This is a genomic window from Mesorhizobium sp. WSM4823, assembly GCF_055811195.1.
Genome location: NZ_JBVVQL010000021.1, coordinates 1 through 57,671 on the forward strand (window position 1 = coordinate 1; position 57,671 = coordinate 57,671).

Here is a 57,671-nt window from a genome sequence, read left to right on the forward strand (position 1 = left end):
CTCGTAAGGACGACCTTAAGAGCGCAGCCTCGCTACCGTGCCATCCTCCCGCAAGGCGGCCTTCGCCGGAGGCGTACGATGAAGGTGACGCCGCATGTGACGCAGAACACCAGCGGCCGTAGTTCGGCGATCAACGGGCGCACGACGCGGCACAGCGGCTATGCGGTCAGCCAGCACATTAGCAAGCGCATTGAAGAGGGCGTTCGGATGGATCAAGACAGTCGCCGCACAGGCGAAGACGAAGTTGCGTGGCCGCGATCGCGTCGGACGGGCCTTCACTTTCAACGCCGCCGCCTACAATCTCGTGCGGTCGCCGAAGCTGCTGGCGGTGCCGACGTGATCGCGCCTGCCGGCTGTCAACTGATCGGCCGCTGGCGGATCATCGAAGCTGACCTGTGGGATCGCGGCTGTCTCACCTCGGCGAGCCCGCCACGATCACCATTGGGGCCGACAACCGCGGAGAGATCGCCTTTGGCGCCCTGCAAGCCGGCCTCGAACTCGGGTACGGGCCCTCAATGGTCTTCTTCACATGGGCCGGCTTTGATGAGATGGGCGAAGTCACCGGCGACGGCTCCGCAGAATTGCTCGACGACGGCTCCATCGACATCAGCTTCGCCTACCACAACGGTGACGAGGCTATCCTCAAAGCCAAACGTAATCCTTCTTCAACAGCCTGTTAGCGTAATCAGCAATGTGACCTAAAACTGCGGGAAAGCCGGTTATTTCGCAGATTTTCATCGCGAATGGTCAATCCTTGTACCGATTTGGGCACGAGGGTAGGCGTAACATCACCATGAGGTCAACGCGACACGGGTTGACACGTTTGGCAAAATCATCAATCGGAGGTCTCCACAGTGCTAGTCAAGGGTCCCCAAGCTTTTCCGCGATCTGAATTTCTGCGCAGGCTATCCGCTGTAAAACACGAGATGGAAGCGCGGGAACTCGATGCAGTTGTGGTGACTGATCCTGCGCACGTCACCTATCTCACCGGATCCACCGCGCGATCTTATGATTCTAGAGGATTGGTGGTGACGGCGCGCGACGAGCAACCGACATTCATTCTGCGCTGGATGGATACCCCAGCAGCCATGCAGGAAACATTTCTGGATCGCGACAATATCGTCGGCTACCCCGAAGAACTGATGGGCGACTCCAACAAGAATGGCTTTGACGCGGTCATTGATTTCCTTCTCGATGGCGGCTTTGGCGGTCGCGGCATCGGTCTCGAGCTTGGAAGTCTTGCGGCCGAAACGGCCGAGAAATTCAAAACGCGGCTTCCCGAGGCCAAGATTGCCAATGTCGCGGGCATGATCACGCAAATCCGGAGCGTCAAATCGGATCTCGAGATCGAAGTGATGCGAGAGGCGGCCGCCATAGCCGATGCGGGTTTGCTGCGAGCATCGCAAATCATGAAGCCCGGCGTGCGGGAGGCCGATGCAATCGCCGAGATCATCGGCGCGCTAGCGCATGGAGCCAATGGCAAGTCGGGCACATGGGTCACAACACCGTTTCTCTGCGCATCGGCCCGAATCGGCACACCCCATGTGACCTGGAGCGAGGACGTGTTCCAGCAGGGATCGCAGATCAATCTGGAAATTGCAGGGGTGCGGCATGGCTATACCGCGCCGATATGCCGAACCTATTCTCTCGGTAAGCCCTCTGATCGGCTGCTGCGAATCCACGAAGCGCAGATGGCGGGTCTCAGTGCCGGTTTGAGCGCGGTTCGCGCCGGCGCCGTCATCGGCGATGTAGCCCAGGCAATTCATAGTGCCACCGAGAAACACGGCTTTAATAAAAGATCGCGCCCAGGCTACGGAATTGGTATCGACTGGATGGAAACAACATTGAGCCTGCAGCGCGGAAACAAGGCGCTTCTCAAGCCCAACATGACATTCCATATGCATCTCGGATCTTGGGTCGAAGAAGACTTTGGCTATGTTATCAGCGAGAGCATTCGCGTGACGGATACCGGCGTGGAAGTTCTGACCAAAACACCGCGCGAACTTTTCGTGCTGACCTGAGCGGTCAGCCGGCAAAAGGACCGCGCTTGGGATCGCCTGGCGGCCGCGTAATCAGGTGAATGACGCCTCACGCCATGGTTCACCTGACGGCCGCCGGCCTGGCTGGGCACCGTCGCGGCAATGCCGCGCGGATCGGCTAGCCGGCCGCGCTTATCAACAAGCGGACTAAATTGTTTCCGCCATTTGCGTGCCAATCCAGCGAAACCGGGAGACTTGCTCGACATATTGCGGCAGGCGGGAGGCCTGTCGCCTCGCCGGTGCGATGATTGGAACCGCAGTGCATTCGAATAGAAAGGCGGCCAATATCGGGATGCTCGCCAGCAGTTTCTCGAGACAGGCCACGAAATCTGCTTCCACGATCGCATAGTCAAATGCGGCCGGTGGGCGGCTGGGCCTTGGCGTCGTCGCGGAAGGCCAATGAATGTCGCCATCTGGCTACGAGATGAGTGGATATACAAACTGAATTTGACGCGCATTGCCCGGTTGCTGAATGATCCAGTCAAGAGCGCAAGTTAGGTCCAGGCCCAAAATCACAGCCGGAAGGCAAGTTAAATTCGGCTTGTCCTCCTTTTGGGATGGATCCGGCATATGAAGAACTCTTCAAAAACACAATGTGCCGGGTCTGGCTTCACAATGGTGCAATCCGTCAAAAGACGGCAAGAAGGGAACAAGGTAATGACATTTGAGCTCAATCGTAGACGTTTCATGCAGACGGCATCGTCTGTTATTGCAGCAGGTGCCCTGAGCGGGGTCGCCGGCCGGGCTGCGGCAAGTTCGTCAAACGAACTGCGTGTCTCGGTCTATGGTGGCCAGATCGGCGAAGCGCTGATCGAATCCACCCTGAAGCCATTCGAGGCCGAGACCGGGATCAACATGATCCCGGTTACGCAGGACGTCAACTTGGCGTCGCTCGAGCTGATGGTCAAAAGCCAGAACGTCACGGTCGATGTGTCCGGAGCGGAACAGGCCCTGACGCTCACCGCCATTAAAAAAGGCTTGCTGGAGGAGATCGACTACTCGATCTACAAGAAGGAAGAGCTGGACGGATTCCTTGATTTCGCGAAGGACAAATACGGCGCCGGCCAGCTCATCTATTCCTTGAACATGGTCTATAACACCAAAAAGTATCCTAGCGGCGCCCCGCGCCCTGGCAATTGGGCAGAATTCTGGGATGTCAAGAAATTCCCCGGAGTCCGCCATCTTGTCGGCGGCCAGTACGGAACCCAAGGCCCTTGGGAAGAGGCCTTGATGGCGGATGGCGTCGATGCGGACAAGCTGTATCCGATGGATATCGATCGTATCTTTGCCAGCCTCGACAAAATCAAGCCGCATATTCGCAAATGGTGGGATGCGGGTTCCGAGATTCAGCAGCTTTTGCAGAGCCAAAGCGGCGATCTCTTCCATGCATATGATGGCCGGGCGCTGGCCGCCATCGGTGCGGGTGCGCCCGTCGAGATCAACCGCAACCAGGCCAAATTGACCTGGGCGCATTGGGTCATTCCGAAGGGTAGCCCGAACCGCGATAATGCGCAGAAATTCATTGAATACGCGACACGGGCGGAGCGTCAGGCGGCTTTTGTGACACTTTACCCCGAAGGTCCCACCAACAAGAATGCATTCAAGCATATAGCCGAAGAGGTGGCGAAGAAGCTGCCCACCTATCCGGAATATCTCGGTAAGAGCGTGCCCGTCAAAGGCGCCTGGTACGTGGAAATCGGCCCCGATGGTCTGACAAATACTGACCGGCTGATCCAGCGCTGGAACAAGTGGATTCTCGAATAGGTTCTCATATTAATATGGCAGGCAAGCTTGGCTAGTTGCGTAGTCGGGCTTGCCGTTACCTGATATTCTTATGGGGTATCCATGTCGAACATTTTGGGCGTCTATGACCGACTGTTTTCCACCGACAACGTTGGAAACATCCAAACGAATGGCAGCGGTCGCCAACCCATTGCCACGCAGGCGTCGCTTGTAGAGAACTATGCCATGAATCACGAGGCGACCAACGCGCAGATTGAATTCCGTAAGGTTACCAAGCTTTATGGCCAAGTCGCGGCGGTTCGCGAAATGTCTCTGACCGTGGAGAATGGCGAGTTTCTGACCATTCTTGGCCCCAGCGGCTCCGGGAAAACCACGGCGCTCATGCTTCTTGCCGGTTTTGCCGAACCGACCGAGGGCGATATCCTGATCTCCGGCAAATCGGTGGCTTCTGTCCCGTCCTACCGGAGAGACCAGGGGATTGTTTTTCAGAGCTACGCCCTGTTTCCCCACCTGACCGTTCGCCGCAATTTGGAATTTCCGCTTGAGATGCGCGGCATGAAGCAGCTGGAGCGAGCCCAGCTGGTACGCCGCATGCTGGAGCGCGTGCATCTTGCAGACCTCGGCGACAGGTTTCCATCGCAGCTTAGCGGTGGTCAGCAGCAACGTGTCGCGCTGGCGCGAGCGCTCATCGCCGACCCCCCGATCCTCCTCCTGGATGAGCCGCTCGGCGCGCTTGACCGGAATCTACGGGAACAGATGCAGAGCGAGATTAAGAGCCTGCACCGGGAGTTTGGAAAAACCACCGTATGCGTCACGCACGACCAGGAAGAGGCGCTCACACTTTCCGACCGGATAGTCGTGATGCGGGCCGGCCAGATCGAACAGATTGGCACACCCGAAGCCCTTTACGATCAGCCGGTGTCGCGCTTTGTGGCGAATTTCTTGGGAGAAGCCAACATCCTTGAGGATCTGGGTGTCGATATAAATGTGGCATCGAGCGGCCCCATCGGCTCCGTGCCGATGATCCGACCGGAGCGTCTGCGCATAGCCGCAACCACGGCAAAATCTCTCGACATTTCCCTCAAACAGCATGTCACGGGCAAGGTCGAGGAAATGATCTATGCCGGCGCCGTGCGTAAATACAATGTCCGCGTGGGACAGCGCGTTCTGGCCGTGCGGGAACATGTTGCATCGGGCCAGCCCATCTTTGCCCCGAGAGACGATGTTCGCCTTGAGTGGTTGCGGTCCGATATCCGGTTGGTGACATCGTAAATCCTGAAAGGGGCACCCCCTTGCAAACGCTTGACAAACAAAGCCGGACCTTGGCCCTCGTCATCCCGGCATTCATTATACTCTTTGTCGCTTTCGGCTTACCGATCGTTAGACTGTTCCTCATCAGCCTAGACGCCCCGTCATTTTCGCTTGTCAACTACTGGAATTTTCTCGGTCAGACATCGAATATACGCGTGCTTCTCCAGACGATGCAGATCAGCGTGGTTGCCACGGTCATCTGCCTACTGATCGGTTATCCCACGGCCTATCTGATCGTCTCCGCGCCTAAGCATCTACGGATCGTGCTGATCATACTGATCGTGATCCCCTATCTGACCAGCGGGCTGGCCAGAACCTATGCCTGGATCATGATCCTTGGCGATGGCGGTTTGATCAATAATGTGCTCTTGCAACTGGGAATTATTTCGAGCCCGCTGCAACTCATCTATAACCGGATGGCAATCTACGTCGGCATGGTCCACATCATGCTGCCTATGATGATCCTCCCGCTGATCAGCGTGATGATCGGCATTGACAAGTCCTTGATGTCGGCTGCCCGGAGCATGGGCGCGCGACCCTTGACCGCCTTCTGCCGCATCTTCCTCCCCCTGAGCATTTCGGGCGTTCGCAGCGCCACAGTCCTGGTTTTTGTGATTTGCCTCGGCTTTTACATCACGCCAGCCGCTCTTGGCGGTCTCAGAGATGCGATGCTTTCGAACTTTATTGCCGCCCAGGTGACGAGCTCATTCGATGTCAAGGCGATTGCGACCAGTTCCTTCGTCCTGCTGGCCATCGCTATGGCGGTTCTCTTGATCGTTGGAGTCGATCTGTCCGGCGCGCAGGGTTTGCCGGGTCAGCACGCACGCAAGGGACGCCTGTCCAAAATCACGCCGCTTGCGGCGCTGTTGCGGTTTGTCTCGGAGCGCACGGCCGGCTTGCGAGCGACCCGCTGGGTGCAGCAACGCTACCGGTCGGAAGGTGAAAGTCGACTGCCCAAGATAGCAGGCAGGGTCTTCATCGGACTGGTGCTGGCTTATCTTCTTGCGCCTGAACTGGTCGTCATCATCATGTCCTTCAGTTCCGCGTCCGTCCTGGAGTTTCCGCCTTCAGGCCTGTCACTCCGTTGGTATAATTCCTTCTTTGGGGATGCTGCCTGGTACGGGGCCGCTTTGACGAGTTTCGAAATCGGTCTCACCGTCACAGCCATCTCCACCGTCGTGGGCACGCTTGCCGCCTATGGGCTGACGCGGACCTCCCCGCGCCTGCGTGTCTCCCTGACGATGGCGCTATTAACGCCTCTCACGATCCCTCTGATTGTTGTCGGTGTCGCCAGCTATTTCGGCCTGGCCAGCCTCGGCTTGATCGGAACAAAGACCGGCGTGATCCTGGCTCAAAGCATCGGCGGGGTCAGCTATGTGGTTGTGATCGTTTCCGCCACGCTTGCCAATTTTGATCGCAGGCTGGAGCAGGCGGCCCAGAGCATGCGGGCGGGTCCACTCCAGACCTTCATTCGCGTGACGCTGCCCTTGATCCGGCCCGGCATCATTGGTGGTGCGTTCCTAGCCTTCATTCACTCCTTTGACGAGGTCGTCGTCACCTCGCTCGTCAGCGGCTTCTCGGTCTCCACGCTGCCGCTGAAAATGTGGGAGAATATCAAAAACGCCATCGATCCGACCTTGGCTGCCGTCGCCTCGTTGCTTACCATCCTGCCGCTGCTGTGGCTAGTCGGTGTCTATATCGCCTGGCGGCGGTCGAAGTCGAAAGCACAGTTTGTCATGCTTGGTGCGCCGGCCTAGCCGGCGCACACCGGGCCCTGACGCGTCTCTTTTTCCATCACCACATCCCATGCCTGCGGGCGCCGTCCTGCAGCCCGTCTTTGATGCCCTCTCCAACAACGATTTAAAACGGACCAAAAGGCACGCCTCTCCCGGCCGTCCAAGTTGAGAAGTCGCATCGTCTGCTCATTACAATATGAATTAAGCCTTGAAGGTTTTTCGATGTGCTTCGATACCGCAAAGTCGCACGTGCCAAAGCTGTTCTCCGCTGATTATCAGGAAGCGCGCGCTAAATTCCTACAATCCGCACCAGGTGCCACGGCCTACAAATATACCGCGCTTGGCCCCGTCAGGCAGGAGCTGTTCACTGACGTCGCTTATTTTGGTCCGGTTAATGCCAAACGCCTGATGATCCTGATTTCCGCGACGCATGGGGTTGAAGGCTACTGGCTCAGCGGCGCAATTGCTGTTTATGGGACAGGGGTTTCACGGTGAGCGCTGTCCCGGCGCCACCTTTCGCGCGTGGTCGTGAGCCACGATGCTCGGAGCCTTTGAGGGCTTCGACACATGACGATTTCAGAGCTTACGCTTAAGTCCAGGGACGAGGAGCCGGTTCGACGGCTTGAGATATTCACGGGTTCTGGACGGCGGCGCGAATGGTTGCCGGAGGAGAAGGCGCGGATCGTGGCGGAAAGCTATGATGCCGGCGAGCGCGTGAGCGCGGTGGCTCGGCGACATGCATTGTCCCCGCAGCAGCGGTTCGCCTGGCGTCGGTCCGCGCGAGTGCCGTTGGCGAATGCGCCGGCACCGGAGCCGTTGTTTGTTCCAGCGGTGGTTGCGGCACAGGAGCCCGAACCGGCGGTGAAGCGCGCGAGATCGACCCGGAAGCGGAAGGCCGCGCGCGAAACCGGCGTGATCGAGCTGGAGATTGACGGCGTCGCCATGCGGGTCGGTCGTGGCGCCGACGCCAGGACGGTGGCGGCGGTAATCCGTGCGCTGAAGGCGCCGTCGTGATCGGGCCGACGGGTGTGATCAAGGTGATGGTCGCGACGAAGCCGGTGGACTTCCGCAAGGGGGCGGAGGGCCTGGCGGCGCTGGTGTACGAGACGATGGGCGCCGATCCGTTCTCTGGCGCGGTCTACGTCTTCAGGGCCAAGCGCGCCGACCGGGTCAAGCTGGTGTACTTCGACGGCACCGGCGTGTGCCTGCTGGCGAAGCGTCTGGAGGACGGGAAGTTCTGCTGGCCTGCCATCACCGATGGCGTGGTGAGGTTGTCGGCGGCGCAATTGCAGGCGCTCCTGGAAGGGTTGGATTGGCGGCGCGTGCATGACGCCCGCGAGACGCGCGCGCCGGTCGCGGCAAGTTGATTCCATGGGCGGCCAGAGGCGCTGTCAAAGCATTGGAATGCATGATTGAATCGGCTTGGTGAGCAACCCGGCCGAGCCTCAGACCAACGATCCGATCGCGCTTCAGGCGATGCTCGCGGCGGAGCGCGCCGAGAACGAGCGGCTGCGCCAGATCATCAAGGAACTGCAGCGCCACCGCTTCGGCCGCAGGGCAGAGACCCTGCCGGTCGACCAGCTGCTGCTGGCCCTGGAAGAGGCCGAGCAGATCGAGGCTGAAGGCTTCGCCGCGGAGGACACCGCCGATACTGCCAAGCGCGAGGCTCGCGCCAGCAAGCGCCGCGCCAACCGTGGATCACTGCCCGCGCATCTGCCGCGTATCGAGCAGGTCATCGACATCCCCGACAAGATCTGCCCGTGCTGTAAGGGAGTGCTGCACGTCATGGGCGAGGATCGCTCCGAGCGCCTCGACATCATACCGGCGCAGTTCCGCGTCATCGTCACGCGCCGGCCGAAGTATGCCTGTCGGAGCTGCGAGGAGGTCGTGGTGCAGGCGCCCGCAGCGGAGCGCCTCGTCGAAGGGGGCATCCCGACCGAAGCGACCGTCGCGAGGAGGAGTTAATCCTCGATTACAACACGGGGCTTGGACCCTATGGATATGGTGAATTGTCCTCGGGCGAGGGAGGCTATCAGCGTGCCTTGGCGATCTTTGGACCTTCGGTAACTTCCCGCGTCCGCGGGGATTCTTCGCCGGTCCCCATTTCCGGCACTCAGGACGCAATTTGGCAGGGGCTACTTGGCGACCGGCACACCTATGTCGGCCCCGAATTCGGGACGTTTCCCGCGCCACGCGGCCGCTCTGCCATCGGCAAAGGACCTCTGGCACTTCAAGCATCAACCGGAGGCCGCGACCTCAGAATTGGGCCGTCAGATCAGGAGCGAAGTGAAGTCGTTTTTCCACCCTGAAGGCACCGACTGGACAGAAATGATCCTGTGGCGATGCCATCAGGTCCACTCCCAGGCAATTGAATTCTACAAGACGACGGATCGCCTCTAGCCATACCGGGAGCAGGACCTCTCGAATGGGGTGGAGTCGACGTGGCAGGGCTGTTTGGCTCGATGGAGCGGGCAATTGGTGGGTGGTTCATCTCAAAGTCAGATAACGACAATCTAAACACTGCATTTGACTGGAGCATTGTCGGAACGGATTGTCGGCTCGTGACCCGATAATTGTTGAATGCAGTCAGGGTCTCAAGGAGCCGATATGCATCGCAAGGTAGAGTTCCAAGAGCTGAAGGCGGAGGCCACCGTGTGGCGCCGATTTTTGCACCAGATCCCGGAACTTGATTATCGGGTGCATGAGGCGGCAAAGTTCGTCGCGGAAAAGCTAGCATCCTTCGGAGTCGATCACATCGCGCAAGGCATCGCCGAGACGGGCGTTGTAGCCTTGATCAAAGGGCGGCTGGGCGACGGTCCTTCGATCGGCTTGAGAGCGGACATGGACGCCCTGCCGATTGCTGAAACATCGGGTAAGGCCTGGGCATCTCGGGTCCCGGGCAAAATGCATGCCTGCGGGCATGATGGCCATACCTCGATGCTTCTCGGTGCAGCGAAATATTTGGCCAGCACCCGCAATTTCAAGGGTACCGCCGTTCTCATCTTCCAGCCGGCTGAGGAAGACGGCCAAGGCGCGCAAAAGATGGTGCAGGAAGGCATTATGGACAAATTCGGGGTCGGCCACGTCTTTGGTATGCACAATATGCCAGGCCTGGATGTCGGCCGGTTCGGAATTTGCGATGGCGCCATCATGGCCGCCCTCGATGAGTTCGATATAGTCGTCCATGGCAAGGGCGGTCATGCGGCGGCTCCGCATCAATGCATAGACCCGCTGGTGGTGGGCACGCAGATTGTCTCAGCCTTGCAGACTTTAGTATCGCGCAACATGGATCCGGCTGGCGCCCTGGTGGTCTCGCTTACCAAATTCACCGGCAGCAGCGCCTACAACATTATCCCTGACAAAGTATCGCTGGGTGGCACGGTCAGGACGCTTTCATCTGGGGTGCGTGACTTCGCCCAGCGCGGAATAGAACTTTGCGCAGATGGCGTGGCCCGGGGAATGGGCGCGAGCATCGAATATGCTTACCGGCGGCTCGAGCCGATGACCTTTAATCATACCAGCGGCACAAACCAGGCCGTGGAGGCGGCTGTCGATCTCGTCGGAAGTGACTGCGTGAACGACAAGATTAAGCCTCTGATGGGATCGGAAGATTTCGCCTACATGCTGCAGGCCCGTCCGGGAGCGTTCATCTTCCTAGGCAATGGTGCGACGGCGGGTCTGCACAACCCCGCTTACGATTTCGATGACGAGGCCATTCCCTATGGCATCGGCTATTGGGTCAATTTGGTCGAGAGAAACACTTTCAAGGCAGCCTGAGCTGCGCGGAGCTAGAGGCTACGAGCGAGCGCCCGCAAGTCAACGCGGTCCCCCTACAGCCGACCAATTGACCTGACGCGGCTTTGATTGCTCCCTCGGCCGCAATAAAGCGTTCGGCGGGTCCTCCTACTATACGCCGTGACCCAATAAGAATGGAGCAAAGATCGTGTATATCAGCAGAGGTCCTCAAGCATTCCCGAAAAGCGAATATCTGCGTCGGCTTTCGCTGGTGAAATCAGAGATGTAAACGCGAGGTATTGGGGCGCTCGTCGTCTCTGACCAGCACAACATTACATATCTCACTGGCTATACGGCGCTGTCGGGCTATGTTCCGCAGGGGTTGATCATCACCATAGGCGCCGAGGAGCCGACATTCATTCTCCGCCAGTGCGATGCACCTGCGGCGCTGTATGAGTGTTTCATGGAACGCCACAAGATCATTGCCTATGCAGAAGCGCTGATCGGAAATTCTGTGCGGGACGGGTATGACGTCGTTATCGAACATCTGGAAGAGCTTGGCGTTACCAAACGCGGCATCGGTATCGAACTCTATGCCCTGCCGGCGGTATCTGCCGACAAGTTCAAGTCACGCCTTGCATCCGCCAGGATTGTGGATTGCACGAAGATGGTCACATGGCTGCGGCTGGTGAAGTCCGACCTCGAAATTGCGGTGATGCGGCAAGCAGCGGCAATTGCGGATGCTGCGATTTTGCGGGCCGCCGAAGTCATTCGACCCGGCGTCCATGAAGCCGATGCTGTGGCGGAAATTGCGGCAACCCTTATCCGCGGTGTCAATGGAATACGTGGCACTCGGATCGAGCAGATTGGCCTGTGCTCCTCGCCCCGGACGGGCACCTGCCACATTCCCTGGAGCGACGACGTGTTTCGCAAGGGATCACAGGTCAATCTGGAAGTAGGCGGCTCGCGTCATGGCTACTGCGCAGGATTGATGCGGACTTATTCGCTCGGCGCGCCATCAGACCGGCTGAAGCGCACTCACGAAATTCAACTGGCTGGCCTTGAGGCCGCGATTGCGGCCATTGCTCCCGGCCGGACCTGCAGCGACGTGGCAAATGCGTTCTACAAGACCATCGAAAAGCAGGGGCTCAAGAAGGAAACCCGCTGCGGCTATGCGCATGGCATCGGCTGGATCGAACCAACCGCCAGCCTCAAGGATGGCGACATGACAATATTTCAGCCGAACATGACGTTCCATTTGATGCTCGGTAACTGGGTCGATGAGAAATTTGGCTATGTGATCAGCGAAACTTTTCGTGTCTCCGAACACGGAGTGGAAATTCTGACTTCGGCACCCCGCAAGATTTTTGAAATCTGAATAGGACTCAATAGGTAGCCCTCCGCTCTCGAACGCGACGGGCGCCTTGTTTCCATGGACAGCGGTGCGGCTGCCGGCGCCCGCTGTGTGCCAAAGCGCCCTGAGAGATCGGAGAAAGGCCGTGTCAAGCAACTCTCGCGGGCCGGGTGTCCAACTGCCGCAGCCTTCTGAGCTAACCCGTCTGGATGTTGAGTCGCTTTCGGCTGGCTTCGGAAGCGGCCAGATTTCGCCGCTCGAAGTGACCCGCGCGGTCATCGATCACGCAGAAAACACGCAAGCGGCGCTCAATGCCTTCAGCTTGATCGATCGGGAATCAGCGTTGCAAGCGGCTCGTGCTTCAGAACAGCGCTGGAAATCCGGAGAGCGGAGATGTGCTGTCCGCCGGCTGGCCTGCGAAGCCATGTATCCGCAACGCTTTCTGCGGCCGCAAAGTCAATGGCCGCCGGGGTATTGAACCAGGGGCTACTTGGGAATACCGGCATCCCGGACGCAGGTTTGAACCTGAGGTCGGCACCACCGCTGACCGAACAGGGCATTCAGGGCATGACATCCCTTTGCTAGACACAATGCCGCTTTGAGGCCTGTTCGGAGACTGCGCCAGGTCCTTGTCATCTCGGTTACGCGCTTCACCGGCAGCGATACCTATCGTGTCGTTGCCATAGGTGCCGCGGTGCGCAGTGTTTCGCAGAGATTTCGCTGAGAAGAACATCAAGCTCTGCGAGGAAAACGTCGCCACGGGCCGACATATGACTTCGACGACAATGCAAGTCCTTACGGTGTTGGGTATTGGTTGAAGCTGGTCGAGACCGTCCCGGCGCCGGCCAAAGCTTCGGTTGCGCGTCTCGGATAGCCGACAGCGCCTTAAGCGAGGTGCAGGGTATGCGTACGCTGAAGGCCGCGGAATGAAGCGTACGTTCAATCATCTCAGTATCACCAAATGACTGCGCTCGGTTCGCTGATTGCCGATCTTGGCTGGTCAAAAGGTGTCATCGCATTGAGAAAGACAACTACTATTTCACTCACGCGGCATTTGGGGCGCTGTCCTCGGTGCTTCCAAATGCGCCGTTCAAGGATACCACCCCGTCTCGTGAAGTGGCAGAGGATCGTCAAGTCGCCTCGCAAGATCGAGCACATGCGCGCGGCGAGCAAATCGCAACAGCTATAATCAGCGGGTAGTCGAAGTGCTTCGGCCCGGCATCAAGCAATCGGACGTAGTTGCTGAGATCTATCATACCGCCATTCATGGCGTTGACGGCATTTGGGTGATTACCCCGCGGCAGTTCCCATGGTCGGTGCCGGGGTCGATGCCTCCGCGCCCCACTCAACGTGGTCTGATCGTGAGATTCGTTCAGGGAAAGCATCTTCTTCGAACTCGCGGGCGTCCATCAGCGGTACCATTGCCCACTCTCGAGAACCTTTTACCTCGGTAGGCCTGACCAGAAGTCATTGACGCGGAAACGGCCGTGCTTGAGGGTAAGGCGGCTGGACTCGAGAAGGCTGTACCGGGCAATGTCTGCGAAGCGCGGTGGGCATGCATGAATCCGGAAATACCACACGCGAGATTTTCGGTCCTAGCAGGTCCGGTAACGAAGTCTTCAATAAATTTCAGGTCGTCTTCATGGGTAAGGATCCGGAACGGCGCCTGCAGCAGGTCGAGGAACAGATACTCAGCCTGATCCCGGAGTGGGAACCAGCGCGGTCGTTAAGATGCCGACGAGTGGCAGAAGAAGCCAGCCAAGCTGCGCCAGAAGGCCCGGGACGCACGCTGGACCGTGAAGGTCTCGAAGGCCAAGGCCGATGAGGGGGGAAAGAGAAAGCAGCGCGATATCGGCCAAAACCCTTCACCACTTCGTCGGCACCCAGCAGCACGTCGTACTTCTTCGGCACGGCCTGGATTATTCCCAGTAGCCGGCCGGCGGTGGCACTATGCGGTCGGTGGTCGGCTCGCCGATGAAGGCGGCGACCGTGTCCGGCCTTCGGCCAAGATCATCTCCCGGACGGCGCAGTATTGCGACACTGCTGTTCACTCAACTAGCGGTCAGCGCGGCGGAAACAGTAGGGCGCCTCGGTGTGCGGGACCGGCGCACGCGGCAGGTCGAAGGCGTTGTAGGTCGAGGCCGGTCAGCGATTCGATCATAATGCCGGAGCCGTGATAGCCGCGCCAGCGCGAGATGATCTTCCTCTTATTCGGCCGCCCCAGCTCGTTGTGGCAGTCGACGCCGCCGCCAATTGCCAGCAGGCGACGATCTCAGGGAAGTCGCGGATGACGCGTTTGAAGTGGTCGAAATCGGCCTGGCGGTGGCGGGCCAGCGTCACCTCCATTAGCACAGTGGCGATCGGCGCTATCGTTCGTATGGCGATCGAGGCATGATAGCCGGACACGATGCCGCCCTTTTGCGCAGTCGCATCCAGCACTGTGTCGGCGACAGTCCGGCCTTGTAGGCCAGCGCCGACTTGGTGATGCGGCCGTCGCGCTGGATGGCGTCGAGGTGTTTTAAGATCGGTCGGATCGAGTCTGAGCAACGCCATGCTAAGTATCGATTTGACGCACTTATATCGGTCCAATTTGTAGCATGCTTCCGAGTCAGCGCCGATCCCAACTACAATCCATTGTTAATCCCCGTCGCGGCAACCGACGCCTACTGTCGTGTTTGTCGGATCCGCGACCCATTGTCTTTTTTGGCCTGACAGCCCGCTGCACACCGGGTCAAGTCATTGAACACACCCCAGAAAAAGATATCTAAGGCTCCCTCGGCGCAAATTGGCGTGACTTTTGAGAAGTCCTCTTCGTGAAACGCGACGCGAGGCGTCTGCCGGGAGGTTTCGAATGGTCAGAAATAGGTCGGAGCTTCTCGTTACCACGCAACTTCCAGTTGCCGCGAGTGACGTTCCGAAAAAAACCGACCGAGATTCATGCCGCCGTGTATTGCAAGGCATCACGAAGTGCCCGCCAGTGGACCGCAACTCGCTCTACTGCGAGCTCTTGCTCTGCACTGGTTTCGCCGACACCTGCGTGCTCGTTGAGTGTTCCGGGCGGTTGTTGGGCGGCTCATCGGCGGCCGAGCGAGCCCTCGACGCCCTTCATTGCCATGCATCCTGAGATACGCAACACACGGGGTGGGCAAGGGGCTGATCATGTCAGCCCTGAACAGGCCATCTTGCGAGAGCGTGACGCACATCAAAGCTGCGTTGACACTCAGCAACCGGGCGTCCAATTTGCTCTTCGCAGGTGTGGCTCGGAAGCTGCGCGCCAATCAGGCAGGCTCTGTGCTTCGACCAAGACATCGATTTTAAAGGACAGCATGAGAGCGAGCACCCGACAAGCGATCGGCCGCATTGTACGCTCCATCAGCCCTGCAGGCATGCGCGCCTGCCCAGCAATACCTAAATAACGAGGCGGCGATGACTGACCGAAGCGCTCCAGACGGCGGGGACGAATTTGCGATCGTCAGCCACCTTGAGTCTGAAGTTCGCCGCTACGCTCGTAGCTTTCCCGTCGTTTTCGCGAAGGGGCACCGGGCGCTCAGCTGTTTGCGCGAGATGGACGGCTTATCTCGACTTTCTCATGGGCTGCTCAAGTCTAAATATGGGCACAACCCACCTGAACTGAAGGCCGCGCTTGCAGACTACATTGCGGGTGACGGTATCACCCATGGCCTCGATCTATATGGGAGGCTCGACTTAGCCCAGGTCTCGACATCTTCGAGGACGCCCCTCCCATCGTTCTTGAGAAGCAACCGCACGCCTTCCCCGCTGGACGTTTCGACACGTCGGACTGTATCAGTTTCATGAGATCCCTGACGATCATCATCAGGTCTCAAGATGCCGTGTTCACTCCGCTGCCGATCACGGTATCGATAGCATTGCGATAGGAGAAGCTCGCGACAATTGGCCTCCTGATTTGTAGTGCTTTTCAATCTAACGGTAGAAGGACCCTGCAATGCGCGACGAGGCGACCACCCTTGAGGTATCGATATATATCTCCTCGCTTGACCGGAAGGCCCGCAAAGCGGGCCTGCAATTCAGGATGGGAGAAGATTTTGAGGAGTACCTTTCAATTACCAGTAAGATTGCCGGGAAATATCCTACCTTTCCGAACTTTCGCCCGGATAGTTCACAGCTTAAGCCTGGCCAGGCGTTTTGGGTCGTTGGAGAAGACCAATTCGGAAAAGTAGCGCATGTCCAGGCGCTTCGTGTGGATGATCTGGCGCCCACCAGCTTGGCCGACCATCTGGAGTCATTGAAAGCCTGCTATGTGGATCCTTCAAGGCATGCCGGCGCGGGTTCGTCGTGTGTTTGTGTCGCGCCGACTGCTCGGATCATAAGCGGGATCGTAGCGTATCACGGCGACTTATGGCTCCGAAGTGACCTTAGAGGACGGGGCTTAGCACCCACGCTTGCAGGTGTCGCTTTTGGGCTGGCATGGGCGAAATGGTCCCCCGATTTCATCTATGCTCTTGTGCCTACTTGGCTTATCCAAAAGGGAGTCGCCGATCAATACGGTTATCTTCACAAAGAAGCACATGGATGCGTCCTGAGTTTACCTGATCGAGACGTCGAAGATGATGACTGGCTCATTTGGCTCACTCAACGCGAGTTATCCCAGCTAATCAAATGCTCGGCGACTGAAACGAGCGGCTTTCTTGAGCGCTATTGACTGTCAGATTTATCATTCTGACCCACGCAGACGTGACTATAGGAAACTGTAGCGCGGCGATATGGAGACCGTGGCGGCGATTACGATGGCCGGTGGAAGGCGGCGTTTGGGCATCATCCATGATGAGACTGCGGACCTCATGTCGCCCCAGGAAGCTCAATTCACGGTACGCATCCGGTGAAGACCGCAGACGTAAGCACCGGAGTGCTGGGGTCAAGCTTTCGATGGGGAGACGCGATGATATTCTTCGAGGAGGAGTGTGAGCTCCTCGATGCCTTCATCGGTGAAGGCCAAGACCCCGTCGTCATCGTTGGTGCCGTACACCCAGATGACGCCGTCCTTGGGTTCGAGACCGAGGGTCAGGTCCTGGATGAGCGCTTCGCTGACGCCGAGTTCGCTGGCGACGCGTTCGACGGTGTAGACGTGATGCACCTTATTGCGCTGCATGATCAGGCCGCAGCTGGTTGGGTCCGCAGTTTTGCGGACCTCCAATTCCACGGCAGCAGATCATGATTTGATGGGCCGGATAGGCGGCCATTCGGGCGAGGACGTCGGAGAGCCAAGCCTGCGGGTCGATATCGTTCATCTTGGCGCTGACGATCATGCTGTAGAGAACGGCAGCGCGCTGTCCCCCCCGCCATCGGAACCGCAGAACAGCCAGGACTTTCTGCCGAGAGCGATACCGCGCAGGGCTCGCTCGGCTGCATTGTTCGATAGGCAGATCGGTCATCCTTCGGCTGAACGAGGAGCACCTTTACGTCTCCGAGCCTTCTGGTCCAGCGTGCTCTACAGTCTGCGAATGGCCGCAAGCATCGAGGACGTTCAGGCCGCACCGGCTTCGTCCAGGACCCTATGGTGTTCGCGCTCTGCGAGCCGACGGTCGATTACGAGCGCGGCCAGAGCGAGATGACGTCAAAGTACGTCTCAGGGGCGGCGATATTCATTTTCCTTTGGCTTGCCTACGAGCTCGTGGGCAATACGGTGCCCGACGAGCTCAGGCGCTTGGGCAAAGAAGGTGTCGACAACTCGTTCCAAGGGTAGCGTTTGTGGGGCGACGAACGGAGGATTACTCATGAAGTGGCGCTACTTCGCGCGCGGAAGCGATTTTTTTCGGCGTGTGGTTGTGAAGGGCATGGCTGTCTTGGGTATGGCGGCGCTGTCGAGCGTCTCGTTCGCCGGTTTAGCGTCGACGGCGTCGCTGCTCGACAAGATCAAGAACGGCGAGACCGTCCGCATCGGCTATTCTAGCGACGCCCCATGGGCCTATTCTGAGGAGAACAACGAACCGATCGGCATCAGCAATACAATTTTACTGGCTGTTTTAAAGAAGATGGGCGCGCCCAAGATTGAACCACTGGTGACCGAATGGGGCTCACTCATTCCGGGCCTGCAGGCCGGTCGCTTCGACATTATTAGCGACGCCATGTTCGTGCTGCCTGAGGGTTGCCTTAATGTGCTGTTCACCGATCCGATCGCCACCGTCAGAGATGCGCTGGTCGTGCCGAAGGGGCAACCCAAAAGGATTGCACTCCTACGACGACATCCGTGACAAGGGCCTGACCATTGTGACAGGCGCTGGCTTCGAGCAGGTCAAGAGCGCGCATAAGATCGGCATCACCGACGACAAGCTCATGCAGGTCCCCGGCTATTCGGAAATTGTCCAGGCAGTTAAGGCCGGTCGCGCCGATGCCGGGGCTGGCGAATACTTGGGAATGAAAAAGGCTATTGGGAGCGATGGCGGTCTTGAGGTGGCCGAGCCGTACACCCCGCCCAGCAAGCCCGGTTATCCAGCCCCGCCTTTCCACTCACTGAGAAAGCCGCAGTCGAGGCCTTCAACACTGCAATGAAAGGTTATATCGGTTCCGATGAGATGCTGGCAGCGGTTAGCAAGTACGGACACGATAAGCTCATGTTGCCAGCCAGCGGCAAAACGGCTCATCTCTGCAAGGGAAACAAGTCCGCGAAATGACGCTCTGTGTCTGATCCTGCGAGGACGATCGAACGAGCATCCGGGGGCCGCGGTATCTACGAGCGTTCCGAGCGCTCAGGCGATGGCTGCCCGATCAGCTGCTGCCAAGCAGCTGCATCCGATCGTTCCAATCCCGGGGGATCCAATTTCGGTCCCTGGACATCTAGAGCACGTCCTGTTTAATCCGGTTCATATCCTGCGGCTTTGAAGTAATTGGCACATTCGGCTGGGGTGAAGAGGTCGACGACCGTGCCGACCGCGTCCCACAGAGCCTTGATGGTTCTCTCGGCCTTTGCTCGCAGCAGCCCCTTGAGTTTGGCGAAGGCGTTCTCAATCGGATTGAAGTCGGGACTGTAGGGCGGCAGGTAGAGCAGGCTCGCGCCTGCGGCCTCAATCGCGTCGCGCACGCCGGCGGCCTTGTGGGCGGGCAGGTTGTCCATGACGACTACGTCGCCCTCAACGTCGGGACCAGCACCTGCTGGACATAGGCCAGGAACACGTTGCCGTTCATAGCGCCGTCGTAGACGAAGGGCGCAGTCATGCCCGTCAGCCGCAGCGCTCCGGTGAAGGTCGTGGTCTTCCAGTGGCCATGCGGCACGCCGGCCCGGCAGCGCTCGCCGCGCGGCGCTCTTCCACGCAGGCGGGCCATCTTTGTGGAGAGGCCGGTCTCGTCGATGAACACGAGCTTCGCCGGATCGAGATCGAGCTGGCCGTCGAACCAGTCCCGGCGCCGCTTCAGCACGTCGGGGCGATCCTGCTCCAGTGCGTGCGCGGACCTTTTTTGAATGTCCAGCCGTGGCCGCGAAGCCAGGCGCTCAAGGCGCTGCGGCTGATCCGCACCGACTGCTCGGCGACCAGCCGCTCCACCATCTCGTTCAGCGTGAAGTCCTTGCGTTCCTCGATCAGCCCGACGATGAAGGCTTCATGCGCATCGAGGATGGAGGCGGGGCGGCGGCCCTGCGGGCGTGGTGCTAGTTCGCCGATCTTCGCCCGCGCAATCCAGCGGATCGCGCTGGACACTCCCACGCCGACCCGCGCCGCCGCTTGCCGCGCCGACATCCCCTCGTCCGAAGCCTTCAAAACCCGCGATCGAAGATCCCCGCTCAATGCTCTTCCCATCGTCCACCTCCATCGCGGTGGATGTTGAATCAGCACAAGACGCAGCTGTCACATCACAATCGATTCATCGACCACAGGACGTGCTCTAGCCCGAAAAATTCACGGTGGTTGGCGGATGTGGTGCAAGCCATCGAAATGACCTAGGATTTGTTGCTTAGGCTGATCCGCGCCATTTCTCGGAGACCACACCCGCCATGAATGATCTTACCCTGCCGCTGAGCGGTTTGTCATACAGTCGGCGGCAAGTCCGTCGTCGCCCGGTTTGACGGCGGCATGCTCTCCTCAAACAGCGGTGTTCTGGCTCTGTCCGAGGTGGAAAAGCGGCTGCGTGTGGCCGACCGTCTGGCGCGCTGCATCGACGATTCGCGCTGGCATCCTGGGCCATCTTGAAGACCGGATCGGAGCGCACCCGGTTGGCGTCGTTGCCATTCTCGTACCGGCGGCGATCATCTTCATGCGAAAGCGATCATGTCCGCCAGGCTTGGGACGACCTGGTCCAAGCAGCGCGGATCGTCGATGCCATTGACGACAACTTCGATGCCCGAGCGGGCTGAGATCCGCCCCCACCTGCGCCGCCTCGTGCGGGCGATCCGGAGTAACTGGCCGAATACACGGATCCCGATCCGGACCGACGACATTATTGCAGTCCACCGGTCATTGACTGGTACCGCGCCAACGATGTCGACTTCATTCTCCGCCTGGGCCCACCACGACGCTGCGCAAGCAGTTCGCGGATCTGGAAGCCAGCACGCTGGCACGTTTTGAGGCGGCGGCGAAAACGAACAAAGTCCGCAGGTTCAAGGAGTTCATTGACGGCGCCGCCAGATGGAGCCGCGTCGAGCGCATCATCGCGCGGTTCGAGGTCGGCGCCCACGGTGCCGATACCCGTTACATCGTCACCAACCTTGCCAGCGGGAAGGCCAAGGCGCCCTACGAGGATGTCTACTGCCGGCGCGGCGCGGCCGAGAACCACATCAAGTCCTGGAAGACGCATTTTGCCGCCGACCGCACATCCTGCACAAGAGCGACGGCCAACCAGTTCCGGCTCTTCCTGCATGCCGGCGCCTATTGGCTGATGTGGGCCTGCGCGCTGCGATGCCGAAACGCTCGAGCTTTGCCGTCGCCCAATTCGACACGATGCGATTGCTCAAGATCGCCGCGCGGGTGGTCGAAATGAAAACCCAGATCCGCCTTCACCTGCCGACATCCTGCCCCGGCCAGCGTTTTCTGCGCATAGTCTCAGTCGCGTCCCGCAACTCGCGACATAACGACGGGGGCGTAGACTTCCCGAAACGAACCCGCCGCCTCAACCTGCCAACCCCGCCTTCCATCACGACGGATCACTGGGCCGGTGAGGCGTGTGAAAACGCGCACCAAAGGCAACCAGATCGCCATTTCAGGCCGCCGAAAGCTCATCGCCGTGCATTAAATGGGCTAGCTTATCATCTTGCCGGCATGCGGAGAGCGCTGGATCTCATGATCAACTGGAACATCGGACAACGGAGCCGCAACTCTGGCCGCGAGGTCTGCTCCATTGATGCGGTCAAGTTCGCGACGCGCATCCCGCACTCACGAAGGCAAGTGATTTGGCCGGGATCGTTGACCCGATGGTTGACCCGCGACAAGCTATGCGAGAAGTTTGCCATCTCCTACCGCAAGGTCCTGGCCTTGCCCGCGCCGCCGACGAAGTCCGAGCTCTACTGACGGCCGCCTCCAGGGTCGGCCCAGTGACCACGCTGGCCTATCCGCGCCGAGCACCGCGTCAAGCTTCACTCGATCAACCCGATCGAGCGGCTCAACTCGGCCAGCACACAGTGCCACACCGGCAAGATAGTTAGGTGCGATAGCTGCTCTTGAGCTACGGTTGAGCAGCACCTCTTAGGCGGTAGACGGAGATATGACGTTGGGATCGATCGGTGAACGCACCTCTCGCCCAATCTCCCCATCGCTCCGCTAGCTCTAGCCCCACGCATTCGGCCATGGTATCGAGTTCTTGGGGGTAAACGTAACGAACGCGTTGCGGTAAACGTCTGACCGACGTACCTGAAAACCAAAGGAGGGTTGAAACCAAGTTCTGGTTTATTGAATCGTGGGCAGCCACCCTGAGGATCGTATTCTCTTGATCCACTAGCCGCGCGGTTGCGGTTTGCTGGCCAGTGACGAGAGGACTCAAGCTTGGTACATCCAATTCTATCACCACAACTCCTTTATCATCTAGCGCCTCCGCGGCAGATCGGAGGCAAGCTATTTGCTCTTCGCGGGTGACAAGCAGCGTGAACGTGTAATAAACGCAATATACCATATTGTAACGGTGCTCTGACACGAAATGGGCAATGTCTCCCTGCCTAGCCTTGACGAGATCGGTCCGTTTGGCGAGGAGTTTCAACATGCTCCACGAATTATCGATACCTTCTACGTTGACGCCGCGCTCACTCAACGGCAATGCCACGCGCCCGTCACCTATACCCAGTTCGAGAGCACTGCCCCCGCTGCAATATCGCTCAAGAAACGCGACCGTTTCGTCTACCTCAGCTACTTTACCTTGCAGCGCCGTGTATTCTTCATAGATCGGAGCGTAGATTTCGCCATAAGTTAACTTATCAGACATTTTCGAGTCTCCTGTCACTGTTTTTAGAAGTTTCTGGATTTAGCTTTATATCTTACTAATCGAAAGCTGATTTGCTTTGTTCGTTACCGAGTGCGTCCAGTCGTCAGCCGGCCTGCGAGACCTGTGCTTGTAAGATGTCCATCGCTGCTGACCTGCACCTAAGCCTCACCACGAGAAAAAACGGGTCGCAGCAGAGCTGAGTGCGCATATTTCGTGACCGGGCACTCTGGCTGCTCAAACAGCGCGCCGATATGTCTCCTGCATAGGTCTGTTCCGTCGCGAGCAACTGGTCGAGGATAGCTCTCAAGCGAAGCTGTTGATAACATTCGTGCGGCTCTGTTGCTGGGTGAACGTGCAGTTGGAAATGCAAGAGGTGTGCCAACTCAAAAAAACGTTGTCAGTCAATAGATCGGCTTTTCGCGTCCGTTTCCGCCTGTTTTCTTTGTCACAACTGTGTCGGGCTTCCAACTAGTCTTACTGAGTCAGAAAATCGCGGATGCGGGGGATTCGCGCTGGTCACGGATTTGTAGGGTGCTGCTTGGTGATCAGGGAGCGCCCGCCATGCCCGACTGGACAGCCGAGAGTGAAGCCGCATTCGACGCCTATGTCGATGCTTTGATCGGGGTGATCGGCCATGCCGACCGAGCTGAGCCGCAGAAGGATTATTGCCTCGGATTTCTAATGCCGCTGGAGCGCAAGAGCGTGGAGTCGTTAGCGGCCGTCACGGCGCCGTCGCTGGGTGGCGGCCAGGCATCAGTCTTTGCTGCATTTCGTGGGGCAGGCGCCGTGGTCGGACGCGGCCTTGCTAGCGCGGGTTCGCGACTGGGTTCTTCCATGGATCGAGCAGCGTGGACCGATCCGGGCGTGGATTGTCGACGGCACGGGCTTTCCCAAGAAGGGCAAGCACTCGGTGGGCGTAGCGCGCCAGTATTGCGGCCAGTTGGGCAAGCAGGACAACTGTCGGATTGCGGTCAGCCTGTCGATCGCGAATGACGCAGCCTCGCTTCCGATCGCCTACGGATTGTATCTCCCGCACAGCTGGGCGGCGGATCCGGAACAACGCAAGAAGGCCAAGATTCCCGCAGAGATCAGGTTCCAGACCAAGCCGCAGATCGCGCTCGAGCAGATCAAGACGGCCAAGGCCGAGGGCGTCGCGCCCGGCGTTGTTCTGGCCGACGCTGGATATGACGCCGACGGCAGTTTCCGCACGGGGCCTGTCCGAGTTCGATCTGACCTATGTTGTCAGCGTATCAGCCCACACTCAGCGTCTGGCGTCTAGGCGAGAGTCCTCTGCCCCAAGCCTCGGAGCGGAAGAGGCCGGCCGCCGTCTCGGATCGGCCGAACTGACAATCACAAGCCGATCTCGGCCAAGGCCTTGGCCGAGGAGTTCGACGCCGAGACCTAGATGTTTAGTCGGCATTTGCTGGAGCGGATTAAGCTTGAAGCGTTCGGGCTGAGCGGCCCAAACCTTGCAGATGAACTCATAGGGTGTACGGCCTTTGAGGGTCTTGCGCCTGCGGCCGAAGTTGTAGGCCGAGATGAAGTCGGCAAGGTGCTGGCGGAGTTGGTCGTGGCTCTCGTAATAGAAGCGCCTAACAGTCGCATCCTTGATGGTCCGGTTCATCCTCTCGACCTGGCCGTTAGTCCACGGATGCTTGCCTTGGTCGTTCGGTGCTCGATGTCGTTCGTCGCGCAGGCGTATTCGAAGGCATGGGCCTAGAAGCGTTCGCCGTTTGCGATGGCTTCCTTGATCAATGGCACGACCGAACCGCCGGCGCCGGGCGTCGTGAACTGGATGCCGTTGTCGGTGAGCACGGTACGGATCTTGTAGGGAACGGCCGCGATCAGGCGCAGCAGGAAGTCTCTCGAGACGGCGGTGGTGGCCTTCTCGTGCAGTTCCACAAAGGCGAACTTCGAGGTGCGATCGATGGCGACGAACATGTGCAGCTTGCCCTGTTCGGTGCGCACCTCGGCGACGTCGATGTGGAAGTAGCCGATCGGAACTTCTTCTTCGCCGGCTTGTCGCCTTCCACGTCCGGCAGGCGGCTGATGCCGTGACGCTGCAGGCAGCGGTGCAGTGATGAGCGCGTCAGGTGTGGGATCGGCGGTTGTAAGGCATAGAGGCAGTCATCGAGCGGCAACAGAGTGTAGCGCCGGAAGGCGACAATGACGGCCTCCTCCTCAAAAGAGAGCACCGTCGATCTCGGCTCTCTCGGACCAGTCGGCAGATCGGCCACCGAGGTCCTCTCCCGCCATTTGGCGACGGTCTTCTGGTTAATCCCGTAGCGTTTGGCGAGGCCCCTCAGGCTCTCTTGACTATGATGTATCGCTCGACGGACAGCCTCTATCGTCGTGGCGCTCCCATGAAGAACCTGGCCCATAGCGCATCCCTTGATTCGGAGGACAGGGGATGCCCATCAAAGCCTGGATCAAACATCTAGCGCACGGTCGCCTGGCGTGAAGGAACCACCGCTTCGCCGCCGTGCGCTTGCTGCCGGGCTCCAGGGACTACAATCGGCCGGAGGCTCACGCCCAAGAGTGGCTCCTGATCGAGTGGCCTGAAGGCGAGGTCGAGCCGAGCAAGTATTGGCTCTCCACCTTGCTGGTGGCCGCTACGATCACCCAGCTGGTCGACGCCGCCAGCTGATGGCGGATCGAGCGAGACTATCAGGAGCTCAAGCAGGAGCTGGGACCGGGCCACTACGAAGGCCGAGGGTGGCGGGGCTTCCACCACCACGCCAGCATCTGCATCGCCGCCTAACAGAGTCATTGCCGGTTGAATCGGGACCAGCTTATGTCTTTGGTTTTGAATGCATCTGCTTCCCAGATGGCTGCCATCTGAACTCTATGTTTGCCGCTCTCGCTTTTTCAGTAAACTTTGACGGCCAGACGAGCTGAGGCGGACGCAAGTGCCGAATGGCGTCATAATCGATGAGCCAGCATTGTACTGCTGTGCGTGTAAACTCCAGAATTGACGAAGTCTCAAAATACATGCGCAGGGAGAGGAAAATGGACAACTGGAATTACAGCCGTCGTGCGGCGTTGAAGACATTGCTATTAGGATCGTCAGCATGTCTGGTGCTGCGCTCAGCTGCGTTTGCGGCCTCATGTGACGGCATCGTTCGCTACGGCACGACGATTGCTCCCGACTCCATGAATCCGTTCGCCACCTGGAGTTCGTTCTGGCCGCTGGTCTTTACCTATGACTTCCTGGTCGGTGTGGACGCCCAGCGTCATTCTGACCGGAAGGGGTTTGCCAAGGAGTGGTCGGTTGCCGACGACCAGCTTACGTGGACGTTCAAGATTTGGCCCGGCATGAAGTGGTCGGACGGCCAGCCCGCCACCGCCCGAGACGCGGCGTTTAGTTATAACTATCTGCTAGGTTCCGTGGGCAAGCCAGACGAGCTGAATATCGGTCAAAACAACACCAGCGGCATGGACCAAATTGCATCCATCACGGCCGTCGATGACGAGACGTTGCAGATCGTAACCAAGTCGCCGTCGCGCTGGCCAGCTGACAACACCACGTGGATTGTGCCCGAGCACATCTGGAAGGGCATCAGCTATGCGGATGCGCGCAGCACTTTCCGCAACGACGCCCCGCTGGTGGGAACTGGGCCTATGATTGTTGCTGAGTTTAAACAAGGCCAGTTTGTGCGCCTCACGCCAAATCCGTATTTCCGCACAGGGCAGCCGAAAGCGGCTGGCATGATTATACAGCTCTTCAGCACGCAAGATCCAATTGCCCAAGGTGTGAAGGCTGGTAGTCTCGATCGTGGTGGACTGACACCCGCACAGTGGGCCGATTTCTCGAAGGATCCCGATATAACGGTCTTTGAAACGCGCACCGAGCAGCGAGATTATCTGGCATTCAACACCTCCTCCGGGAAAGGGGCGGGCAGCACAAAGGCGCTGCAGGATCCGGCATTTCGTGACGCAATTGGATATGCAATTGATCAGAAGACGCTCCTCGATCGCGCCTACCGTGGTCACGCCGACCCTGGCATCGGGCTGGTCATGCCAATAGCGGCTGATTACTACTCGGATCTGAAGGACATCAGGCGTCACTTCGATCTCAAGGAGGCGGCTCGTAGGCTCGATGCGGCGGGCTACCGTGATACGAATGGTGACGGCGTCCGGAAGGACAAGGACGGCAAGCCGTTCCAGCTCGAGCTGATCACGGGGTTGTTTTCCGGTAATGGCCAGCCCCCGCTCGCAACCGTGCAGCTTGTCGCGGGCTGGCTGCAACAAATTGGGGTTTCTGTCTCGGTGACCCAGTTGGACTCTGGTGCGCTCGGCGCCCGCGCTGCGGCGCCGACGAAAGGCGGCGGAGGCTGGGATCTGCTCATTGCCAGCAGCTGGCGGTCTACCTCGCCTCACGACCTGCTCGTGCTGGGGAGCAGCAAGGAGATCGGAGTGGGAGCGACAGGAAACCCATCATACTGGTCTAACGAGAAATTCGACAAGTACCTTTCGGATGTTATCAGCACTGTCGATCTCAAGAAGAGTCAAGAATTGGTCGATCAGGCAGTGCGCCTCATTTATACCGAAGCGCCCTACATCATGCTCGCTTATCCCCTTTCGCTCAGTTCCTATCGCAACGATTGCTTCAAAGGGTGGGGGACAGACTTGTCGGATTGGAGCTACTATCCGCTCGATCGCCTGGCGCCGGTCTGACGACTGGCTCTTTGCGCGGATCGAACGGAAAGGAACGGACAGCCAATGGGCCGACGTATCGGACGCATCCTCATCAGGGCGGCGGTGACACTTCTGATGGTGATGTCGCTCAACTTCATCCTGTTCAGAGTGGTCCCGGGCGACCCCGCCCAGCTCTTGCTGGCCGGGGCGCGCGGGAGCGTGACCGAACAGCAGATCGATGCGCTGCGCAAGCAGTGGGGGCTCGATAAGCCGCTTCCGGAGCAGGCGGTTGACTATATGTGGTCAACGCTTCACGGTGGCCTGGGCTACAGCTTCAAGTTCAGGGGTGAGCGCGTTGCAGACCTGCTCCTGCCGCGGCTGCCGGCCACTCTTGCCTTGGTCGGTGTGGCCCAGTTCTTCGCGATCATGTTCGGTGTCACGCTCGGGCTCTATGCCGGCTGGAGACGAGGCGGGACTATCGATAACCTAACCACGGGAACCTCTCTGGCGCTCTATTCCGCGCCGGCGTTCTGGCTCGGCATGTTAATGGTGCTGGTGTTCAGCACGACCCTGGGCTGGTTTCCCGGTTATGGTGCCTATTCACCGACGGGTGTGGCAGGGGGCGCGCTGAATTGGTTCGCCGACCGGCTCCGGCATCTCGTGCTCCCGGCGACTACCTTGGCACTTGGATTGGGCGGGCAATATGTCCTGGTTGCCCGGGCTGCGATGAGCGACGTTGTGACCGAGGACTACATGGTCACCGCCCGGGCCAAGGGGCTGACCGGTCGCCAGATGCTGTTTCATCACGCCTTCCGCAATGCCATGCTGCCGGTCTTGACCCTGATAGCGCTCAACCTCGGCTATGTCGTGGCGGGAGCCATCACGGTCGAAGCAGTATTCAACTGGCCAGGGATTGGTGGGTTGACGGTCGAAGCGCTCAACGCTCGGGACTATCCGGTCCTGCAGGGAATCTTTCTCTTGCTTGGCGCGTCAATCGTGGTCGCTAACATCATGGCTGATCTGACCTACGGCCTTCTTGACCCCCGTGTGAGACAATGAGCGAAGCTGCGACAAACCTCGGTACGCCTGTACGGCTGCGCGCGACCCGAGCCTTTCTCGGTAAGTTCACCAGTTACGTCGGCGCACGGATCGGCCTCTCGATCCTTGGCTTCGTTCTCGTACTGGCCGCGGTGCCACGCCTTCTTGTCGGCCCGCTGCAGACGGCGGCCAATGCAACCGGGGATTTCCTCGCACCGCCGACTGCCCAGAATATCCTTGGAACCGATGAGGTCGGGCGTGATGTGCTCAATCTCGTCGTCCATGGCGCCCGAGTTTCGCTGACAATTGCGCTGGTGGCGACCGTGATCAGCCTCATCCTCGGCACCGCGATCGGAATGATGTCGGGGTACTATCGGGGCAGGGTCGACGTCTGGCTGATGCGCCTGACCGATTTCTTCTTCATCGTTCCCAGCTTCATGCTGGCGCTGGTCATCACGCCGGTCTTTCTCGAAGTTTTCGGGCGCGGGGGAACGATCCTCGGCTTCAGGCCCTCGCTCTTCGTGGTTATCCTGGTCATCGGCCTGACGAGCTGGGGATTTGTCGCGCGGATCGTGCGCAGCCAGACGCTGACGCTGCGGGAACGTCAGTTCGTCGATCGGGCCCGCGTGGTCGGCAGCAGCGACCTCGGCATCATGGTGCGGCATATCCTGCCAAACCTCGTGCCTCAGATCGCTGCCAATGGCGCCCTGGTAGTCGCCGGCGCGATCTATACCGAGACGGCGCTCTCGTTCCTCGGGCTCGGAGATCCCTTGCAGCCGTCCTGGGGCACGATGCTCTATCTGGCGCAGCGCGCCGGAGCTGCAAGCGTGGGCGCATGGTGGTATCTCGGCGCGCCGGGCGTCTGCGTGCTTGCGGTCTCGCTCGCCTTCGTCCTAGTCGGGAATGCGCTCGATGACACCTTCAACCCTCGTCGGCGGGCGATCCCATGACAAGCCACAACACTCAAAAAGATGGCGCGCCGCTTCTGTCGATCGACGGCCTGTCCGTCGATTATCGCCTGAAGGGCGCGTATTTGACCGCAATCAGCGACGTGAGCTTCGAGCTCAAGGCGGGAGAGGCTGTAGCGCTCGTCGGTGAATCGGGCAGTGGCAAGACCACTACGGCCATGGCGATCGCAGGCCTGCTGCCGCCCAATGCATCGGTCTGCGCGGGCGCGGTCCGCTATCGCGGTGAGCGGCTTCCGATCGAAGACGATGCGGCAATGCGGCCGCATCGCTGGAGCGAGACCTCGGTTGTGTTCCAGGGAGCGATGAATGCGCTTAACCCGGTGCACCGAGTCGTCCGGCAGATTGCCGAACCCTGCATGCTGAAGCTCGGCCTGTCGCGTGAGAAGGCAAGAGCGAAGGCAATGGAATTGCTCGAGCTCGTCGGCATCCCGGCGGACCGAGGTGCGGCCTATCCGCACGAGCTCTCGGGCGGTATGCGCCAGAGGGTGATGATCGCCATGGCGCTAGCCTGCAACCCGTCGATCGTCATCGGCGACGAGCCGACCACCGCGCTCGATGTCATCACCCAGGCGCAGATCCTCAAGCTGCTGGGAGAGCTGCGATCGCGGCTCAACCTGGGTTTCATCCTGATCACCCACGATCTTTCGGTGGTGGCCGAGGCCTGCGATCGGGTTATGATCATGTATGCCGGCCGCATCGTCGAGGAGGGTACCGTCGCCGATATCTTCGCCGCACCCCGGCATCCCTATACCCAGTTGCTGATCGCGTCGATCCCGGATCCGGCCAGCGGCAACCGGACGATCCAGTCGATCCCTGGCGATCCCCCCAATCTTCAGACTCGCCCCTCGGGTTGTGCCTTCCACCCCCGGTGTCCCTCTGCCATGGATATCTGCGCGGCTGAAATCCCCGATTTCGAAAGGATCGCGCGGGGATGCGTGGCCTGTCACCTGCACTCTCTTGTGCAGCCTTTAGAAAAGGTCCAAGCCCATGCGCGACGGCACTGAAGTCCTACGTCTCGAGAGCCTGCAGGTCCATTACCCGATACAAGGCGGTGTCTTCGACCGACTGCTGGGGCGGCAGAGCGGCGGGGTGCGCGCCGTCGACGGGATCGACCTCACCGTCGACCGCGGTGAGATCGTCGCGGTCGTCGGCGAATCGGGCTCCGGCAAGACAACGCTCGGCCGTGTCGTCACCAAGCTGGTGCAGCCGACCGGCGGAAGGCTGCTGTTCGAGAGCAGTGACATGACCTCGGCGCAAGGCTTCAAGGCGCTGCGCCCGTATCGGCGTCGGGTGCAGATGATCTTCCAAGACGCCTATCAGGCGCTCAATCCTCGGCACACGGTGTTCGAGGTCGTGGCCGAGCCGCTGCGCTCGCTCAAGCTGGTGGAGAACAGCCACCAGCTCACCGAGCGTGTGAGCGAGGCCCTGGCAGCTGCCGGGCTTAATCCTCCGGCCGAGTTCTTTGCGCGCTTTCCCCACGAGCTCTCGGGCGGACAGCGCCAGAGGGTCGTGATTGCTGGAGCGCTCGCGGTGAAGCCCGAACTCATCGTCGCCGATGAACCGGTGTCGATGCTCGACGTCTCGATCCGTGCGCAGATCCTCCAGGTCCTGATGGAACTCCGCGCGCAGCAGAACTTGGCGCTTCTCTTCATCACCCACGATCTGCCAGTCGCCTGGCTGATCGCCGACCGGATCGCGGTAATGTATCTCGGAAGGTTGGTCGAGATCGGCACGGCCGACGAGATCACGCTGAACCCGCGCCATCCCTATACGATCGCGCTGCGCGACGCCACGCCGAAGGTTCGGCCCGATGCCCACCGCGGTGAGTTGCCCGCCCTTCAGGGCGAGGTCCCCAGTGCTGCCCGCATCCCGAACGGCTGCCGCTTCCATCCCCGTTGCCCGCTCGCCTTCGATCGCTGCCGGCAAGAGGAACCGCCCGCCGTCGAAGTAGGGCCGGTGCATATGGCCGCCTGCTGGCGCGTGGGTGAGGGAATCGGTGAGTTGTGATGGCCGCTTGGGACCAAGGAGGACTGAGGGCGGCGGATCGTGAGCCTCCCTCGCCTGTCGAAAGGTGGGTGAGCGTCCACCTGGCCGCCATGCCCGGCTGTGATTCGCCCTGCGCATAGCAATGCCAGCGCCAAGTGCGATGCGCCATCGGGTGCTACATGACGACGTCACGATAGGCCGGTACCGGTGGCTTCAGGACCGGGACAATCCGGACGTCGGCGCGTACCTTGAAGCCGAGAGCAACTACGCGCAGCAAGCAACAGCTCACCTGATACAATCAAGGCGGAACTTATCGCCGAGATTGAAGCGCGTCAGCCTTGCCAGGGCGTCCCGCCACCGTTCCAAGTGGGACCTTTCGAGTACTTTCAGACGCGCGACCCGGAACTGCCTCATCCGGCGTGGTCGCGCCGGCCGGAGGCAGTGAGGAGCTTGTCGTCGACCCGAACGCGTCCCCGGGGCCGAGGTCTTCTACTCCCTCGGTGTCTTCGGGCCGAGTGATGACGGGCACTACTTAGGCGGCCCTGAATGACGGCTAAGGCGTTGATATGCCGAACCCGTGAAGACGGGTGGAAACATGCGATTTCACCGTTTTCGGCTGGAGTGCTTGCAGGCACCAGGCAAGCCAAAGAGCGAGAACCGTGAGGATCAGGCGCAGATTGTGCCTGCTGCGACGAGCAGCGCATTGATCGCGTCGCCAGCATGGCCGAGGAGGAAGTTGCGGTCCAGTCGGCACTCTTCATGTGACCACTGGTGGCCTCGATGGCCGATCGTCGTTTCAGTTCCCGACGCATAGTGGCCGTCTGGCCACGCTTGCGGCCGGCGATCATCACCGAACCCGAACCGGCACAGTCATGGCCGCGATAGCCCTTGTCGACGTAGATGCGGTCCGGATCGACGCCGCCTATCTCCATCGCCTGATCGACCGTTGCTGCAAGCGTGTGGCCATCATACGGATTGCCCTCGAACGCCGGTTGTCCTCGGTTAGATTGAGGCGACTGATTGGTGTTTTTGAGTTTAGGCTGCCGTGCGGGCGATGCCAATTGTATCGATGCAGCCAGACTGGCAGTTCTTCGGCGCGACGCTGAGATGTTGGATAGGCGATGGCGTATGCCCTCTCCCTGAGCGCGGTCGGATGAAGCGTTCGGCCTTGCCGTTTGCTTGGTCCTCACATGCTTGAGGCCAAGCTCGCGACAGGCTCTGGCGAACGCTTTCGCCCTGTAGCACGAGCCGTTGTCGGTCATGCCGGCGCTATCGTGACGCCGAGGCTGGAGTAGCGACGGCGGCCTTGAGGAAGGCGATGGCGCTTTGCTTGCGCTGGTCGGGCAGTATCCGGGAAAAGGCGATGCGCGACGCGTCATCGATGCGGACATGGACGAACTCCGAGCCGGCGCCGCGCGACTTGCCTTGCTGAGGATCGCCGGTGATGCGGTGGCCGACCTGGCTGAAGCGGCCGAGCTTCTTGATGTCGATATGGATCATCACGCCGGGATGCTCCCGTTCGTAGCGGCGCACCGGTTCAGCCGGCTCGATGTCCTTCAGCCGCGAGCATCCGGCACGCCTGAGCACCCGGCTCACAGTGGCCGGCGAGACGCCCCACATCCGTTACGATATGCTTGCCGGTGAGCCGCCTTCGGCGCAAGGCGACGATGCGTTCGCAAACGCTCTGTTCGGTCAATCCCGGCATCAGCCTGGCCCGAACCGGTTCAGCGTGGGTGGATCGGCCAGCAGTCGATGGCACGGTGTTGCCGCAGGGTGATAGCGCTTGCGCACGCGGGCGCCGTCCCGTTCCTTTCCGGCCAGCTTGAAGGAGGTCTGAAAGAAGTTCACGAACAGCCGCACCGTTGCGTAGAGTTGTGCCAGAGCCGCAGCGGCTTTGAGTCCCTCTAGCCCGCGATAGCCGACGATGCGCCGCACCACGGCGCCGTTCTTCTGTTCGACGAAGGCCTGACCATTTTTGCGGGAAGGACGGCAGCGGGTGAACTCGATGCCGGCCTCCTGACAGTAGTCGCGTATCGTCTCGTTCAGGAACACGCTGTCATTGTCCGTGTCGAATCCGAGAAGCTGAAATGGCAGGAGCCGACGTAATTCCGTCAGCACCTCGCTCAGCAGCTTCTGCTCACGCACCAGCAAGGGCGCGCATTCCGTCCATCCACTCGAGATGTCGGTAAGCTCCCGCCCAAAACTGCGGGGAGCAAATCAGATGAGGCAACGACCTAACATCCGGGAGCAGTTTAGGAGATGCAGTGCGGCTTCTCTCGCAGATTGTCGCGCATAAGAAAGGCTTCAGTTCGGTAGCCTTGGCCGATGTGTGCCGTCGATCCGTCGCTGGCGGCTTACCGGCCTCCAGCCTTTCTAACCACCACAGAAGGTTCAGTTGGTTCTCGATGCCAACGATCGGACCACGGCAAGGGGCCTCGGGGCTATGCGGTTCCGGATGGCGCTGGCCAAGCTGGGCTTGCGTGCCAGCGAGGTCGCCCGGTCGAGCTTCTCGGCCCGGTCCGATCCGCCGCTCCTGCAGGCGGGGCGGCATTGCAGCGGCCGGTCGAAAATCAGCAAGCTTGAGAGGATGCCATAGTCACCTCCGGCGCCGCCACGGCGCACCGTTGAGGGCTTTTCTTCCTTAGATGCTTGGGCCCGGCGTCCAGTCGCCGGCCCGTTCTTGCATCTTATCGGGGAGGAGCCACCCTCCCAGGCTATGATTTGGTTTCAAAGCGACTCGCTCCCGCGATTATCCTTGTGGACGCCCCTTCGCGGCTGGATCGTGCCAAATTGCTGGCGTTGCAAACCGTTAGTCCAGCGTTCGACAGTGCCGACGCGGGCCTCGACTTTGGCCATCGAAAGGCCGTCAAATGCAGCGCGTGTGCGGGACAACCGGCCTCACGGCCTGCAATACCGCATTCCACCCGCTTAAAGGGCCAGGCTTCAAGATGATCGGTCCCAGCTGGGCGAAGACCCGGTGATTTACCAGCCGGCGGACGGGACCTACCCAAGATTGCCGCCGCAATGACGGAGATGGAGCAGTCTGACGCATTCCGGCGCGTCGCCGCGGAGGGCAAAATCCATGCTCACGATCGTCCGAAATACGTACTCCAATGCCTCCGGCTCGTTTTCCGCTCGCCTTCCTTGAAATCCGGCCGCTCTCGTCAGTCACCAGCACGCCGCCAAGACGATTGTTAGCCGCAAGCGACACATTGCCGGTTAAGGATGGGCGGCAATCTACGTCGAGACCCTCGTCCCTGATTTCGAAATAGAGCGGGCGGCTGGGGTCTCGGCTGAGCCCAAAACCGGGCGGCTGCTCCTGTTGAAATGTCAGAACGTGGTCAATGTTGATTAGATGCTCGACATTGACAACTATCGGTATGTAGAGTCAGCGACATGACGTTGATGGGCAGGTTTCCACCTACCCTCATTAAGGCATTGAACACATTCTACGTTTCTCTCGATTGCCAAGATGGCACAAACCTTGCTTTCTACGCTGTAGGCGGCGGGAGCGGCGATCATGTCGCGGCTTGCGATCGCTTGAAGGAACGAAAGCGACATGTCAGGGCAGCGCAGTCGTCTCAAGCCGAGAAGCGCTCTTTCAGGCCGGTCCTGGCCAACCTTAGCCCATTGTACCGGCTGGCTCCCGGCAGAGGGGTGCCCAGTACAAGCTTCCATTCAAGGAGGATGACCTATGCGAGACGCCAAACGGCTTTCCACCGCACGAGAAATTCTGTCCAAGACGCATCTAGTTGTTCTTGCAGGTGGCTCATCGACAGAGCGCGGCGGCTCCCTTAAAACTAGAGATGCAATATTGCCGTGCCTTCAAAAGTTTTGCCGTTCAGTTGAAGTTGTAGACTCTAACGATGTAGATCATTTAATCCGCGCCGTCCGCCAATGCGACTTCGTGCTAAACGTTTTATATGGAGCAGGGGGCGAAGACGGCACGATGCAGGGGTTCCTCGAAATCCTACGCGTTCCCTACTCCGGGCCGTCAACTCTGCCCTCCGCAATCGGGATGAACAAAGAGATCTTTGTCTCATTGCTTCGAGATTTAGGCTATCCAGTCCCACACGGCTGCTTAGTAGCAGCCCTGGGAGATCCTGGGTCCTGGCCGCGCGAGCTCCAGAAATCGCTGGTACTGGTCCTGAAACCGATTAACGAGGGCAACAGTCTTGGAATCAAGATGCTGGACGGCCAGGCTGCAGCCGCGGAGGCAATTACCCGAATCGAACCTGCTGACCGCCGCAGATGGCGCCTTGAAGAATTCATCGAAGGGCCATTCGGTACCGTAGCCATCTTTCAAGTTGGCTCTGAGCTTATCATAGGCGATGCAGTGCTATTCGACCTTCCAGACGGCTGGCGCTTCTACGATGACCGGCTGAAGTCGAAGTTGACCGATCAGCGTGCCACCCCCAGGATACTCCATGGAGGGGGGGCACATCGTATTCGCGACGACGCAGCCAGGCTTTATAGGCAGCTGAACTGCAAAGGGCTTGTGCGCTTCGACTTTATCTATAACGATGGCGCCCCCGTCTATCTCGAGGCTAACACCATCCCGGGACTGTACCCTGGCAGCAATGCGGCACTCTCCTTCCAGTCGCAGTTCTCGTTCGAAGATCTCCTAACGCTGAGCACTGCTGCGCAAATTCCCGGGCAGCTACAATGGGACCAATGTTAATGAAGTATCCAGCGCACTGCAGCAGCGCTCGCCAGCCAAGAGACGAAATAGGTCGAGACGCGGGGCCACTTCAGCCTCGTCGCGGAAAACGCAAGGTCCATCGTTCCTTGGTTTCGCCGGGAGAATCACAAAAGTCCGACCTCACGGATCCTAACATGCAGGGGTGTCGAACAACTAACCTGGGTAGCAATTATCGGCAGCTTGTTGACGCCTGGATTCTCAAAGTGACACGATGAATTGACTCCTGCTATCGCCACACCGAGGGATAGTACCGAGCGCCTTGGGGCCGACGTGGCCCCTATCTCCCTTGCCGCGACGGAGGCAGATAGCGGCCGGCTCTTCAACCGACCGCCAGTGAGGATGAGGCCGAGAGCGCCGGCTGTTCCTCGAGCCATGCCTTGATTTGCGGCCTCGAACGGGTCGTACATGCTTTGTCTCTTCGGATAAGGGTTTGGTCCGCCGATACCGTCGCCGATGCGTCGGTCGTGTCTCGCCAACTCTTCCAGACCGTCTTCAGATACGCGGCGAAGCGCTGGAGATCGATGTCAGCCTCCTCATCTGCATGCCAACATCGACCTGCCGTCCAAGCCTGCGCGGTGCGGATAACAGCAACAGAAGCAGGGGATCTCGGCGGAGGACACGGGCCGGAGGCGGAACTGGCGGATGATAGCGCTTGATCACGCGGGCGCCGATCCGCGTCTTCTCCTGAAGCTTGAATGACGGCTGGAACAGATTGCTGTAAGGTCGGAGCGGGCCTACTTGATCGCCGTGATCAAATTGCCGCTGTCGCGCGCGGGATGGAGCGCATTCGGACCACGCCGCGGCAATATCAATCAACACCATCGCCTGCACAAGCTGCCTGACGAAGACGTGCCGGAATGCACCACGAAATCGATCTCCACGTAACCGGGTCGCGGACACGCACCGGCACCGATCGGCGAACCGCCGAACCCATTCCTGCTCGCCGACGCTGGCCGGCGCGAGCCAAAGCCGTACCTCGGCCAAAAGCTGGTCCATCGTCGCCGGGCTCATCGTCAGTCGTATGGTTCAAGCACGAGGTCTCAGGGCTTGCGCCTTTCTGAGAGTCTCTCTGATCAGGGATCGTTTTGCTCCTGCACTTCTCTTGACCGTTCCGTGGGTCACTCGCTGCTCTTCTCGCCGTCAGCGCTTGGGCTGTCTCATGTTGGAGCTTCGCGGCAGAAGATGAGGCTCAAGGCAAATATGCCCGGCAATCCCGCATCACAACCGAGGATCCGTAGATTTAGCATGGTAGCGAATCCTTCAAATAAATTTGCAGGATCTTTGCAACCGCAAATCGCCAACGGTAGTACAAGGCCAGGGGCGGGATTTACGCTGAGACCGCCGTAGGTCAAGCAACGTTGGGAACAAAGCTAATGGCAACAAGAGCCCTCATCCTGATTGAAGGCAACACATACGGCACTGGTCTGCTATACGTCAAAGCGGCCCAGCGTCTTGGGCTTCATCCAATCACCTTGTCGGCTGATCCAGCTCAATACGACTATCTTGCGGAGGAAAACATTGAGGCAATCCATATCGACACAAGTAATCTCGATGCGCTAGTCCGTGAATGTTGCCGGCTGCGTGCGGCCTACGCCATTGCTGGGATTACATGCGCCAGAGAGGCGTTTTATGCGACAGTTGGCAAGCTCTGCCGGCATTTCGATCTACCGGGCCCGAACCCCGCATCCATCGAACGATGCTGCGACAAATTCGTTCAACGTCAGCTCCTCGCGGAGGCCGGCGTTCCAGTGCCAGCTTATCGCGTGGCGGCGAATGCGATGGAGGTAGAAATCTCTGCCGCGGAGATCGGTCTGCCGGTGGTTCTTAAGCCAGCCGTAGGCAACGGCAGCTACGGCGTCCGATTGTGCCGCGATGTCGATGAGTTAGCCGAACATACGACCTATCTGTTGGGTGGGAAGCACATATGGCGGTCTTCGCCGAAGATCCTTGTCGAAGAATTCGCACAAGGCCCCTATTATTGCGCTCATATGATGGGAAGAGATGTCATTGGCATTGAGTCCGGCGACTTCGGGCCCCCCCCCCATTTCGTCTTTACTGGGACCATCTTTCCAGCCACGCTGACGGACGAAGAGGAGAAACGTATTGCCGATGTTTCGCTGAGCTGTTTGCAAGCTCTCGGCCTTGGCTGGGGGCCAACGAACACTGAACTGCGATGGACGAAGCGCGGCCCAGTCGTCATTGAAGTCAATCCGCGTCTTACCGGCGGTCCTCAGCCAATTCAGCTGGCTTACGGTATCGATCTAATCACGGAGCACATCAAACTTGTCATCGGCGACGAATGGGATCTGCGCAGAAGGCACTCACACGTGGCGGGCTCACGGTCCCTACTTCCTGATCGCGATGGCGTCCTCGATTGGATCGATGGCGACAGGCGCGCGGCTGCTCTGCAAGGTGTCGCCGAGGTCAAATTGCATGCTGAACCTAAGACGCAAATCGTCAGGAAAAACGATTACCGAGATTCTTTGGGGTATGTCATTGCCGCTTCGCCCAGCCTTGCTCAGACCGAGGCGATACTTCAGCGTGCCGTCGACTTAATAAAGTGGGCGATCACTCCATTTCCGAGCCTTGGGGAAAAGGAATAGTCTCGGCACTTACCTGCCCGCACCGGCATGGCCGAATTGGCCGACGAGAAGACGCTGGCAACGCCGTGCTTTATAGCGCGGCAGTGGGCCTCCTGCTTCATGCACTGTCGACGACGCCGGCTCGCCTACTGTGCTGTTGAACGAATTGGCCACACGTGTGCCGCCCATCTCGATGAAACCTAACAAGACGGACCCGCACGAGGCTCACTATTCGGGTCTTGGATCATGCTCCAGGAACCCAACGTCGTCATGGGAGACTCTCTCAGTTAAGATCCTGTGAAGAACGATAACTTTTTACAAAAGAAAAACAAGTGTTGTTGTTAACAATAATGCCGTGCCGATCGCCACAAGGTATATCATACCGTGCCTGCATACACGGACGAGCAATCTGATCGTGCGTAGATAAACGTAGTATTGACAATAAGTAAAATTGTCCTAAATATCAGACCGTTAAGCTCTAGTAACAGAGACGCCATCTTTTGAGTGAGGTAACTTGTCCATATCAAAAATGCCAGATGTTGTATTTGAAGTTAACGTTTCGGCAGTGCAGGCGAACTTTCATGCCGTTTCGTCTCTTGTTGAGCCGCATGTAAGGGTGGCTGCTGTCGTCAAAAGTGATGCATACGGACTTGGAATTGTGGAGATTGCAAGAGCGCTAATTGATGCCGGCTGCAACTTGCTCTTCGTCGCCAATCTGGAGGAGGCGCTGCTTCTAAGATCTTCTCGTATAGGCGTCGCAATCGCAGTCCTATGTGACGAGTTTGAGAAACTGGGTAGATGTTATCAACAGCATGACCTCATACCTGTCGTGAATACGTGCGGTGAGTTGGATGCCATTTGCACAGCAGGGAGGCGGCAAACGTACTTTCTCAACGTGGAAACTGGGTTCTCTCGCCTTGGCCTTGCATACGATGATGTGCGGCGTGAGTATCTTTTAGATACCTTCAAAACGCATCCCCCTTCGGTCGTATTCAGCCACCTTGCGTGTAGCGAATGCGCGTTGGACCAGACGAATGTATTGCAAAGGGAACGCTTTCGGAGGATCTGCAAACTCCTCAAGCCCACCTGCGGCAGTCTGGCAGCTTCTGCCGGAGTCTGGCTAGGTAAGTCCTACCATTTTGACATGGTTCGCGTTGGCTCAGCCCTTTACGGAATCTACAACGCCGGCGTCGACCCAAATCCGCTCGCGCCAGTTATCAAACTCCGAGGAAAAATAATCCATGTGCGCCACGTACCGAGAGGCGAAGCAGTTGGTTATGGGGCGACATTCCGTACCGCCAGATCCAGTCGAATAGCCATTGTGGGAATCGGCTATAGGCATGGCCTTCCATGGGCCTGTGCCAACAACATATCCGCTCTTTGTGCTGGATATCTAGTCCCACTGATTGGGAGATTGTCTATGGAATTCGTTATGATTGATATGACAGACGTCCCGGAAGGGGTTTATAAGCCCGGCGCTTTTGTGGATTTCCTGCATAGCGAGTTCACCATCAATGATCTTGCGGCGGCTGCCGGCGTCATTCCACAAGAAATAATGACGCGGCTTGGCTTAGGCTGCGCAAGACAGTATGTGAGCGATCCTGACCCAATGAGGGAAACGGCCTCCGCTGCCGGCATCGCTATGCCAGCAACTCGAGGGCCTCTTTCATGAAAGTGCGCTGGCATAGTGGCCAGGCTACATCCCTATCCCAGTCGGTATCCGCATTCCAGATTCCGCGCTGGGAATATCTGCGCAGGCTCACTGCGGTGAAGGCGAGGATGGCTGAGCGCGACATCGCCGCGCTTGTCGACGGGCCCGTCGCCCAATCACGCGCTCTATCGCGAGTTGCTACTAAAGGCGCAAATAAGGCTAAGTAAAAGGAGCTTTCGTCCATGTCATCGCAGACCTCAAGCTCTCTCGGTATCCTGCAACTCGAATGTAGGCTGCCGATCGACGCGTTACCATCAGTGACCGGCGTGACCGGCTCGATCCGGCAGCCTACAACTTTCGATTTTCCTGTCGTTATGGAGACGGTTGCCGGAGCTTGGGCCGATGACGTCATCTGTGGCGATCCGGCGCTGGAATCGGGCTGCGTTACAGCCGCTCGCCGGGCGGTCGAGAGAGGCGCCGTCGTCATAACCTCGGATTGCGGCTTCTTTATCCGCCATCAAGAAGCGGTGGCTGCGTCGGTGAATGTACCCGTGGTTATGTCGAGCCTGCTTCTAGCTCCGACATTGCTCCGCCAACTACCACGGGCCGCCAAACTCGCCGTCGTAACCGCCGACTCGAGGCATTGTACCCATGATCTGCTCGGGCTCGACGACCCAGCCGAGCGCTCAAGGGTAGCTATCGGCGGGATTGAAGACGGCGAGTGGTTTCAGAACGTGATGACGCATTGGTCACGTGACCAGATGAAGGTTTCCCCTCCGCCGATCAGGGAGTCCGATCTTAAGGCAGATGTCACCGCCTGCGTGATGCGGATGCGCGCCGCAGATCCGGAAATCGCGGCCTTGCTGTTTGAGTGTACGGGGTTTCCGGCGGTAGCGCCGGCCATCCGCCGCATTACAGGGTTGCCCACCTACGACGTCGAGACTCTCTACCGGATGACGCTCGCGTCCGTCGCCTGAGGCTATCGCCATGGCGGGGATACTGTCGTTCTGGCTCGGCAGCCCCCTTCAATAACCCAGACGAGCTGTTGATTATCTCGAGTGCTGGCAGGGCCGAGTCCAGTGAGGATCTGTCAAAGTTCAATTGATCGGCGGTAGGGCAGCAGAGCCCGCCGTAGACCACATCGGACCATTTCAGCCGAGTAGGCCCATCTCACTTCTAGATGAAGACTATATACAAACGGCATTTGACGAAAGCTGGCGAATATCTTGAGTAGAGGTAAGGGCAAGTCGGCCTAAGAAACGTTGGCTTATCCGATGGGCAGCGGTGGGCAATCGTTAGTCAAGTATCCGCGTTCTGTAGTAAGTCCAGGAGTCACTATATGCCAGTAGTTAAAGGTCCGCAGGTGTTCCCGCGCTGGGAATATCTGCGCAGGCTCACTGCGGTGAAGGCGAGGATGGCTGAGCGCGACATCGCCGCGCTTGTCGACGGGCCCGTCGCCCAATCACGCGCTCTATCGCGAGTTGCTACTAAAGGCGCAAATAAGGCTAAGTAAAAGGAGCTTTCGTCCATGTCATCGCAGACCTCAAGCTCTCTCGGTATCCTGCAACTCGAATGTAGGCTGCCGATCGACGCGTTACCATCAGTGACCGGCGTGACCGGCTCGATCCGGCAGCCTACAACTTTCGATTTTCCTGTCGTTATGGAGACGGTTGCCGGAGCTTGGGCCGATGACGTCATCTGTGGCGATCCGGCGCTGGAATCGGGCTGCGTTACAGCCGCTCGCCGGGCGGTCGAGAGAGGCGCCGTCGTCATAACCTCGGATTGCGGCTTCTTTATCCGCCATCAAGAAGCGGTGGCTGCGTCGGTGAATGTACCCGTGGTTATGTCGAGCCTGCTTCTAGCTCCGACATTGCTCCGCCAACTACCACGGGCCGCCAAACTCGCCGTCGTAACCGCCGACTCGAGGCATTGTACCCATGATCTGCTCGGGCTCGACGACCCAGCCGAGCGCTCAAGGGTAGCTATCGGCGGGATTGAAGACGGCGAGTGGTTTCAGAACGTGATGACGCATTGGTCACGTGACCAGATGAAGGTTTCCCCTCCGCCGATCAGGGAGTCCGATCTTAAGGCAGATGTCACCGCCTGCGTGATGCGGATGCGCGCCGCAGATCCGGAAATCGCGGCCTTGCTGTTTGAGTGTACGGGGTTTCCGGCGGTAGCGCCGGCCATCCGCCGCATTACAGGGTTGCCCACCTACGACGTCGAGACTCTCTACCGGATGACGCTCGCGTCCGTCGCCTGAGGCTATCGCCATGGCGGGGATACTGTCGTTCTGGCTCGGCAGCCCCCTTCAATAACCCAGACGAGCTGTTGATTATCTCGAGTGCTGGCAGGGCCGAGTCCAGTGAGGATCTGTCAAAGTTCAATTGATCGGCGGTAGGGCAGCAGAGCCCGCCGTAGACCACATCGGACCATTTCAGCCGAGTAGGCCCATCCTGGCTCGAGGAAGATTTCGGCTGCGTGCTTAGTGAAAGCATTCGCGTCACCGAATCCGGCGTCGAGGTTCTCACAAAGGCCCCGCGGCAACTCTTCACGTAGGGCTGAACCTCGTCACCGGACCGCAAGCGTTTTGCGGTGCACCCTGCTGGACGCAAAGCTGAAGAAGCTCTGGCCGACCAGATGCTGGAAGCGACGGCGCTGAAGGAGCTTCTGTCAAAAGAATGTATGGTCCGCCCCGTCCGACTGGTTCGTGACGTCGCAGATGATGACTCCCGTTGCATTAATGTATGGATCTCTGGCGAGCGGGCTGCGGTTGCATCCGGGCCACGATGAGATCCAAGCCCGCTTTTTTGCACAGGCTTACGGCATGCTGATCCACTGTTTTGTCATCACTATTCCCGAGTTCAAATCGAAACAGAGGCGTCAGACGAATGCAAGATCCCAGCGTAGCGCGCCGTTTGGCCCCGCCAAAAGTAAAGTGATTGAAATCTGGTTCCAGGACGAGGTGCGGATAAGCCAGAAGAACAAAATCACCCGCTGGGCGAGGCGTCAGATCAAGGCCATCTGCACCGCACGACGGCGCTATCTGCCCCAAGCACGGCAAGGCCGCAGCTCTCGTCATGCCATGGTGCGACACCCCATGCCATGGCCGGCATCTGATCGAGATCTCCCGAAACGTCGCCAACGATGCGCACGCTATCCTCATCATGGACCGGGCAGGAAGGCACATGTCCGACAACCTGCTGGTCTCCGAAAATATCACCATCCTGCCCCTGCCGCCGAAATCCCGCGATCTCAATCCCGTCGAAAACATCTGGCAGTTAATGCGTGAAAACTGGCTCTCGAACCGCGTCTTTAAATCCTACGAAGACATCGTCGACCACTGCTGCTACGCATGGCGAACTCTGCAAGACCGACCCTGGAAGATCATGTCCATTGGTCGCAGAAAATGGGCGAATGAGTTCTGATGAATGATGGATGTATTAGTCAATATTGGCATCTAAATTTCAGATGAATGAAATCACAAAACTGTATTTGACATCGTCTAGACCGGAAACGATTGTGGATAGTGATATATATGTTGATCTGCCACCGAAATTTCTGTCCAGTGGCGACTAGAGCCTCGGCCGGTTCTGTTACGCCGCATGGCGCGGGTTGAGCAACCGTCGCAGATAACAGGCAAGGTTGAAAGGATAGCCGTAATGAGACTAGGCGAATACGTAGAGTGCGATGCAATCGGTTTGGCCTCTCTCGTGCACGCGGGCGAAGTTACGCCCTTGGAACTGACGCGGTTGGCGCGCGAGGCGCACGACAAGGTAAATCCGCACATCAATGCCGTTATCGAATTCTACGAAGATGCTGAGACCGTTCAGGCCGCGAATGGAGGGATCTTCCATGGCGTGCCATTCCTTCGTAAGGATTCTGGAGCTTCCGAAGCGGGCCGCTTCCAAGAAAATGGAAGCCGTCTGTTCAAAGGCTTCCGCCCCGATATCGACAGTTATTTTTTTCGGCGCGCCCGAGAGGCCGGGCTTCGGACTTTAGGAAGGACAACAACACCCGAGCTCGGGTCTACCATAATGACGGAATCCATTCTTAATGGCATTACCCGCAATCCATGGGATTTGCAGTGCTCTGCGGGAGGCTCCTCCGGAGGAGCCGCAGCGGCAGTGGCTGCCGGCATCACTCCTATTGCCCACGGGAGCGACGGCGGTGGCTCAATTCGCATCCCCGCGTCTTGGTGCGGTCTTGTCGGACTGAACCCCTCCCGGGGACGTGTTTCCGCAGGGCCAAAGTATCAAGACGGTAATGGCACTAGCCGCACATTTGTTCTCTGTCGAACAGTCCGCGACATGGCCGCCGCGCTGGACGCCTTTTCCGGTCCCTATCCCGGCGATCCCTTCATCATCGTTCAGCCGGACAGTCCCTATATGGCAGAACTCTCACAGCCCACAGGTCGTCTGCGGGTAGGGGTCGCGAGATCGAGTTGGGGCGCCATCAATCTTGATCCGGAAGTGCTGCGCGTTGTCGAGGCGACGGCAACGCTTCTGGAGGAGATGGGGCACGCGGTGCAAGACATTGACCCACCATATGAGCCAACAGAGTACCGCAGAACATACTTCGATCCGACAAGCGCAAGCATGTTCGAAGAAGCAGCACGGGCGATGGGGCGCATAATCAGCACAGAGACCTTGGAACCGGTCACCCTAAAACGATACGAGTTTAGCCGCAATTTGCCTCTTTCCCGAGCGGCGGACGTACAGGAGGCTTGTCGTAGAATACGTCTCAGGGTGGGTGAGGCGATCCATGCCTTCGACATTTTGCTGACCCCAACGATGCCAATGGTGGCCGTGCCGCACGGCGGCGTCTATTCTGCAACCGATCCGACAGTATCTGCCGCAGGATATGTGGAAGCGGCTACGGCGAGCTGTCAATACACTGAAGTATTCAATGTTACGGGACAACCGTCGGTGTCCTTGCCCTTGTCACAAAGCGCGACCGGCCTGCCGATCGGGATTCAGATCGTGGGTCGTTTTGGTGACGAGGCTACGCTGGTGCGGATCGCAAGAGATCTGGAGGAAGCCAAACCGTGGCGGCATCGGAGGCCAAAGGTTTGGGCGGGGGAGGGTACGGTAACGCTAACTGACGGTCGAGGAAACTGTGCAAACAAGGAATATGAAGTCTCTTCGTGAATTACTTCATCGGTCTAGCTCTATTTCTGCTTCCCCCTCAGAGCGCGCAGGGTCGAGGATATGCTGGCGGCGCGCGGCCATCATCGTGCAATTCAGACGGCGAGCGCGCAGATTTGGGCATCCCTGTTCGACGGGCCGCCAGTCTTAGAGTGCGCGTCCAAGAACGGCTGTTTTCTCGGTGCTTTCAGTGGTCTTTGGCCTGCTGAAGCGATGTTTTGGGGACGCGTGATGGTACAAGGGCATGGAGGTTGCGTCCGGGGGTCGATCTGGCGGCAATGGGGTCATAGGGGTACCGGCCGGCGCTCGCCGGCGGGGCCCGACGCCAAAGGCAACTGCGCCGCCGCCTGGTTTAGATACTCCAGGGTTTTGTGGGTGATTGTGAGACCGCTTCTTTGCCGCGCGGCAGTGATCGTGCCATGGGATGGTGCTGCCCAAGGCATCGGCCGCATCGAGAAGCCGCACCATCACCCGCACGCAGTCCCACAAAAGGCTACTGTCGCTCGGCTCGTGCATCAGCGCTGCGGTGACGGTGCTGTCGACCCGCACCACCTTGCCGCTTTCTATCTTGTCCTGCCGGGCGCTCAAAAGCAGCGTCCGATTGATTTCTTCCAGGTCTCGGCCCGAAGCACGCTGATCGTCTTGTGCAAGACCGACTTCTTCGGGCTCCAGCCCGACGGCAGCCGGGCAAAAGCTCGGAACGAGGCGGAGTCTTCCAGATGGAAGGCCAGCTCTTGATAGCTCAGTTGGCGGTGATGCTTGAGCAAAGCGTAGCGCAGCACCGCCTCCGCCGGCAGTCCCTCGCGGCCGGTTTCCTTAACCCCATGCCCGTGCAAGTCCCCAGCCACTAACTCGAGCAGGTCGCGATGGGCGTCCAGCCATTGCGACATCGCTTTCAGTTCACGGCCGATCTCGTGTCCGGAGAAAAGATCGAATATACTGCTCTGGACGGTGCGTTCTTGACGCATTGTTGGCTCCGGCGGTTGCGGGTTTGTCTTTAGAATCAGTCGCTCGATCTAAAGTGCACCTGAAACCGCCGGGCTTTATCTGCGGAAATGTCGCGATTCTTCCAACAAATTCATTAGCTTGCCTTTATGGATGGGCGCTAGACTAGCTTTGCTCTCATTTCGCGCCGCTTCTGCAGAACGCTGACGAAAACGGCATCATTCTGATAACGTCCGCCTCGAACCCCATGTTCCTCCGAAAAAGCAGAGAGAATTGGACAGCTGACAAAGCGCCGAAACAATCGTTCATGCCCTGTTCATTTGCAACATTCTCATGGCTCACTCGCAGATTGTGAAGGAATCTCGATGGCCAGCAAACCAAACGTATTCAGCGACTATACAACTCAATGATGTGTCGCATTCTTTGGGGATGCCGAGGCTGCGAATAGGAAGAAATCGTAAGCTGCACGCGCGATCTGAGCGATCACAGCCTCTCTTTTTTCTAGAGACGGTTCATACGAATCCTTTGTGAACACCGCTACTACCAGGTGACCAGTTCGTCCTGGAAGTTCAATAACGCCCACATCATTGACGGCGATTTCCAATGACCCAGTCTTGTGCGCGACGCGTATCCCAACTGGCAGCATTCCTTTGATACTATTCTCTCCAGTGACGCACCGAAGCATCATATCAAGTGCAATCTTGGTGCTCGAAGGACTTAGAAGTTCGCCGCTCCAAAGTTTAGTTACCAAGCTACACATATCCACCGGAGTCGCCGAGTCCCGCGGCGTCAAGCTGTTTTCCGCTGATCTGACCCGAGCATTCTCGCCATCATCTTTGGCGGTGTCCCTAGTTGCGAAAAACTCGCGGAACTCGTTGGGGGATATTGGGTCATTCTCCAAGACGGTGGCATGCCCATAAATACTAGAGATCGACATCCATGTAGGCAGGCCGGGCTGTAAGCTGCGCAGTCCAAGAGACCGGAGAGTGGCCTCGACCGCAGCGGATCCCCCTCCCACACGATACAAAATGTCTGTCGCATTATTGTCACTAGCCACAAGCGTCATCGTTAGCAAATCTCGAAGGGTCAACGTGGAGCCTGGCCGGAAAAATATCTCGATCGGTCCGCCATGGGGAGAGTAGATGTCTTGTTCCGTCAGTGTTATAAACTGATCTAGGGTCAAGATGTCCTGATCAACGAGATTTAGGATGTGCGTAGCAAGGCCGATTTTTTTCGTGCTGGCCATGGGAAATAGCATTTCACCATTGATCGAAAGACTGCGGTCGGTCTCGATATGACGGAGCGCAACGCCCACAACAGCACGTGAGGCCTCAGCAATGCGGCAGAGTTCCCGGCCGAGGGGTTGGAGATTGACATCCGAAGTGTTGTAAGGCCACATGATGGTGCTCTCAAATTCTGCCGGCCTTGGTCGGGCTTGTGCGCAGGCACTTGATTAAGGCCTCAGGACGCCATCCAAGCCAAATATAAATTTCATACGCGAACCATCGCGTTTTCAGATGGGTGCTGCACCTGTGTTGCCGCAGGCCATGATCAGGACCGCTTCGCCACCCTAGCCGCAGACTTGATATCTTCGATTCTCGGCATCTCGAAGCGAGATGATGCCGAGATATCAGCGGCGCAATTGCTGTTTATGGGACAGGGTTTCACGAGACACTTCCCCGCTCGACAGGCGCTCTCATTGTCCATGCGCTGGGTGCCTATGGCTTCGCGTGAGACCGCCGTTTCACGGCGGAGCACGTCGACCTAAATCGAAATTTCGTGGATTTCAGCCAGCCGCTCCCTGACCCGAGTTATGACGCGGCTTGACGAACCTTCTGGTGCCCACGACCTTTCGAAGGCTACCCTGGAACGCACAGGCAGGCCTTGAGGCCGCCGAGGAAAGGCTGGGCGACCTGAATTACAGGATGGCGATCGCCAAGGGCAGTACACCCGTCCCGGTGGAGTATTTTACGGCGGAACGAAGCCGACGGAAGAGCGCCGCACGCTTGAACGTATTGTAGCCGATTTCGATGTGGCCGACCGCGAGGAGGTGTTAATCGTCGATTACCATACGGGGCTTGGACCCTGGTGAACTGCAATGCGAATTGTCCTCGGGCGAGAGAGGCTATCGGCGCCCCTTGGCGATGTTCGGACCTTCGGTAGCAGCACCCGTCCGCAGGGATTCGTCCTCGGTCGTCCATTCTCAGGATGCATTTTGGCAGAGGCTACTTGACGACCGGCACACCCGCCACAGGACCATTTCTTTCCAGTCGGCGCCTTCAGGGTGGAAACGACTTCACTTCGCTCCTGATCTGACGGCCCAATTCTGAGGTCGCGGCCTCCGGTTGATGGGTGAAGAGCCCGAGGTCCTTGCCGATGGCAGCACGGCCGCGTGGCGCGGGAAAGGTCCCTAATTCGGGGCCGACATAGCGATGCCATCAGGTCCACTCCCAGGCCATGGAATTCTACAAGCCGACGGATCGCCTCCAGCCTTACCGGAATCAGGACCCTCTCGCGGAGGCCATGCGTTGAGGAAGATGCAGTGACTGTCTGCGCGCTGTTCGCAAGACGCGCATTTGTGCGCGAAGCGGCGCTGCCGCGTGTGAGGTCCATTCGCCGGTAGTCGGGAGACTCGGAATTGGGGCACCGGTCACATGTGCTGAGCAGCTTGGCAACCGACCTAAAAGCAGATCACGGAAACAGGCCGGTTGGCTCGAGGGAGCCGGCAATTGGTGTCCGGTTCATCTCAAAGTCAGATACCGATGATCTAAAAATTGCATTTGACTGGAGCATTGTCGGAACGGGTTCTCGGCTCGTGACCCGATAACTGTTGAATGCAGGTCAGGGTCTCAAGGAGCCGATATGCACCGCAAGGTAGAATTCCAAGATCTGAAGGCGGAGGCCACCGCGTGACGCCGATTTTTGCACCAGATCCCGGAACTTGACTATCGGGTGTATGAGACGGCAAAGTTCGTCGCGGAAAGCTGGCATCCTGCAGAGTCGATCAAATCGACCAAGGCATCGCCGAGACTGGCGTTGTAGCCTTGATCAACGGGCGCTTGGGCGAGGGTCCTTCGATCGGCTTGAGAGCGGACATGGATGCCCTGCCGATGGCAAAGCCTGGGCGTCCGCAGTACTCTTAAAATTGCGGGTGCTGGCCAAATATTTCGCTGCACCGAGAAGCATCGAGGTATGGCCATCATGCCCGCAGGCATGCATTTTGCCTGGGACACGTGACTTCTCATCTTCAAGCCGGCTGAAGAAGACGGTCAGGGCGCGCAAGAGCGGGCTGAAGGTCGGAGACGTCAGTCGTGGAAGTTTGAGCCGCGCATCTGGAAACTGACAGCAGGGCACGTCACTTTGGAGACGGTGATTGGTGCGATGCTGGCCGCACGGACGGCGTTGGTGCGAGTTCACCAAGCTCCATCGCGAGATGCTGAGGATCGCGCGCTGACAAGGTCTGCCGGAGATTGATGAGCACACCTGGCGCGCGCTCGCCTTCCGCGCCACGATCGGCCGGCCGGAGCGGTTCGGCTCGTCGCAGGCGGTGGGGGCGCATCTGGGACTGGCGCCGGCACGCTACCAGTCCGGCGAGACCGAGATCCAGGGCAAGATCAGCCGCTGCGGCGATGAACTCGCCCGCACCGCCGTCTACGAGGCCGCGCATTCACTGCTCGTGCGATCGAAGAAATGGTCGAGCCTCAGAGCCTGGGGCATGAACATCGCCCGGCGGCGCGGCGTGGCGCGCGCCCGTGTGGCGGTAGCCCGCAAGCTGGCGGTCATCCTGCATCGCATGTGGGCCGAGGCAACCGAATTCCGCTTTGGAAAGGAGCCTGTTCACCTGGCGGCGTGAACTGAGATAGATCGAGGAGCAAGCACAACGAACAAAGCTTTTGCCCGAAAGGGCATGCCTGAATCGTTCCCTGGGGACGATGGGCGAGGCGATCTCGTTGAGAGTCCCGAATCTGCCGGTCAAGACTCGGCACGGTCGTGAAACAGATTGAGACGCCTCGCTCTCCTTACCCCATCATGCAGCGGCCGAGCGCCGACCGCGAAGAGAAGCGAGTGACCTTCGGGACGGTCCAGAAAAAGTGCAGGAGTGGCTCGACCTAAACGACCCCAATCAGAGTGGTCTCTTATGCCCGCCAAAGCCGAGAGTGCAGTCACAACCCTGTGTTTAGGCCGTAGGATCGCTCGTCGACCTTTTTCCTCCCAGCCAAATTCCAGAACTATTTGGGGCCGCAGGCCATTACCCAGATTAGACCGGGCGTCCTTTAGTTCCGCAAGCCAGGCGGTCCGCCATCTAAAAACGCGATGGGACGGGTCCGGACATTATATTGGCGAATTCAACACAGCATGGCGCATACTTGCGCAGCGGCGGAATCGCATATTAGAGACCTTTGCCGTAAAAATCGACGCCATGCCTCCCCCGGAATACTCGGAATAAGTTGACCGATGAACGAATTACCACACCTTGACTTCGATTTAGACGCCCCCGGCATTAACAGGGGGCATCTTATTGTCCCCAAAGGTGTCGACTGCGACCCTCTTGCGCTCCCGGTCTTCAGTCTCAATCAAGGAGAGGGGCCGCGCCTGCTTGTAACCGGCGGAAATCATGGCAACGAATTGGAGGGACCAATTGTCGCGCGACGGCTTATAAAGTGGCTGCCAGAAGCGCAAACCTGTGGAAGAGTCATCGTCCTACCGGTGCTTAATCCATTGGCCGTGCAGGCCTGGAGCCGCAATACTCCGCTCGACGGGTTGAATCTCAATCGCGTGTTTCCGGGTCGCGCCGACGGCTCAGTGACCGAACGTATCGCGGATGCGGTTTCGCGCGTATTGTTGCCAATGGCCGACATCGTATTTGATCTGCACAGCTTCGGACCAACGTGGGATTTCCCCCCGGCCGCCGTGACGCACCCCATCGCCGATCCCGATCTCATGGCCAGGACCGTGAGGATGGCGGAAGCTTTCAAACTGCCCTTGACATTGGTCTGGCAACACAACGACACGGCTGGAATGTTTGATATCACGGCCCAAAATCAGGGCAAGGTATTTGTTTGCGCTGAATTCGGCGGGGGCACGGTCGGCGCGGACAATCTAGCGATCTACGAGGCCGGACTACGCAACGCGCTAATGGCGCTCGGACTGGTCGAGGGCAAAGCCGAGTATCCAACGTTCCGACATCGGAGCTCCGGCCAAACACTTGAAACGCATCCATCTGACGAGCTGAAGTCGCCTGCGCCGGGCATCTTTGAACCTCGCTGCTCGGTGTTGGATGAAGTGAAGCAGGGAGATCTCATAGGTATCCTGCATTCGCTAGATTCGCTGTCCGCTGAGTCAATTGATGTCCGCGCGCCCGAACCCTCCATCGTCTTGGCGGTAGCATCAGGGGCGCATGTCGATGCCAACAAGGCAGTAGCGATCCTTGCGCGGCCGCTGAAGAAATGAGAGGCGGTGGCAGCTAGCGCCTCGCGTGTCAGTAGCGGAAAGAATCTAATCCCGTCAGGATGAATCGAGTGACCGAACTGCAGATCAAAGACGTCCTCCTTGCGCCTGGCAACGGCGCATTCTTCTACGACGATCAAGCTGCCATTGTCTCTGGCGCAACCCAAGACGGCTTCATCTATGTCGGCGAACCGACAACGCCTGGGTTCAATTCCATTCGCATTCCAGCATCTTCGCTCAGCATCGGGCTGGTGCTCGCCGACGAAACCGTTGTTTGGGGCGACATGATGAACGTGCAGTACTCTGGTGCTGGCGGGCGCGATCCCGTGTTTGAAACCACTCAAATCTCGGATTTGACGTCGCGCGTTGTGGTGCCCCGGCTTCTCGATGTCGATGCATCTCGCTATCTTGATGCCTGCGCGAAAGTTTTCGAGCCCTTCGAAGAGCGGCTACCTCTCGCGATTGAGTATGGCGTCAGCCAGTCGCTCCTTCGCGCTGCAGCCCATCTTCACCGGAAGACAATGGCGGAGATCGTTTGCAGTGAATTTGATCTCCCGCTGCCAATACGCAAGGTCCCGATTTATTGCCAAAGCGGTGACGCACTCGAAATCAATGTCGACAAAATGATCCTGAAGTCGGTGGATGTGCTTCCCCATGGCCTGATCAATTCACGGCAGAAATTCGGCCCAGGCGGCCAGACTTTCCTCGACTGCGTCAAGCGGGTTGCAATGCGCACGCGCGAACTCGGCCGGCCGGGGTATCATCCGGTGCTTCATTTCGATGTATACGGCTGGATCGGCCGGGAAATCGGCCTGGATCCGCAAAGCATCGCTGACTTTATTTGCAGGGTAGCAGACACCGTTCCGGGTTTTACGATCAACATCGAGTCGCCGGCCGATTTTGGTTCGACGCAAGCACAGATTGAAAATTATGCGCGTATCGTATCAATCCTGGATGAACGGGATTCGAGCGCTCGCATTGTGGTAGACGAGAGATGCAATACGCTTGAGGATATTCGGCGCTTCGCCGAAGCGAAGGCCGCCCACCTCGTTCAAATCAAGACCCCCGACGTCGGCTCAATTGCCGACACCGCGCGCGCCGTTCTCATCTGCAGGGCGAATAAGGTAGGGACGTATGTCGGGGGAAGCTGTACCGAGACAGATCTCTCTGCCCAGGCCTCTGTCCATGTATCGGTGGCAACCCAGGCCGACATGATGCTTGCGAAGCCCGGAATGGGTGTCGACGAGGGTTTTTCCATCGTCGGGAACGAACAGAACCGGTTGCTCGCGATCCTGAACCGTCGTCGAGTTCGCGCCAAAAACGTTGGATGAGAGGCCCGTTGTCGCATGCAGAACTCTCTTGAGGGGATCACTGTCGTAGCCGTGGAGCAGGCCGTGGCCGCGCCTTACGCGTCGTCTAGGCTAGCGGATGCCGGTGCCCGGGTCATCAAGATCGAGCGGCCCGAAGGGGACTTTGCCCGAAGCTACGACAAGCTGGTTCGAGGGCAGAGTGCTTACTTCGTCTGGCTTAATCGGGGTAAGGAATCGGTGTGTCTGGACCTGAGGTTGGAGGCGGACCGCGAGGTCCTGGACACGCTCGTTGCCGCTGCTGACGTCTTTATCCAGAATCTGAAGCCGGGCAGCGTCGAAAAACTAGGTTTCGGGTCTGCTGACCTGCGTCGCCGATTTCCGCGCCTGATAACCTGTGACATTTCGGGTTTCGGTGACAAAGGCCCTTATTCACACTTGAAGGCTTATGATCTCATCGTCCAGGCCGAAACAGGTCTATGTGCGATCACCGGCAACCAACAAGGGCCTGCGCGCGTCGGGGTCTCGGTCTGTGACATCTCAGCGGGCATGACAGCGCACAGCGCCATTCTTCAGGCGATGTATCACCGCGAGGTCACCGGCGAAGGGACAAGCATACAGGTGTCACTGTTCGATGCTGTCGCTGACTGGATGAATGTTCCGGTTTTGCAAAACGACTATAGCGACTACCGCACGGAACGCGCCGGTGTGAAACACCCGTCACTGGCACCCTATGGCGCCTATCGATGCGCCGATGGCAAGGACGTCATCTTTTCGGTTCAGAATGATCGCGAATGGGTGAATTTTTGCGAGAAGTTTCTAGAGCAGCCGGAACTTACACGCGCACCTGGCTTTGCCGATAATATGGAGCGCCTCAGTCACCGTGCCCAACTTGATAAGATTATTGAACGTCGGTTCTCTGAATTATCCTGCCAGGGAGCAATGCAGGAGCTTGAGGCAGCCGGACTGGCATATGGCCGACTGAGCGAAGTGGCGGATGTTTCAAAACACCCACATGTCCGCAGAGTCGAGATTGGCACGCCTGAAGGAAGCGTCGAGACGATCGCGCCGGCGGCAATTTTCAACTATGAGCAGCCCTCGCTACGCCCAGTTCCGGCTCTTGGCGCTCATACCCGGGCTGTTCGCGAGGAGGTCCGCGGGCTTCTGCGCGACAGATCCGCATCAGCATGAGTGCGCGTCTCAGCGAGGTGAGTGGGCACGCGATTTCCAAAGAGCCTGTGTCCCTCCGGTCATCTCAGCGTATCGGCCGCCAACAGTATTAACTGGCACCGCCCTAACCGGGCGCAGAGGGGACTTCATGATCAAGGACACCTGGGCGGCCATTGAAAGTAAGATGTCTGCACCCCGCTGGAGATCCCTGCTTTTCGTTCCCGCTCACGTTCCGCGATATGTTGAGAGGGCGCGCAAGAGGGGTGCAGATGGCGTCATTCTCGACTTGGAGGATTCCGTTCCTCAGGATCAGAAGGATGAGGCACGGCGACAACTTTCTAATTCCGTGGCAAAGGTCGCGGGCGAGCGCACCTCTGTTTTGGTGCGCGTGAATCGTGGTTTCCGCGCGCTGGCGGCCGATCTCGATGCAGCCGTCACGGCAGGCGTCGATACGCTTGTTCTTCCGAAGACGGATTCGGCGGAGTGGGTTCAAGAGATCGCGAATGCAGTTTCAGAACTTGAAGGGGAAAGAAATCTTCCGCTGGGACGCATCCGGTTCCTTGCCCAGATCGAGACCCCGGCCGCCTTGCAAAGGCTCGCGGCCATTGCGGTGGCCCATCCCAGGATGGTCGCAATGGCGCTCGGTCCCGAAGACTTCAGTGCCGCTGTCGGCGGCTGCCCTGAGTTCGACCTTCTGTTGTCGCCGAACCTTTCTGTTTTGTTTGCCGCCCGTGCGGCCGGCTTGCTCCCACTGGGCTTCGTAGGGAGCATCGGCGAGTTCTCCGATAGTGATAAAATTCGTGAAGCCGCGACGCGTGCGCGGCGGCTTGGCTTTGTTGGAGCCTTGGCGATCCATCCGACACAAGTGGCCATATTCAATGAGGCTTTCTCGCCAAGCGTACAAGAACTCGCGTGGGCTCATCGTGTCGTCGCGGCGGAAAACGATTCCGCGGCGCGGGGCAGAGGTGCTTTCGCCTTGGATGGAAAGATGGTCGATGCACCGATCATTCGAAGAGCCCGTGAAATCCTTGCCTTGGGCCCGCAAGCTGAGCTGGAACTTTGAGACCTTCGCCAACTGATGAGACCGGACGAGACATCACAAAGAAGCCACGACCCTCCAATTGCGTCGCCAGCGGGTCTCTGCGGCGTGGCACAATTATTGCTATCGCGCCATCGCATTTCGAGATAGATTATATAAATTGGAGTTGGCCCTCGGAAGAGCACCCGTGGAAATCAGGCAGTTAAGATATTTCGTCGGCGTGGTTGAAGCAGGCAGTTTTACGAAGGCCGCAGGCTTCCTCAATGTCGCGCAGAGTGCGCTGAGCCTACATGTGCGTCAACTGGAGGAAGGTTTCGGTACCCAGTTGCTAATACGCGATAGGACCGGCGTGAGTGTCACGGCGTCGGGAGCCAAGCTCCTCGAGCGGGCGCGGGCGATTCTCAGTGAAATTCGACTTACCGAGGTGGAATTGACCAACACAACTGCTTCCCCGGCGGGGGAGGTGACTATTGGCATTCCGTCTGGAGCTGCTCGAGTCCTAAGCGGCCCGCTCCTTGAGTCGGTAAGAAACGAACTGCCCAAGGTGTCCCTCAAGATGGTCGAGGGTATGACTGGACCGCTGGAGGAGTGGATGGCTGCTGGACGCTTCAATCTGGCGGTTCTCTACCGCACCGCGGACAGTGTAGGGCGAATGACGGTGCTAGCGCGCGAAAACCTTTGTCTGGTGGTCCCGTCCGGTGAGCCGCCTTTCGAAGACGCGATATCTCTGGCTGACCTGCATGCATTCCCGCTGGCTGTTCCCATGCGCAACAACAATGTCAGGCGTTCTGTGGCTGACGTCGTCGCACAACACGGTTGCGCGCTGGACGTCAAGTTTGAAGTGGATTCGCTTTCAACGATCATCAACATGGTGATGGAGGGGAAAGCCCATTCTATTCTCGCCCCGTCTGCGGTTCAGAAAGAAGCTTCTCAAGGGCTGGTCCGGACGGTCAAGATTGTCGATCCGGTGATCACCCGCTCCGTTGTGCTTGCGGTAAATTCGAAAGACGAGCGTTCTGCGGCCGTTTCGGCGATACGCAAGCTCATTCCGAAGGTCGCCAGAGAGTTGATAGAGAGCCGCCGCTGGGCAGCATCCGTTCCTGACGCGGCCTGACGGCCGTCGTTCTATAAAGCACGACCCTTTTTTGACATCGATTAGCTCGATCTGGATTCCAGATGGATTTCGGCACTAATCGATATTTGACCCGCCGCGACCGTCGCGATGAAACTGGCTCAGGCGAGAGTTCAGCGGCTTCGACATCGAACGGCGCTGGCTTGGCAATTCAGCGCAGTGGAGCACGCATGTTCGAGGCTAGGAGCAACGAGCTCTTTATAAACGGCAAATGGCGAGCCGGTGGTAGCAAAGCCACATTGCCGGTGATTAATCCTGCGACGGAGAAGGTATTTGGCTCGGTGGCCTCGGCGACGGTGTCGGATCTGGATGAGGCCCTCGCTTCGGCAGAACGCAGCCGCAAGGCTTGGTCTTCACGGCCTGCAAAAGAACGTGCCGAAATCCTGGTAGCAGCCGCAAGAATCTTGGCAACGAAGATTGAAGCGGCAGCCAGGGACCTGTCGGCCGAACAAGGAAAGACGATTGCCGAAGCGAAAGGTGAATACGCACGCGCCGTCGAAACGCTGGAATGGAACGGCAGGCACGCCGACGAGCTGTCGGCCCCGATTCCGATGGGCCCGAACCGGATGGTCGTCCCGGAGCCGCTCGGTGTCGTTGCTGCTTTTACGCCGTGGAACTATCCAGCCGTTCTCATCGCCCGCAAGCTCGCCCCCGCGCTTGCGGCAGGCTGCCCAGTGATCCTCAAAGGGGCTGAAGAGACCCCGAGCGTGGCGGTCCATATCGTTGAATCATTGCGCCAAGCAGGCGTCCCCGACGGCGTGGTCAATCTCGTCTTCGGTGTTCCTGTGCACATATCGCGGCATTTGCTCAGTTCACCAATCGTGAAAGTCCTGACTTTCACGGGTTCGACCGCGGTTGGAAAACAGCTGGCCGCACTAGCGGCGAATAACTTACAGCGTTGCATTCTTGAACTCGGTGGGCACTCTCCTGTTATAGTGTGCGATGATGCCGACCTGGCAAAGGCCATACCGGCCATTTCGGAATACAAGTTCGAGTGCGCGGGCCAGAGTTGCAATGCTCCCAGCAGGATTCTTGTCGCTCGATCCCGCTATGAGGAATTTCTGTCCCAAATGACGGAGGCGGTTCGCACAATCAGGATCGGGCTACCAGACGATCCTGCGACGAACATGGGTCCGATGGCGAATGCGCGGCGAATCGAGGCCATGCAGCGCCTGACAAAAGATGCGGTCGAACGGGGCGCCCGCATCGAGACCGGTGGCACCCGGCTCGACCGACCGGGCTTTTACTGGCCGCCAACTATCCTGACGGGCGTGCCGAAGGATGCGAGAGTGCTTCATGAAGAGCCGTTCGGACCGATCCTCACTGTGGCGCCGTTCGAAGGGATCGAAGAGGCAATCGAGGAAGCCAACGCCACCGATTACGGCCTGGCCGCGTATTTGTTCACTGGCGCTGCCGATACGCAACGAAAGCTCACCAACAGTCTTTCTGCGGGAGCTGTGAGTGTGAATTACCTGAAGGGGGTTTCCGCGGATGCGCCTTATGGCGGCATCAAACAGAGCGGTTATGGATATGAGGGCGGCGAGCAGGGGGTGCGAAGCTTTCAAATCCTCAAGATGGTGAATGGCCTCGGATCATTTGGATGAGTTTTCGTGAATAGAAGAA

At 58.7% G+C, this 57,671-nt stretch carries 39 protein-coding genes and 19 pseudogenes (1 of these 58 running past the window's edge); 44 read left to right on the forward strand and 14 right to left on the reverse strand.

The annotated features are described in order from the left end of the window. The 13 genes and pseudogenes from AC0L26_RS29690 to AC0L26_RS29750 all read left to right on the forward strand — a co-directional run. Positions 1 to 340 (forward strand): annotated as a pseudogene (locus AC0L26_RS29690) (transposase); the annotation flags it as partial. Between the two features lie 55 nt (positions 341 to 395). Continuing rightward, positions 396 to 680 carry a hypothetical protein gene (locus tag AC0L26_RS29695; protein WP_473635768.1) on the forward strand — a complete coding sequence of 95 codons (285 nt, stop codon included), beginning with the start codon at positions 396 to 398 and terminating at the stop codon, positions 678 to 680. A 174-nt stretch (positions 681 to 854) separates the two neighbouring features. Continuing rightward, complete coding sequence (locus AC0L26_RS29700) at positions 855 to 2,021, forward strand: M24 family metallopeptidase (RefSeq protein WP_473635769.1); 1,167 nt, start codon at positions 855 to 857, stop codon at positions 2,019 to 2,021. Between the two features lie 675 nt (positions 2,022 to 2,696). Beyond that, positions 2,697 to 3,803, forward strand: a complete 1,107-nt coding sequence (locus AC0L26_RS29705; RefSeq protein ID WP_473635770.1) for an ABC transporter substrate-binding protein — start codon at positions 2,697 to 2,699, stop codon at positions 3,801 to 3,803. Between the two features lie 204 nt (positions 3,804 to 4,007). Further along, positions 4,008 to 5,054 carry an ABC transporter ATP-binding protein gene (locus tag AC0L26_RS29710; RefSeq protein ID WP_473635805.1) on the forward strand — a complete coding sequence of 349 codons (1,047 nt, stop codon included), beginning with the start codon at positions 4,008 to 4,010 and terminating at the stop codon, positions 5,052 to 5,054. Between the two features lie 20 nt (positions 5,055 to 5,074). After that, positions 5,075 to 6,850, forward strand: coding sequence for an ABC transporter permease subunit (locus AC0L26_RS29715; protein WP_473635771.1), 1,776 nt, complete (start codon positions 5,075 to 5,077; stop codon positions 6,848 to 6,850). Positions 6,851 to 6,994: 144 nt separating this feature from the next. Then, complete coding sequence (locus tag AC0L26_RS29720; RefSeq protein ID WP_473635772.1) at positions 6,995 to 7,324, forward strand: DUF2817 domain-containing protein; 330 nt, start codon at positions 6,995 to 6,997, stop codon at positions 7,322 to 7,324. Positions 7,325 to 7,396: 72 nt separating this feature from the next. After that, positions 7,397 to 7,843 carry an IS66-like element accessory protein TnpA gene (gene tnpA / locus AC0L26_RS29725; protein ID WP_473635773.1) on the forward strand — a complete coding sequence of 149 codons (447 nt, stop codon included), beginning with the start codon at positions 7,397 to 7,399 and terminating at the stop codon, positions 7,841 to 7,843. Between the two features lie 26 nt (positions 7,844 to 7,869). Further along, positions 7,870 to 8,196 carry an IS66 family insertion sequence element accessory protein TnpB gene (gene tnpB / locus AC0L26_RS29730; protein WP_473635807.1) on the forward strand — a complete coding sequence of 109 codons (327 nt, stop codon included), beginning with the start codon at positions 7,870 to 7,872 and terminating at the stop codon, positions 8,194 to 8,196. A gap of 109 nt (positions 8,197 to 8,305) precedes the next feature. Then, a pseudogene (locus AC0L26_RS29735) lies at positions 8,306 to 8,782 on the forward strand (transposase domain-containing protein); the annotation flags it as partial. 654 nt (positions 8,783 to 9,436) lie between these two features. Then, positions 9,437 to 10,606 carry a M20 aminoacylase family protein gene (locus AC0L26_RS29740; protein ID WP_473635774.1) on the forward strand — a complete coding sequence of 390 codons (1,170 nt, stop codon included), beginning with the start codon at positions 9,437 to 9,439 and terminating at the stop codon, positions 10,604 to 10,606. Between the two features lie 256 nt (positions 10,607 to 10,862). After that, on the forward strand, positions 10,863 to 11,942 hold the full coding sequence (locus AC0L26_RS29745; protein WP_473635808.1) for a M24 family metallopeptidase: 1,080 nt from the start codon (positions 10,863 to 10,865) through the stop codon (positions 11,940 to 11,942). 121 nt (positions 11,943 to 12,063) lie between these two features. Then, positions 12,064 to 12,396 (forward strand): hypothetical protein, encoded by a 333-nt coding sequence (locus AC0L26_RS29750; RefSeq protein ID WP_473635775.1) that lies wholly within the window; start codon positions 12,064 to 12,066, stop codon positions 12,394 to 12,396. Positions 12,397 to 13,754: 1,358 nt separating this feature from the next. Here the strand turns inward: AC0L26_RS29750 and AC0L26_RS29755 are convergent. Beyond that, a pseudogene (locus tag AC0L26_RS29755) lies at positions 13,755 to 14,151 on the reverse strand (aminotransferase class III-fold pyridoxal phosphate-dependent enzyme); the annotation flags it as partial. A gap of 3 nt (positions 14,152 to 14,154) precedes the next feature. Then, positions 14,155 to 14,471, reverse strand: a pseudogene (locus AC0L26_RS29760) (Lrp/AsnC family transcriptional regulator); the annotation flags it as partial. Positions 14,472 to 15,882: 1,411 nt separating this feature from the next. On the opposite strand from AC0L26_RS29760, the gene AC0L26_RS29765 reads away from it, so the two are divergent. Beyond that, positions 15,883 to 16,599 (forward strand): hypothetical protein, encoded by a 717-nt coding sequence (locus AC0L26_RS29765; RefSeq protein ID WP_473635776.1) that lies wholly within the window; start codon positions 15,883 to 15,885, stop codon positions 16,597 to 16,599. Positions 16,600 to 16,812: 213 nt separating this feature from the next. On the opposite strand, the gene AC0L26_RS29770 is transcribed toward AC0L26_RS29765, so the two are convergent. Continuing rightward, positions 16,813 to 17,097, reverse strand: coding sequence for a hypothetical protein (locus AC0L26_RS29770; protein ID WP_473635777.1), 285 nt, complete (start codon positions 17,095 to 17,097; stop codon positions 16,813 to 16,815). Next, positions 17,049 to 17,322 (reverse strand): annotated as a pseudogene (locus AC0L26_RS29775) (transposase domain-containing protein); the annotation flags it as partial. The gene AC0L26_RS29770 and the pseudogene AC0L26_RS29775, both read right to left, overlap by 49 nt. 129 nt (positions 17,323 to 17,451) lie before the next feature. On the opposite strand from AC0L26_RS29775, the gene AC0L26_RS29780 reads away from it, so the two are divergent. Genes AC0L26_RS29780 through AC0L26_RS29790 form a run of 3 tightly spaced genes read left to right on the forward strand, consistent with a single transcriptional unit; the run spans position 17,452 to position 18,446 of the window. Further along, positions 17,452 to 17,640 carry a hypothetical protein gene (locus AC0L26_RS29780; protein ID WP_473635778.1) on the forward strand — a complete coding sequence of 63 codons (189 nt, stop codon included), beginning with the start codon at positions 17,452 to 17,454 and terminating at the stop codon, positions 17,638 to 17,640. Positions 17,641 to 17,671: 31 nt separating this feature from the next. Next, positions 17,672 to 18,148 (forward strand): transporter substrate-binding domain-containing protein, encoded by a 477-nt coding sequence (locus AC0L26_RS29785; RefSeq protein WP_473635779.1) that lies wholly within the window; start codon positions 17,672 to 17,674, stop codon positions 18,146 to 18,148. Then, positions 18,123 to 18,446 carry a type 2 periplasmic-binding domain-containing protein gene (locus tag AC0L26_RS29790; RefSeq protein WP_473635780.1) on the forward strand — a complete coding sequence of 108 codons (324 nt, stop codon included), beginning with the start codon at positions 18,123 to 18,125 and terminating at the stop codon, positions 18,444 to 18,446. Before AC0L26_RS29785 ends, AC0L26_RS29790 begins: the two co-directional genes overlap by 26 nt. A gap of 301 nt (positions 18,447 to 18,747) precedes the next feature. Here AC0L26_RS29790 and AC0L26_RS29795 read toward each other — a convergent pair. Then, positions 18,748 to 19,687: pseudogene (locus AC0L26_RS29795) on the reverse strand (IS630 family transposase). Positions 19,688 to 19,881: 194 nt separating this feature from the next. Between AC0L26_RS29795 and AC0L26_RS29800 the strand changes: the two are divergent. After that, positions 19,882 to 20,955, forward strand: a pseudogene (locus tag AC0L26_RS29800) (transposase). A gap of 208 nt (positions 20,956 to 21,163) precedes the next feature. Then, complete coding sequence (locus AC0L26_RS29805; RefSeq protein ID WP_473635781.1) at positions 21,164 to 21,391, forward strand: hypothetical protein; 228 nt, start codon at positions 21,164 to 21,166, stop codon at positions 21,389 to 21,391. A 154-nt stretch (positions 21,392 to 21,545) separates the two neighbouring features. Here the strand turns inward: AC0L26_RS29805 and AC0L26_RS29810 are convergent, their stop codons facing one another. Further along, complete coding sequence (locus AC0L26_RS29810; RefSeq protein ID WP_473635782.1) at positions 21,546 to 22,295, reverse strand: class I SAM-dependent methyltransferase; 750 nt, start codon at positions 22,293 to 22,295, stop codon at positions 21,546 to 21,548. 561 nt (positions 22,296 to 22,856) lie between these two features. On the opposite strand from AC0L26_RS29810, the pseudogene AC0L26_RS29815 reads away from it, so the two are divergent. After that, positions 22,857 to 23,676: pseudogene (locus AC0L26_RS29815) on the forward strand (IS701 family transposase); the annotation flags it as partial. A gap of 33 nt (positions 23,677 to 23,709) precedes the next feature. Here AC0L26_RS29815 and AC0L26_RS29820 read toward each other — a convergent pair. After that, positions 23,710 to 24,676 (reverse strand): annotated as a pseudogene (locus AC0L26_RS29820) (IS481 family transposase); the annotation flags it as partial. 89 nt (positions 24,677 to 24,765) lie between these two features. On the opposite strand from AC0L26_RS29820, the pseudogene AC0L26_RS29825 reads away from it, so the two are divergent. From AC0L26_RS29825 to AC0L26_RS29855, 7 genes and pseudogenes are all read left to right on the forward strand, one after another. Continuing rightward, positions 24,766 to 25,053, forward strand: a pseudogene (locus tag AC0L26_RS29825) (IS701 family transposase); the annotation flags it as partial. Positions 25,054 to 25,304: 251 nt separating this feature from the next. Then, the gene (locus AC0L26_RS29830) at positions 25,305 to 26,972 is read left to right on the forward strand and encodes an ABC transporter substrate-binding protein (protein ID WP_473635783.1); all 1,668 of its coding nucleotides are present in this window, start codon (positions 25,305 to 25,307) and stop codon (positions 26,970 to 26,972) included. Positions 26,973 to 27,017: 45 nt separating this feature from the next. Further along, positions 27,018 to 27,992: an ABC transporter permease gene (locus AC0L26_RS29835; protein WP_473635784.1), complete on the forward strand. Its 975-nt coding sequence runs from the start codon at positions 27,018 to 27,020 to the stop codon at positions 27,990 to 27,992. Continuing rightward, positions 27,989 to 28,921 (forward strand): ABC transporter permease, encoded by a 933-nt coding sequence (locus AC0L26_RS29840; protein WP_473635785.1) that lies wholly within the window; start codon positions 27,989 to 27,991, stop codon positions 28,919 to 28,921. The genes AC0L26_RS29835 and AC0L26_RS29840 overlap by 4 nt, the downstream gene beginning before the upstream one ends. Next, positions 28,918 to 29,943 carry an ABC transporter ATP-binding protein gene (locus AC0L26_RS29845; protein ID WP_473635786.1) on the forward strand — a complete coding sequence of 342 codons (1,026 nt, stop codon included), beginning with the start codon at positions 28,918 to 28,920 and terminating at the stop codon, positions 29,941 to 29,943. Before AC0L26_RS29840 ends, AC0L26_RS29845 begins: the two co-directional genes overlap by 4 nt. After that, positions 29,927 to 30,946, forward strand: a complete 1,020-nt coding sequence (locus AC0L26_RS29850) for an ABC transporter ATP-binding protein (RefSeq protein ID WP_473635787.1) — start codon at positions 29,927 to 29,929, stop codon at positions 30,944 to 30,946. Before AC0L26_RS29845 ends, AC0L26_RS29850 begins: the two co-directional genes overlap by 17 nt. 139 nt (positions 30,947 to 31,085) lie before the next feature. Next, positions 31,086 to 31,370 carry a hypothetical protein gene (locus AC0L26_RS29855; protein ID WP_473635788.1) on the forward strand — a complete coding sequence of 95 codons (285 nt, stop codon included), beginning with the start codon at positions 31,086 to 31,088 and terminating at the stop codon, positions 31,368 to 31,370. 108 nt (positions 31,371 to 31,478) lie between these two features. On the opposite strand, the pseudogene AC0L26_RS29860 reads toward AC0L26_RS29855, so the two are convergent. The 3 pseudogenes from AC0L26_RS29860 to AC0L26_RS29870 all read right to left on the reverse strand — a co-directional run. Next, positions 31,479 to 31,914, reverse strand: a pseudogene (locus AC0L26_RS29860) (IS5/IS1182 family transposase); the annotation flags it as partial. Then, a pseudogene (locus AC0L26_RS29865) lies at positions 31,848 to 32,612 on the reverse strand (integrase core domain-containing protein); the annotation flags it as partial. The pseudogenes AC0L26_RS29860 and AC0L26_RS29865, both read right to left, overlap by 67 nt. Positions 32,613 to 32,653: 41 nt before the next feature. Then, positions 32,654 to 33,115, reverse strand: a pseudogene (locus AC0L26_RS29870) (transposase); the annotation flags it as partial. A gap of 1,504 nt (positions 33,116 to 34,619) precedes the next feature. Between AC0L26_RS29870 and AC0L26_RS29875 the strand changes: the two are divergent. Further along, a complete protein-coding gene (locus AC0L26_RS29875) occupies positions 34,620 to 35,606 on the forward strand; it encodes a D-alanine--D-alanine ligase family protein (RefSeq protein ID WP_473635789.1) in 987 nt (328 codons plus the stop codon). 513 nt (positions 35,607 to 36,119) lie between these two features. On the opposite strand, the gene AC0L26_RS29880 is transcribed toward AC0L26_RS29875, so the two are convergent. After that, positions 36,120 to 36,623 carry a hypothetical protein gene (locus tag AC0L26_RS29880; protein WP_473635790.1) on the reverse strand — a complete coding sequence of 168 codons (504 nt, stop codon included), beginning with the start codon at positions 36,621 to 36,623 and terminating at the stop codon, positions 36,120 to 36,122. 377 nt (positions 36,624 to 37,000) lie between these two features. On the opposite strand from AC0L26_RS29880, the gene AC0L26_RS29885 reads away from it, so the two are divergent. The 6 genes and pseudogenes from AC0L26_RS29885 to AC0L26_RS29910 all read left to right on the forward strand — a co-directional run bounded on the left by AC0L26_RS29885 (position 37,001) and on the right by AC0L26_RS29910 (position 45,010). Beyond that, positions 37,001 to 38,230, forward strand: a complete 1,230-nt coding sequence (locus tag AC0L26_RS29885; RefSeq protein ID WP_473635791.1) for an ATP-grasp domain-containing protein — start codon at positions 37,001 to 37,003, stop codon at positions 38,228 to 38,230. 493 nt (positions 38,231 to 38,723) lie between these two features. Beyond that, positions 38,724 to 39,881, forward strand: a complete 1,158-nt coding sequence (gene alr / locus AC0L26_RS29890) for an alanine racemase (protein ID WP_473635792.1) — start codon at positions 38,724 to 38,726, stop codon at positions 39,879 to 39,881. A gap of 221 nt (positions 39,882 to 40,102) precedes the next feature. Beyond that, on the forward strand, positions 40,103 to 40,837 hold the full coding sequence (locus tag AC0L26_RS29895) for an aspartate/glutamate racemase family protein (protein WP_473635793.1): 735 nt from the start codon (positions 40,103 to 40,105) through the stop codon (positions 40,835 to 40,837). 551 nt (positions 40,838 to 41,388) lie between these two features. Further along, positions 41,389 to 42,123, forward strand: a complete 735-nt coding sequence (locus tag AC0L26_RS29900; protein ID WP_473635793.1) for an aspartate/glutamate racemase family protein — start codon at positions 41,389 to 41,391, stop codon at positions 42,121 to 42,123. A 672-nt stretch (positions 42,124 to 42,795) separates the two neighbouring features. Further along, positions 42,796 to 43,288: pseudogene (locus AC0L26_RS29905) on the forward strand (transposase); the annotation flags it as partial. A 309-nt stretch (positions 43,289 to 43,597) separates the two neighbouring features. Next, positions 43,598 to 45,010: an amidase gene (locus tag AC0L26_RS29910; protein ID WP_473635794.1), complete on the forward strand. Its 1,413-nt coding sequence runs from the start codon at positions 43,598 to 43,600 to the stop codon at positions 45,008 to 45,010. A gap of 302 nt (positions 45,011 to 45,312) precedes the next feature. Here the strand turns inward: AC0L26_RS29910 and AC0L26_RS29915 are convergent. Together AC0L26_RS29915 and AC0L26_RS29920 are read right to left on the reverse strand one after the other, a co-directional pair. Further along, positions 45,313 to 45,975 (reverse strand): annotated as a pseudogene (locus tag AC0L26_RS29915) (transposase); the annotation flags it as partial. Between the two features lie 380 nt (positions 45,976 to 46,355). Next, positions 46,356 to 47,351, reverse strand: a complete 996-nt coding sequence (locus tag AC0L26_RS29920; RefSeq protein WP_473635795.1) for a serine hydrolase — start codon at positions 47,349 to 47,351, stop codon at positions 46,356 to 46,358. A gap of 350 nt (positions 47,352 to 47,701) precedes the next feature. Here AC0L26_RS29920 and AC0L26_RS29925 point away from each other — a divergent pair. Both AC0L26_RS29925 and AC0L26_RS29930 read left to right on the forward strand, forming a co-directional pair. Beyond that, positions 47,702 to 47,779 (forward strand): annotated as a pseudogene (locus tag AC0L26_RS29925) (DUF2817 domain-containing protein); the annotation flags it as partial. A gap of 82 nt (positions 47,780 to 47,861) precedes the next feature. Next, a pseudogene (locus AC0L26_RS29930) lies at positions 47,862 to 48,044 on the forward strand (DUF2817 domain-containing protein); the annotation flags it as partial. Between the two features lie 1,037 nt (positions 48,045 to 49,081). Here AC0L26_RS29930 and AC0L26_RS29935 read toward each other — a convergent pair. After that, a pseudogene (locus tag AC0L26_RS29935) lies at positions 49,082 to 49,189 on the reverse strand (M20/M25/M40 family metallo-hydrolase); the annotation flags it as partial. A gap of 221 nt (positions 49,190 to 49,410) precedes the next feature. On the opposite strand from AC0L26_RS29935, the pseudogene AC0L26_RS29940 reads away from it, so the two are divergent. The 8 genes and pseudogenes from AC0L26_RS29940 to AC0L26_RS29975 all read left to right on the forward strand — a co-directional run. Next, positions 49,411 to 49,805: pseudogene (locus tag AC0L26_RS29940) on the forward strand (transposase); the annotation flags it as partial. A gap of 602 nt (positions 49,806 to 50,407) precedes the next feature. Then, positions 50,408 to 51,403: a peptidase M14 gene (locus tag AC0L26_RS29945; protein WP_473635796.1), complete on the forward strand. Its 996-nt coding sequence runs from the start codon at positions 50,408 to 50,410 to the stop codon at positions 51,401 to 51,403. A gap of 77 nt (positions 51,404 to 51,480) precedes the next feature. Next, positions 51,481 to 52,731: a methylaspartate ammonia-lyase gene (locus tag AC0L26_RS29950; RefSeq protein ID WP_473635809.1), complete on the forward strand. Its 1,251-nt coding sequence runs from the start codon at positions 51,481 to 51,483 to the stop codon at positions 52,729 to 52,731. Between the two features lie 15 nt (positions 52,732 to 52,746). Beyond that, a complete protein-coding gene (locus tag AC0L26_RS29955) occupies positions 52,747 to 53,898 on the forward strand; it encodes a CaiB/BaiF CoA transferase family protein (RefSeq protein WP_473635797.1) in 1,152 nt (383 codons plus the stop codon). Between the two features lie 127 nt (positions 53,899 to 54,025). Then, entirely contained in the window at positions 54,026 to 54,940 is a 915-nt protein-coding gene (locus tag AC0L26_RS29960; RefSeq protein ID WP_473635798.1) for an HpcH/HpaI aldolase/citrate lyase family protein, read from the forward strand. A 163-nt stretch (positions 54,941 to 55,103) separates the two neighbouring features. Beyond that, positions 55,104 to 56,030 (forward strand): LysR family transcriptional regulator, encoded by a 927-nt coding sequence (locus tag AC0L26_RS29965; RefSeq protein WP_473635799.1) that lies wholly within the window; start codon positions 55,104 to 55,106, stop codon positions 56,028 to 56,030. A gap of 188 nt (positions 56,031 to 56,218) precedes the next feature. Next, on the forward strand, positions 56,219 to 57,652 hold the full coding sequence (locus AC0L26_RS29970; protein WP_473635810.1) for an NAD-dependent succinate-semialdehyde dehydrogenase: 1,434 nt from the start codon (positions 56,219 to 56,221) through the stop codon (positions 57,650 to 57,652). A 6-nt stretch (positions 57,653 to 57,658) separates the two neighbouring features. Beyond that, positions 57,659 to 57,671, forward strand: the start of a protein-coding gene (locus AC0L26_RS29975) for a fumarate hydratase (protein WP_473635800.1). 1,532 nt of this gene lie beyond the right edge of the window; 13 of the gene's 1,545 nt are visible here — the first part of the coding sequence; the start codon lies at positions 57,659 to 57,661; its stop codon lies beyond the right edge, outside the window.

Coding starts and splice junctions, on each gene's coding strand:
- AC0L26_RS29705 (WP_473635770.1), top strand. CDS start 2,697: ATGACATTTGAGCTCAATCGTAGACGTTTCATGCAGACGGCATCGTCT.
- AC0L26_RS29710 (WP_473635805.1), top strand. CDS start 4,008: ATGAATCACGAGGCGACCAACGCGCAGATTGAATTCCGTAAGGTTACC.
- tnpA (WP_473635773.1), top strand. CDS start 7,397: ATGACGATTTCAGAGCTTACGCTTAAGTCCAGGGACGAGGAGCCGGTT.
- tnpB (WP_473635807.1), top strand. CDS start 7,870: ATGGTCGCGACGAAGCCGGTGGACTTCCGCAAGGGGGCGGAGGGCCTG.
- AC0L26_RS29740 (WP_473635774.1), top strand. CDS start 9,437: ATGCATCGCAAGGTAGAGTTCCAAGAGCTGAAGGCGGAGGCCACCGTG.
- AC0L26_RS29765 (WP_473635776.1), top strand. CDS start 15,883: ATGCGCGACGAGGCGACCACCCTTGAGGTATCGATATATATCTCCTCG.
- AC0L26_RS29780 (WP_473635778.1), top strand. CDS start 17,452: ATGGTGTTCGCGCTCTGCGAGCCGACGGTCGATTACGAGCGCGGCCAG.
- AC0L26_RS29785 (WP_473635779.1), top strand. CDS start 17,672: ATGAAGTGGCGCTACTTCGCGCGCGGAAGCGATTTTTTTCGGCGTGTG.
- AC0L26_RS29805 (WP_473635781.1), top strand. CDS start 21,164: ATGATCAACTGGAACATCGGACAACGGAGCCGCAACTCTGGCCGCGAG.
- AC0L26_RS29810 (WP_473635782.1), bottom strand. CDS start 22,295: ATGTCTGATAAGTTAACTTATGGCGAAATCTACGCTCCGATCTATGAA.
- AC0L26_RS29830 (WP_473635783.1), top strand. CDS start 25,305: ATGGACAACTGGAATTACAGCCGTCGTGCGGCGTTGAAGACATTGCTA.
- AC0L26_RS29835 (WP_473635784.1), top strand. CDS start 27,018: ATGGGCCGACGTATCGGACGCATCCTCATCAGGGCGGCGGTGACACTT.
- AC0L26_RS29840 (WP_473635785.1), top strand. CDS start 27,989: ATGAGCGAAGCTGCGACAAACCTCGGTACGCCTGTACGGCTGCGCGCG.
- AC0L26_RS29845 (WP_473635786.1), top strand. CDS start 28,918: ATGACAAGCCACAACACTCAAAAAGATGGCGCGCCGCTTCTGTCGATC.
- AC0L26_RS29850 (WP_473635787.1), top strand. CDS start 29,927: ATGCGCGACGGCACTGAAGTCCTACGTCTCGAGAGCCTGCAGGTCCAT.
- AC0L26_RS29855 (WP_473635788.1), top strand. CDS start 31,086: ATGCGCCATCGGGTGCTACATGACGACGTCACGATAGGCCGGTACCGG.
- AC0L26_RS29875 (WP_473635789.1), top strand. CDS start 34,620: ATGCGAGACGCCAAACGGCTTTCCACCGCACGAGAAATTCTGTCCAAG.
- AC0L26_RS29880 (WP_473635790.1), bottom strand. CDS start 36,623: ATGGACCAGCTTTTGGCCGAGGTACGGCTTTGGCTCGCGCCGGCCAGC.
- AC0L26_RS29885 (WP_473635791.1), top strand. CDS start 37,001: ATGGCAACAAGAGCCCTCATCCTGATTGAAGGCAACACATACGGCACT.
- AC0L26_RS29895 (WP_473635793.1), top strand. CDS start 40,103: ATGTCATCGCAGACCTCAAGCTCTCTCGGTATCCTGCAACTCGAATGT.
- AC0L26_RS29900 (WP_473635793.1), top strand. CDS start 41,389: ATGTCATCGCAGACCTCAAGCTCTCTCGGTATCCTGCAACTCGAATGT.
- AC0L26_RS29920 (WP_473635795.1), bottom strand. CDS start 47,351: ATGTGGCCTTACAACACTTCGGATGTCAATCTCCAACCCCTCGGCCGG.
- AC0L26_RS29945 (WP_473635796.1), top strand. CDS start 50,408: ATGAACGAATTACCACACCTTGACTTCGATTTAGACGCCCCCGGCATT.
- AC0L26_RS29955 (WP_473635797.1), top strand. CDS start 52,747: ATGCAGAACTCTCTTGAGGGGATCACTGTCGTAGCCGTGGAGCAGGCC.
- AC0L26_RS29960 (WP_473635798.1), top strand. CDS start 54,026: ATGATCAAGGACACCTGGGCGGCCATTGAAAGTAAGATGTCTGCACCC.
- AC0L26_RS29970 (WP_473635810.1), top strand. CDS start 56,219: ATGTTCGAGGCTAGGAGCAACGAGCTCTTTATAAACGGCAAATGGCGA.